Annotated in this window: 40 protein-coding genes and 1 tRNA gene; 23 read left to right on the forward strand and 18 right to left on the reverse strand. The window is 64.3% G+C overall.

Annotated features, from left to right (window positions below):
* Positions 1 to 73: 73 nt before the first annotated feature.
* A complete protein-coding gene (locus IEX32_RS15765; protein ID WP_188772509.1) occupies positions 74 to 637 on the reverse strand; it encodes a hypothetical protein in 564 nt (187 codons plus the stop codon).
* A 506-nt stretch (positions 638 to 1143) separates the two neighbouring features.
* Between IEX32_RS15765 and IEX32_RS15770 the strand changes: the two genes are divergently transcribed.
* Complete coding sequence (locus IEX32_RS15770) at positions 1144 to 1770, forward strand: hypothetical protein (RefSeq protein ID WP_188772510.1); 627 nt, start codon at positions 1144 to 1146, stop codon at positions 1768 to 1770.
* A gap of 407 nt (positions 1771 to 2177) precedes the next feature.
* Here IEX32_RS15770 and IEX32_RS15775 read toward each other — a convergent pair whose 3' ends face one another.
* The 3 genes from IEX32_RS15775 to galE all read right to left on the reverse strand — a co-directional run bounded on the left by IEX32_RS15775 (position 2178) and on the right by galE (position 5332).
* On the reverse strand, positions 2178 to 3392 hold the full coding sequence (locus tag IEX32_RS15775) for a tyrosine-type recombinase/integrase (RefSeq protein ID WP_188772511.1): 1215 nt from the start codon (positions 3390 to 3392) through the stop codon (positions 2178 to 2180).
* Positions 3393 to 3554: 162 nt separating this feature from the next.
* Positions 3555 to 3630 (reverse strand) — tRNA-Thr (locus tag IEX32_RS15780).
* A 697-nt stretch (positions 3631 to 4327) separates the two neighbouring features.
* Entirely contained in the window at positions 4328 to 5332 is a 1005-nt protein-coding gene (gene galE, locus IEX32_RS15785) for a UDP-glucose 4-epimerase GalE (protein WP_188772512.1), read from the reverse strand.
* Positions 5333 to 5559: 227 nt separating this feature from the next.
* Between galE and IEX32_RS15790 the strand changes: the two genes are divergently transcribed.
* Positions 5560 to 6576 (forward strand): NAD-dependent epimerase/dehydratase family protein, encoded by a 1017-nt coding sequence (locus IEX32_RS15790; protein ID WP_188772513.1) that lies wholly within the window; start codon positions 5560 to 5562, stop codon positions 6574 to 6576.
* Between the two features lie 48 nt (positions 6577 to 6624).
* On the opposite strand, the gene IEX32_RS15795 is transcribed toward IEX32_RS15790, so the two are convergent.
* From IEX32_RS15795 to IEX32_RS15805, 3 genes are all read right to left on the reverse strand, one after another.
* Positions 6625 to 6918, reverse strand: coding sequence for a hypothetical protein (locus tag IEX32_RS15795; RefSeq protein ID WP_229736413.1), 294 nt, complete (start codon positions 6916 to 6918; stop codon positions 6625 to 6627).
* A 346-nt stretch (positions 6919 to 7264) separates the two neighbouring features.
* Positions 7265 to 9082: a translation elongation factor 4 gene (lepA, locus tag IEX32_RS15800; protein WP_188772515.1), complete on the reverse strand. Its 1818-nt coding sequence runs from the start codon at positions 9080 to 9082 to the stop codon at positions 7265 to 7267.
* A 32-nt stretch (positions 9083 to 9114) separates the two neighbouring features.
* Positions 9115 to 11796: an EAL domain-containing protein gene (locus IEX32_RS15805; RefSeq protein WP_188772516.1), complete on the reverse strand. Its 2682-nt coding sequence runs from the start codon at positions 11794 to 11796 to the stop codon at positions 9115 to 9117.
* A 215-nt stretch (positions 11797 to 12011) separates the two neighbouring features.
* Between IEX32_RS15805 and IEX32_RS15810 the strand changes: the two genes are divergently transcribed.
* The 6 genes from IEX32_RS15810 (at position 12012) to IEX32_RS15835 (ending at position 19508) form a co-directional block, all read left to right on the forward strand.
* Complete coding sequence (locus IEX32_RS15810; RefSeq protein ID WP_188772546.1) at positions 12012 to 13322, forward strand: FAD-dependent oxidoreductase; 1311 nt, start codon at positions 12012 to 12014, stop codon at positions 13320 to 13322.
* Between the two features lie 105 nt (positions 13323 to 13427).
* Positions 13428 to 14321 carry a LysR family transcriptional regulator gene (locus tag IEX32_RS15815; RefSeq protein WP_188772517.1) on the forward strand — a complete coding sequence of 298 codons (894 nt, stop codon included), beginning with the start codon at positions 13428 to 13430 and terminating at the stop codon, positions 14319 to 14321.
* 84 nt (positions 14322 to 14405) lie between these two features.
* Positions 14406 to 14870 (forward strand): formate dehydrogenase subunit gamma, encoded by a 465-nt coding sequence (locus IEX32_RS15820; protein WP_188772518.1) that lies wholly within the window; start codon positions 14406 to 14408, stop codon positions 14868 to 14870.
* Positions 14867 to 16420 carry an NADH-ubiquinone oxidoreductase-F iron-sulfur binding region domain-containing protein gene (locus IEX32_RS15825; RefSeq protein WP_188772519.1) on the forward strand — a complete coding sequence of 518 codons (1554 nt, stop codon included), beginning with the start codon at positions 14867 to 14869 and terminating at the stop codon, positions 16418 to 16420. The genes IEX32_RS15820 and IEX32_RS15825 overlap by 4 nt, the downstream gene beginning before the upstream one ends.
* Before the next feature lie 6 nt (positions 16421 to 16426).
* Positions 16427 to 19267: a formate dehydrogenase subunit alpha gene (gene fdhF, locus IEX32_RS15830; RefSeq protein WP_188772520.1), complete on the forward strand. Its 2841-nt coding sequence runs from the start codon at positions 16427 to 16429 to the stop codon at positions 19265 to 19267.
* Positions 19268 to 19274: 7 nt separating this feature from the next.
* Entirely contained in the window at positions 19275 to 19508 is a 234-nt protein-coding gene (locus tag IEX32_RS15835) for a formate dehydrogenase subunit delta (protein WP_188772521.1), read from the forward strand.
* Here IEX32_RS15835 and IEX32_RS15840 read toward each other — a convergent pair.
* From IEX32_RS15840 to modA, 3 genes are read right to left on the reverse strand one after another with little or no spacing between them, the layout of a single operon-like run.
* Positions 19505 to 20137, reverse strand: a complete 633-nt coding sequence (locus IEX32_RS15840) for a molybdenum ABC transporter ATP-binding protein (RefSeq protein WP_188772522.1) — start codon at positions 20135 to 20137, stop codon at positions 19505 to 19507. The two genes, IEX32_RS15835 and IEX32_RS15840, sit on opposite strands and share 4 nt — an antisense overlap.
* Positions 20127 to 20816, reverse strand: coding sequence for a molybdate ABC transporter permease subunit (gene modB / locus IEX32_RS15845; protein WP_373285461.1), 690 nt, complete (start codon positions 20814 to 20816; stop codon positions 20127 to 20129). The genes IEX32_RS15840 and modB overlap by 11 nt, the downstream gene beginning before the upstream one ends.
* 16 nt (positions 20817 to 20832) lie before the next feature.
* Positions 20833 to 21633, reverse strand: coding sequence for a molybdate ABC transporter substrate-binding protein (modA, locus tag IEX32_RS15850; protein ID WP_188772524.1), 801 nt, complete (start codon positions 21631 to 21633; stop codon positions 20833 to 20835).
* 252 nt (positions 21634 to 21885) lie between these two features.
* Here modA and IEX32_RS15855 point away from each other — a divergent pair, with 252 nt between their 5' ends.
* Complete coding sequence (locus tag IEX32_RS15855; protein WP_188772525.1) at positions 21886 to 22080, forward strand: hypothetical protein; 195 nt, start codon at positions 21886 to 21888, stop codon at positions 22078 to 22080.
* A 66-nt stretch (positions 22081 to 22146) separates the two neighbouring features.
* Here the strand turns inward: IEX32_RS15855 and IEX32_RS15860 are convergent, their stop codons facing one another.
* Positions 22147 to 23022 (reverse strand): alpha/beta fold hydrolase, encoded by an 876-nt coding sequence (locus IEX32_RS15860; protein ID WP_188772547.1) that lies wholly within the window; start codon positions 23020 to 23022, stop codon positions 22147 to 22149.
* Between the two features lie 159 nt (positions 23023 to 23181).
* Between IEX32_RS15860 and trxB the strand changes: the two genes are divergently transcribed.
* On the forward strand, positions 23182 to 24153 hold the full coding sequence (gene trxB / locus IEX32_RS15865; RefSeq protein ID WP_188772526.1) for a thioredoxin-disulfide reductase: 972 nt from the start codon (positions 23182 to 23184) through the stop codon (positions 24151 to 24153).
* Between the two features lie 63 nt (positions 24154 to 24216).
* On the opposite strand, the gene IEX32_RS15870 is transcribed toward trxB, so the two are convergent.
* Genes IEX32_RS15870 through IEX32_RS15885 form a run of 4 tightly spaced genes read right to left on the reverse strand, consistent with a single transcriptional unit; the run spans position 24217 to position 26993 of the window.
* A complete protein-coding gene (locus IEX32_RS15870; protein WP_188772527.1) occupies positions 24217 to 24990 on the reverse strand; it encodes a hydrolase 1, exosortase A system-associated in 774 nt (257 codons plus the stop codon).
* Positions 24987 to 25661 (reverse strand): alpha/beta hydrolase family protein, encoded by a 675-nt coding sequence (locus IEX32_RS15875; RefSeq protein WP_188772528.1) that lies wholly within the window; start codon positions 25659 to 25661, stop codon positions 24987 to 24989. The genes IEX32_RS15870 and IEX32_RS15875 overlap by 4 nt, the downstream gene beginning before the upstream one ends.
* Positions 25662 to 25668: 7 nt before the next feature.
* Positions 25669 to 25932: a phosphopantetheine-binding protein gene (locus IEX32_RS15880; RefSeq protein ID WP_188772529.1), complete on the reverse strand. Its 264-nt coding sequence runs from the start codon at positions 25930 to 25932 to the stop codon at positions 25669 to 25671.
* A gap of 38 nt (positions 25933 to 25970) precedes the next feature.
* Complete coding sequence (locus IEX32_RS15885; protein ID WP_229736414.1) at positions 25971 to 26993, reverse strand: GNAT family N-acetyltransferase; 1023 nt, start codon at positions 26991 to 26993, stop codon at positions 25971 to 25973.
* A gap of 39 nt (positions 26994 to 27032) precedes the next feature.
* On the opposite strand from IEX32_RS15885, the gene IEX32_RS15890 reads away from it, so the two are divergent.
* From IEX32_RS15890 to IEX32_RS15950, 13 genes are all read left to right on the forward strand, one after another.
* Entirely contained in the window at positions 27033 to 28559 is a 1527-nt protein-coding gene (locus IEX32_RS15890; protein WP_188772530.1) for an acyl-CoA ligase (AMP-forming), exosortase A system-associated, read from the forward strand.
* Positions 28556 to 29782, forward strand: a complete 1227-nt coding sequence (locus tag IEX32_RS15895; RefSeq protein WP_188772531.1) for a pyridoxal-dependent decarboxylase, exosortase A system-associated — start codon at positions 28556 to 28558, stop codon at positions 29780 to 29782. Before IEX32_RS15890 ends, IEX32_RS15895 begins: the two co-directional genes overlap by 4 nt.
* 171 nt (positions 29783 to 29953) lie before the next feature.
* Positions 29954 to 30598: an XrtA/PEP-CTERM system exopolysaccharide export protein gene (locus IEX32_RS15900; protein WP_188772532.1), complete on the forward strand. Its 645-nt coding sequence runs from the start codon at positions 29954 to 29956 to the stop codon at positions 30596 to 30598.
* Positions 30599 to 30615: 17 nt separating this feature from the next.
* Positions 30616 to 32133, forward strand: coding sequence for an XrtA system polysaccharide chain length determinant (locus IEX32_RS15905; protein ID WP_188772533.1), 1518 nt, complete (start codon positions 30616 to 30618; stop codon positions 32131 to 32133).
* An 11-nt stretch (positions 32134 to 32144) separates the two neighbouring features.
* Entirely contained in the window at positions 32145 to 33134 is a 990-nt protein-coding gene (locus tag IEX32_RS15910) for a P-loop NTPase family protein (RefSeq protein WP_188772534.1), read from the forward strand.
* A complete protein-coding gene (locus IEX32_RS15915; protein WP_188772535.1) occupies positions 33131 to 34864 on the forward strand; it encodes a preprotein translocase subunit YajC in 1734 nt (577 codons plus the stop codon). Before IEX32_RS15910 ends, IEX32_RS15915 begins: the two co-directional genes overlap by 4 nt.
* Positions 34865 to 34881: 17 nt before the next feature.
* Entirely contained in the window at positions 34882 to 36114 is a 1233-nt protein-coding gene (locus IEX32_RS15920) for an XrtA/PEP-CTERM system-associated ATPase (RefSeq protein ID WP_188772536.1), read from the forward strand.
* Between the two features lie 37 nt (positions 36115 to 36151).
* Positions 36152 to 37024: an XrtA system polysaccharide deacetylase gene (locus IEX32_RS15925; RefSeq protein WP_188772537.1), complete on the forward strand. Its 873-nt coding sequence runs from the start codon at positions 36152 to 36154 to the stop codon at positions 37022 to 37024.
* On the forward strand, positions 37021 to 38097 hold the full coding sequence (locus tag IEX32_RS15930) for a FemAB family XrtA/PEP-CTERM system-associated protein (RefSeq protein ID WP_188772538.1): 1077 nt from the start codon (positions 37021 to 37023) through the stop codon (positions 38095 to 38097). Before IEX32_RS15925 ends, IEX32_RS15930 begins: the two co-directional genes overlap by 4 nt.
* Complete coding sequence (locus tag IEX32_RS15935) at positions 38097 to 39332, forward strand: TIGR03087 family PEP-CTERM/XrtA system glycosyltransferase (protein WP_188772539.1); 1236 nt, start codon at positions 38097 to 38099, stop codon at positions 39330 to 39332. The genes IEX32_RS15930 and IEX32_RS15935 overlap by 1 nt, the downstream gene beginning before the upstream one ends.
* A gap of 61 nt (positions 39333 to 39393) precedes the next feature.
* Positions 39394 to 40884 carry an exosortase A gene (gene xrtA / locus IEX32_RS15940; protein WP_229736415.1) on the forward strand — a complete coding sequence of 497 codons (1491 nt, stop codon included), beginning with the start codon at positions 39394 to 39396 and terminating at the stop codon, positions 40882 to 40884.
* A 12-nt stretch (positions 40885 to 40896) separates the two neighbouring features.
* The gene (locus IEX32_RS15945) at positions 40897 to 42792 is read left to right on the forward strand and encodes an XrtA/PEP-CTERM system amidotransferase (RefSeq protein WP_188772541.1); all 1896 of its coding nucleotides are present in this window, start codon (positions 40897 to 40899) and stop codon (positions 42790 to 42792) included.
* Positions 42793 to 43018: 226 nt separating this feature from the next.
* On the forward strand, positions 43019 to 45325 hold the full coding sequence (locus IEX32_RS15950) for an EAL domain-containing protein (RefSeq protein ID WP_188772542.1): 2307 nt from the start codon (positions 43019 to 43021) through the stop codon (positions 45323 to 45325).
* A 418-nt stretch (positions 45326 to 45743) separates the two neighbouring features.
* On the opposite strand, the gene zapE is transcribed toward IEX32_RS15950, so the two are convergent.
* The 3 genes from zapE to IEX32_RS15965 are packed head-to-tail and all read right to left on the reverse strand — an operon-like array spanning position 45744 to position 48117.
* The gene (zapE, locus tag IEX32_RS15955; RefSeq protein WP_188772543.1) at positions 45744 to 46859 is read right to left on the reverse strand and encodes a cell division protein ZapE; all 1116 of its coding nucleotides are present in this window, start codon (positions 46857 to 46859) and stop codon (positions 45744 to 45746) included.
* Positions 46856 to 47314, reverse strand: a complete 459-nt coding sequence (locus tag IEX32_RS15960) for a PaaI family thioesterase (RefSeq protein WP_188772544.1) — start codon at positions 47312 to 47314, stop codon at positions 46856 to 46858. The genes zapE and IEX32_RS15960 overlap by 4 nt, the downstream gene beginning before the upstream one ends.
* Before the next feature lie 20 nt (positions 47315 to 47334).
* Complete coding sequence (locus IEX32_RS15965) at positions 47335 to 48117, reverse strand: succinate dehydrogenase iron-sulfur subunit (RefSeq protein WP_188772545.1); 783 nt, start codon at positions 48115 to 48117, stop codon at positions 47335 to 47337.
* Positions 48118 to 48317: the final 200 nt, after the last annotated feature.

Below are 48317 nucleotides of genomic sequence, written 5' to 3' on the forward strand. Positions count from 1 at the left end.
TTCCATCGCGTCCTCGCTAACTCCAGTGCAAACCACGACGTTTGCACTCGCGCTAACTCCAACGGGACCAAAGTCAGGACAAGCCGGCCGCTAACGGAGGCGTACTGCTAACTTCAATGTACCCATCGTGAAAAGGCGAGTGGATTCCTTGCTGCCGAAATCGCAGCCAGAACTTCTTATGGAAGGGCAAGACATGAGGATTCTTCTCGGCCGCAAAGCGGCAGCAGTCGGCAATGAAGTGCGCATCGTCGCGAGCCTTTTCCGTGAGAACTACCAACTTCTTCGGGTCGAACTGGCTGGCATCAAACTTGGAATTGATAGCTGCCGCATCATTTAAGTCGGCCTCTGTGATGTGGGGCATTGTGAAAGATTCACCGACGCCTTCTTGGTAGTGAGCGAGCGCAAGAACGACGATGCTGGACGCCTTAATCTCTGCTCGGCTCTCGCTATTGGCAATACTATTAACGAATGCACCAAGGATCGCGAGCTTCGGATAGGGTAGGCACTTCTCGTCGTGAAAAATACCCGAAGGAGGGTTCTGCACGAATTCGCAGAAGGTCCCGACTATCTTAGCCTCTTCTTTTCTGCGCTGGGCTTCCTTCGCTTGGCGGATAAAGCCATATGTTCTGCCGCTCATCAGACATCTCCTGCTCGATACGTTACAGGCTCGTTCTTGAAAATGCGATAACAACGGCTTTTTTCTGATGGCGGTGGATGACTGTTAAACTGCTGCGCGGGCGAGCCGAGCGAATTGTTGGCGAGGTTGGCGCGAGCCGGGATGGCGTGTTGTAACTTGGTGACCTTTGCTCCTCATGGTACCTCAACGGCAACGACGCGACATGTGGCGAGGCGTAATCGAGGAAGCGAGAATGGCCCGCAATATCTTGGGTTACAACGTGTTTGGGCCCTCTCGTATAATGGTTGATGGGTCATCGTCGAGCACGAGATGAAAGGCTCGGTTCTCCACCGCTGTATCCTGGTCGACGATTTCGCTAATGAGGAAGCCGCCGCCGCCCGAGCCGACGAGTTGCGGTCTGAGATCCAGCAGGAACAATGAGCCGCGTCAATCCCCCATGCCTGTTTCCGCTGGGCCGCAGAAGTGCCCCTAGCTAAGAACAGAGCGGTCGACCGAGGAATCGTACCATGGCGTTGAATGACGTTCTTATCGACGGGATGAAGATCGTAGGCGGCGGTCTTGTCGCCTCGACGGTAACGCTATGGGTGAATGGTCGGCGTTCGGAGAGGGAAGTCACTCGAACGGCGAGAGCTCTAGCCACGCGTCTCGTTCCAATTTTCGAAGCGTATGCCCGGACTTGTGCGGAAATCCGCGGAATTCATCTCGCGTCCGAGCGCGAAGACCCGTACGATTTCTCCGGGGTGCAACATGTGCCCGAGTTGCAAGAGTTGCCTGTAGACGAGCAGGGTTGGCGTGCCATTGACGGTGACTTGGGGGCCCGTGCTCAGACCTTCCATATGCATGTCTATAGCTGCAGGCAATTGGTGAAGGCCACGGCTGAATATGGTGACGCGGACGACATCGAGGTCGCGGTCGAAACGCAAGCTACTGAACTTGGAGCGATGGCTTGGTCGATCGGGTGCGACCTAAGAGATCGGTACGACCTTCCGCCCGCGCCGCCCGATTGGAAATACATGCAGCATTTTCTCGAAGAAGAGGCCCGACTTGCCAAGCAGTTAGAAGAGCGCCGGGCCGAAATGCGCGAACTGAACTCAATACTCGAAGAGGAAGGGATTGAGCCCAACCTCGTATAGAGCGCCTAGAAAGAAGCTCTTACGTCTATGGCGATGTTGAGAATGGGTCGTGAACGTCGTTGCCGATTTTCATGAAACGAAAGGCCGCTTCCCGCCATTCTCGTTCGAAACCGGACTGACCGGACACGGCAACGTTGCGATCGCCGTGCGTGGCCAGCAAGCCGAACGCTGGTGTGTCGGGTATTGGCAAAGAACCTGCCACTGTACACGTCACGAGGGAACGACCGGAAAGTCCCACGAGTTCCGCCAGCAGGCGACTGTGTATCGACGTGCAATCGGTAATGGGCGCCCAATTGGGACCACCGCCGGCCATCTTCGGTCCCTGGCTAACGGTTGCTGGCGAAGAGGCCGAGGATGGAAGCGGCGAAGACGACCGGGATTCGCCGATGCGTTGCACCCAAAGCCTATTATGTCCCGAACTTTGGTCTCAACACCTCGGCACCGTCCCTGAGCTTCACCAGATAGTCCGACCACCATTGCGCCATGCGAACGCGCTCATCCCAATGCGCACCTCGATGATAGGCACCCCGCACCTGATCGCGCTCTCGGTGTGCCAACGACCTTTCGATCGCGTCCGGATGCCACAATCCGCTCTCGTTGAGCAGCGTGCTCGCCATTGCCCTGAACCCGTGGGACGTCATCTCGTCGCTGGTGAACCCGAGGCGACGCAGCCCGACGTTCAACGTGTTTTCGCAGATTGGCTTGAGCCAGGTCTTATTGGCGGGAAAGAGGAAGGTTCCGGGGTTCTCGAGCGAGCGAAGGTACTTGAGTAGAGCCAGCGCCTGGGTCGAAAGAGGCACTGTGTGCATCTGGCGCATCTTCATCCGCTCAGCGGGCACGCGCCAGACGGCGGCATCGAAGTCTATCTCGGGCCATTCCGCTTTTCGCAGTTCACCTGGACGAAGGTAGACATGTGGGATCAGCTGGAGCGCAACTCTCGTTTCCACTTTGCCGCCATAACCGTCGATTGCCCGCAGTAATTCGCCCACCTTTGCCGGTTCCAATATTGCCGCATGATGCTTCACCTTCGGCGTAATAAGGGCGCCGCGCAGGATATCGGCCGGGTTGTGCTGTGCGCGCAAGGTCGCCACCGCGTAGCGAAAAATGCGACCTGCGAAGGAGCGAACGCGCAGGGCGGATTCATGGTGGCCCTTTCGCTCGAGCTTCTGAAGGGCCTTGAGAAGTTCGTGCGCCGTAACCTCCGCAACTGGCCGGTGCCCGATGGCCGGATCCAGAAGGTCCCGGAGCCACCGCGTCTTCTTGAGGGTCGGTGGTGCCTTGCCCTCTCTTTCCATCTTCTCGATGAATTCGTCGGCGACGATCCTGAAGGTCGTGCGAGCCGCGAGTTCCGCTTCGATCTTGGCCTGCAGGCGAACGGCCAGGGGATCTATGCCCTCCGCCAGCTGCTCACGCGCTTCGTCCCGCTTCAGGCGCGCCTCCTTGAGGGAGAGGTCAGGATAGCGTCCCAGCGCCATCTTCTTCTCGATGCCGTGAAAACGAAACTTCACGCGCCAAAGCAGTGAGCCGGATGGGGAAACGAGCAGGTACAGCCCCTTACCATCCGCAACCTTGTAGGCTTTTTCCATGGGTTTAAGGGCGTTTATCTGGATCGTGGTCAGCATTGGGGGCCTCGACTGATAGTTGTCGAAAAGGCCCCCGATTCGGGGCCCCCAAATCATCCGGACGGAGCTGGACGAAGGAGGACGTCACCGGAAAGCCGATGCCAATTATGCCTGATTTTCGGGGTTTTTTCGAGCGAGAAATCGCTTGACAAGGGGGTGTTCTGGTGCCGCTTACAGGACTCGAACCTGTGACCCCCGCATTACGAATGCGATGCTCTACCAACTGAGCTAAAGCGGCTTAACCCTTAGAACCTTCTCACTTCTTGCCTTACGGCACTTCCAGCGCATCCCGCAACAGCTAGCTGGTCCCAACATCACGAATATCGTGCTCTACCAGTTGAACTACCGCGGCGTCCTTGCCGGTCCGGATCGGAGCCGGGTCAGGACAGGGGGCGGCCTTTACCGAGGGGCGCGGGTTCGCGCAAGAGGCTTTGAGCTGACCGCGTGACGCAGCGCTTTGCAGGGCGTCGGGCCGCTGGAATTCTGTTCCGGTCACTGGATCTGAAAACTGCCCGTTCGGCGGGCATCCGTCGCGGGATCGCTCACGCAATGCAGGTGGGACACTATCGGGACGGTCGGTCGAACGATGAGCCGGGAACACGTGCGGGTTGCGGAGCGAGTATGGGAGAGAGGGACACGTCCCTCCCATTCCCGCTCCGCGTTCCCGTCGCCGATCTGCCTTTGGGGCTGAACGGATGACGGGAACGGTCACCTCGTGTGATCTTCAAGCAATGGGCCTGCACTGATGGCGCCTTGAGCGCAACGTACTTGCCCGAATCCCCGCAGCGCGGATAATACTATTGCTCGAGCATTTTGTACACATAAAATGTGGCAACTCCGGAGACCATCGCGCGCATCGGCGAGGGCGGCTCGATTGTCGGTAAGCCGACTTCGGAGGCAGAGCGAGCGGAGGTTAGCTGCCTGCCCGTTCACGCTTATCCCTTGCGAATTTCCGTCAGCTTACGCTCCCAGGCGAGCGCATGTGTGACGATCGTGGGCAGGTCGGCGTACCTGGGCTGCCATGGCAGCGTCGCCTTGATTTTCCGGTTGTCGGAAATGAGCGAATCCGGGTCTCCGGCGCGGCGGCCTTCCATGCGGCGCTCGATCGTGCGGTTGGTTACCCGGTCGACGGCGTCGAGCACCTCGAGCACTGAAAAGCCGCGGCCATAGCCGCAATTCATCGTCAGCGACCGTTCCGGTTGTTCGATCAACGCCTCGAGCGCGAGGACATGGGCATCGGCGAGGTCCGAGACGTGGATGTAGTCGCGCACGCCCGTACCGTCGGGCGTGTCGAAATCGGTGCCGAACACGGCCACGTGCCCGCGCTTGCCGAGCGCGGCTTCGACCGATACCTTGATCAGGTGCGTGGCCCCCGCGGTGGACTGGCCCGTGCGCGCCTGCGGATCGGCTCCGGCGACATTGAAGTAACGCAGCGCGCAGTAGTTGAGCGGATGGGCCCTGGACACGTCTGCCAGCATGATCTCGGTCATCAGCTTGGACATGCCGTAGGGGTTGATCGGTACCTTCGGGCTCTCTTCGCAGACCGGAGAGACTTCGGGGATGCCGTAGGTCGCCGCCGTCGAGCTGAAGATGAAATGCGCCACGCCCGCCTTGACCGCCGCCTCCATCAGCGCGCGGCTCTTGGCCGTGTTGTTGTGGTAGTACTTGAGCGGGTTTTCGACCGATTCCGGCACGATGATCGAGCCGGCGAAATGCATCACCGCCTTCGTGCCCTGTTCGGTGAAGATGCGCGCCAGAAGATCCGCGTCCGCGATGTCTCCTTCGTAGAAGGGAACGCCCTCGGGCACCGCGAAACGAAAGCCGGTGACGAGGTTGTCGATCACCGCGACGGGCCAGCCGGCGTCGAGCAGCGCCAGCACCGCATGGCTGCCGATATAGCCGGCGCCGCCGGTGACGAGGACGGGAACTTTGGTGGTCATGGTCGGGCTGTCCGGTACTGAGGAGCGGGAATGGTCGGGTTCTTGTGAGCCGTCGCAGGCGGGGCCTCTGGCATATGATCAGTGCTGCACAGCGTCAATTCTGACGAAGCGGTGCAGTGCCGGGATAAGGTGCGGCGGCACTTTCTGGCGAAATTGCGATGACTTGGTAAACCGCATCCGGTAGTTCCCCGCATGACGCAACCGCGAACACCTTGATCGGAGCAGGCATGGTTTCGAAATCCCAGACGATCATCGTTACCGGAGCCGCCGGTTTCATCGGCGCGGCGGTGGCCGAGGCACTGATGTCGCGCGGGCACCCGGTGATCGGCATCGATTCGATGAACGACTACTACCCCGTCGCGCTGAAGGAGGCGCGCCGTGACAGGGTCATGGAGCGCTTCGGCAATCTCTTCACGTTCCTGCGTCTCGATTTTTCGGACATGGCCGCGCTCGACGTCGCGCTGGAGCCCCATCGGTTCGATGCCATCGTCCATCTCGGCGCGCAGCCTGGGGTGCGCTATTCGCTGGAGAACCCGCAGGCTTACGTCGCCTCGAACCTTGCCGGGCACGTCAACATGCTGGAGATCGCCCGTGCGCGGCAGGTGGGGCATATGGTCTATGCCAGCTCCAGCTCGGTCTACGGCGGCAACGAGAAGCTGCCTTTCGCGGTGGAGGACCGCGCGGACCATCCCGTCTCGCTCTATGCCGCGACGAAGAAGGCGGACGAGCTGATGAGCGAGACTTACGCGCACCTGTTCCGCATCCCGCTCACCGGCTTGCGCTTCTTCACCGTCTACGGGCCCTGGGGCCGGCCCGACATGGCGATGTGGAAGTTCACCGAACGCATGCTCACCGGCCGCCCGATCGACGTTTACAACCACGGCGAGATGCACCGCGATTTCACTTACATCGACGATATCGTGGGGGGTGTCCTCGCCTGCCTCGATCGCCCGCCGGCGGATGACGGGCAGCAGAAGGCCGGAGGCAGCGTGAAGCCGCACGCGCTCTACAACATCGGCAATCACCGCAGCGAACATCTCATGCGCCTGATCGAAGTGCTGGAAGAGGCCTGCGGTGTGAAGGCCGAACTGAACTTCCTGCCGATGCAGCCGGGAGACGTAACCACTACTTACGCGGATATCGAGGCGCTTACCCGCGATACCGGCTATGTGCCCTCGACGCCGATCGAAGTGGGCGTGCCGCGATTCGTGGACTGGTACCGGGGGTACGCGGGCATTCGCTGAGATTGCGAAACGCCGACATTCACGCTTGCGGGGTCGACGCAGCGAACTTCAGCCGCAGTTGAAGTGCTCGATGATCTTCCCGTCGAGCGGTTCCTTGAAGCGCACGGTCAGGAGGCAGGAATTCCTGCGCATCGCGGTCGCGGCGAAGGGGCCGATGGCGCCTATCCAGAGCGCCACGTCGCCTTCGTCAAGCGGCGCCGGGCTTTCCGCTTCCAGATCGCACCCCAGATCGGCCAGTCCCCAAATCCGTACGCGCGCCGTTTCACGCGCACTGACGCACTCACCGTAGAGAATCACGCTCATTGTTTCACCCGCCGGTTGCCGGCCCTCTTCCAGTGTCATCCAGCCGGCGCCTCGGCGCGGCCGACGGGTTATTGTCCCCGTAATGCCCCTATAATCGCATCAAGTGTCGGAACGGTTTCACGCGGATGGCGATTCCGTGACGGATGCAATTATCCGCGCGACGGATTGCCGGCGATTACGGCACCCGGCTTTCATGCATCGGGATCCCTCGCGCATGCCGGCGCTCAGCTCGAGGCGCGCGAAACCGCTATCGGGGTTGCACGAAAGCAGTGGAGGAATGGTGCAAGCCGGTAATCGCGTCGCTCCATGGAACGACGAAAGGGGGCGGCGTCTAGCTCGCCCCCGTTCCGATTCCGGGTAAATGGACTGACTTGGCAGCGCGAGGTTACTCTTCCCCCATCCGCAGCGCCGCAATGAAGGCCTCCTGCGGGATGCTGACGTTGCCGTACTCGCGCATCCTCGCCTTGCCCTTCTTCTGCTTTTCCAGCAGCTTTTTCTTGCGGGTGATGTCGCCGCCATAGCATTTGGCGGTCACGTCCTTGCGCAGGGCGGCGATGGTCTCGCGGGCGATCACCTTGCCGCCGATCGCGGCCTGGATCGGGATCTTGAACAGGTGGCGCGGGATCAGGTCCTTCAGGCGCTCGCACATGCCACGGCCGCGTTCTTCGGCCACCGAGCGGTGGACGATCATCGAAAGCGCATCCACCGGCTCCCCGTTGACGAGGATGTTCATCTTCACGAGGTCGCCCTCGCGCAGGCCGATCTGCTCGTAGTCGAAGCTGGCATAACCCCGGCTGATCGACTTCAATCGGTCGTAGAAGTCGAACACCACTTCGTTGAGCGGGATCTCGTAGGTCACCTGCGCGCGGCCGCCGACATAGGTGAGGTCCTTCTGGATGCCGCGCCGGTCCTGGCAGAGTTTCAGGATCGCACCGAGGTATTCGTCGGGGGTGTAGATCGTCGCCTTGATCCATGGCTCCTCGATCGACTCGATCCGGTTGGGATCGGGATAGTCGGCCGGGTTGTGCAGCTCGATAGTCTGGGCATCTTCGTTCTTCGAATGTGAGAGCTGGATGCGGTAGACGACGCTGGGCGCGGTCGTGATGAGGTCCAGATCGTATTCGCGGCTGAGGCGTTCCTGGATGATCTCCAGATGCAGCAGGCCGAGGAAACCGCAGCGGAAGCCGAAGCCCAGCGCGGCGCTGGTTTCCATCTCGTAGGTGAAGCTGGCGTCGTTGAGGCGCAGCTTGCCGATCGAATCGCGCAGTTTCTCGAAGTCGTTGGCATCGACCGGGAACAGGCCGCAGAACACCACGGACTGCACTTCCTTGTAGCCTGGTAGCGCCTTGGCCGCGCCGTTCTTCACCGTGGTGATGGTGTCGCCGACCTTGGCTTGTTCCACTTCCTTGATCTGCGCGGTGATGAAGCCGATTTCACCGGGGCCGAGTTCGGGCAGGTCGACGCGCTTGGGGGTGAAGCAGCCGACGCGGTCTATCAGGTGTTCGGTGCCGCCCTGCATGAACTTGACCCGCAGGCCCTTTTTGATCGAGCCGTCCATCACGCGCACCAGGATGACGACGCCGAGATAGGGATCGTACCAGGAATCGACGAGCAGCGCCTTCAGCGGCGCGTTGCGGTCGCCCTGCGGGGCGGGAATGCGCTGGACGATGGCCTCCAGCGTTTCGGCGATGCCGATGCCGGACTTGGCGCTGGTGAGCACCGCCTCGCGGGCGTCGATACCGATGATGTCCTCGATCTCATGGCGGACCTTCTCGGGCTCGGCGGCGGGCAGGTCTATCTTGTTGATGACGGGCACGATCTCGTGGTCGTGCTCGATCGACTGATAGACGTTGGCGAGCGTCTGCGCCTCAACCCCCTGCGCGGCGTCCACGACCAGAAGCGCGCCCTCGCAGGCAGCCAGGCTGCGGCTGACCTCATAGGCGAAGTCGACGTGGCCGGGGGTGTCCATGAGATTCAGCTCATAGGTCTGCCCGTCCTGCGCGGTGTAGTTCAGGCGCACCGTCTGCGCCTTGATGGTGATCCCGCGCTCTTTCTCGATGTCCATGTTGTCAAGGACTTGCGCGGACATCTCGCGTTCGGTGAGGCCACCGGTGAACTGGATCAGCCGGTCGGCAAGCGTCGACTTGCCGTGGTCGATGTGGGCAATGATGCTGAAATTGCGGATCTGCGCGAGGTCTGTCATGAAAGCGCCGTTAGCAGCGCTTTCAAGCGCTGTCAGCCTGCCTTGCGCAGGACGTTCGGTTCGATCGCACTCCGCGCGGGCGCCGGCGGTGTAAACAGGACCGCGCCGGTGTCGTCGACGGCAAGCGGCCTTGCGAACTCCACGCCCAGACGGTCCTCATCGGACCAGCGCGTCTCGGCATCCACCACATAGCCCTCCGCCAGGCGGATGCCGAACCGGGTGCCTACCGGGACGTTCCACAGGCCTTCAATCATCGCGCCATTGCGTGAAATATTGCGGATCGTGCCGTGGTAGCTGTGCGTGTCGTGCTCCACCAGGACCTTGCGCAACATCGTCTGACGCGGCGCCCGAGCCGATCGCGGGCCCTTGGCAACTGCCGTAAGGCCGTCCTCCAGGCGCTGCGAGGCCTCCGCGAAGGTCAGGGCGCGTTCGTAGATGTAGCCTTGCACGTGGCTGCAGCCGAGCACGCGGACCAGGTCGAGTTCATCGAACGTCTCGACTCCCTCGGCGGTCGTCTCCATCCCGATCGCTTCGGCGAGGCTGACGATCGAGGAAATGATTGCGCCGTTGCGGCTGTTCGGGATGGTCGCGCCGCGCACGAAGCCCTGGTCGATCTTGATCTTGTCGAACGGCGCCTTTTTCAGATAGCCGAGCGAGGAATAGCCGGTCCCGAAATCGTCGAGGGCCAGCCGTACGCCGATGCCTTTGAGCGCGCTAAACATCGCTTCGGTCGACTTGTCATCGCCGAGAAAAACGCTCTCGGTGATTTCGAGTTCGAGCCGCGATGGATCGATGCCGGCCGCGGCGATCGCATGGGTCACTATCGCCGGCAGCGCCGGGTTCGCGAACTGCAAGGGCGACACGTTCACTGCAACGCGCACCTGCCCGGGCCAGTGAGCCAGATCCCGGCAGGCGGTGCGCAAGGCCCATTCGCCGATCTGCGCGACAAGTCCGGTTTCCTCGGCGATTGGTATGAACTTGGCGGGCGAGATATAGCCGTGCCTCGGGTGTTTCCAGCGCAGCAAAGCCTCGAAGCCGGTGATCAGCTCGCTCGTTGTATGTACCTGAGGCTGGTAATGAAGCTCCAGCGCGCCCTCGGCAATGGCGTCCCGCAGGTCCTGCTCGATCTGCTGACGCTCCTGCGCGTTGTTGTGCAGGTCATCGTCATAGAAGTGGTGCCGGCCGCGCCCGCTGCCTTTGGCCGCGTAAAGCGCAAGGTCGGCATTGCGGACGATCTCCTCGGAAGTCGTCCCGTCGTCCGGGCAGACCGATATGCCCACCGATGCGCCGATCACGACGCGGCTGCCTTCGATCGAGTAAGGCTGCGACAGGGCGTCGATGATGTGGCGGGCGAGGTGGGCCAGACCCTCGCGCTGCTGATGGCCGGGCAACAGGACCTGGAACTCGTCGCCGCCCAGCCTGCCCACGCGGCCCAAGTTGCCGACGGTCTGCCGCAGCCGATCCGCGACCTGGACGAGCAGGGCATCTCCGGCAGGATGGCCCATCGTGTCGTTCACCTGCTTGAACCGGTCAAGGTCGAGCAGGAACACCGCGCAACTGCGGTCGTCGATGCGCGGCGACGTGAGCAGCTTGTCCAGCCACTCGGCCATCTGGAAGCGGTTGGCCAGCTTGGTCAGCGAATCGAAGCGGGCGAGCTGAGTGGCCCGCTGCTGCGAGCGGCGGGTTTCGGTAAGGTCGCTGCCCGACCCGCGAAAGCCCATGAAATTGTTGAACTGATCAAGGACGGGACGCCCCGTGATCGACCACCAGCGTTCGTCTTCTTCGCCCGTCGCGGCGCGAACCGTGAGATCCTGAAATGACGAGCGCGTGGAGAGATGGAAGACGAGCGTGCGTTCGCTTTCCTGCTGTTGGCTCTTGAGGAGGAACAGGCTGGTGAAAGGCTTGCCGGCGAGTTCGTCCGGGGTCTTGCGCAAAAGCCCGCCGATGCGCGGCGAAACGTAGGTGATGGTACCGCGCCGATCGGTTTCCCAGAACCATCCCTGCCCGGTTTGCTCGTATTCGCGGAGTAGCTCTTCGGCTCTTCGCTGTTCCTTCTCGCGCTCGGCTCTCCGGTCGGCCTCGGCCTTGGACAGACGGCTCTGGCGGATAGCGAGGGAGCAGCCAATGCACGCACCCAGGAAAAGAAGGATGGACGCTTCGAACGTGCCGTAGACGAACGTGCCGCTGCTCCACAGCCCGATCGTCGCGCCGAAGATCGACGTCGTGCGGCCGTCGAGCAGCGCCGTCGCTACCAGCATAAGGATGACGTAGGCGTTGACCAGCAGTCCCAGGTCGACGCCTCCCGGGCGCAACGACCACAACAGCATGGCAAGCCCGAAAAGCGCCATCGGCAAGGCGATCGCCACGAGCATCAGGGGATAGCGTAGCCAGCTTTCATGATGGAGTTTCTGCTCGATCTGCGCGAACAGCGGCGAAGCGAGGCAGAGCAGGACCGCCGCCGAAGCAGCGAGCCAGGAAGCTCCCCCGGGCTGAGCGCCCGACAGCGTTCCCAGAATCACCATCAGGACGATCATCGAGGGGGCCATCAGCTCCCATCGGGCGGCGATGAAGAAGTGCAGCGGATCGCTTGTCGGCCGGCCCGAGCGGAAGAACGCGAATTTGTCGCGTAGCGTTTCCCGGGGCGGTGACTTGCCGGCGCGAACGGCGGCCGCCCGAGGTTGCGACTGTCGTGGAAGAAACCCCTTGGTTGCCATGGGCCACCTATGGCGGTGGGCCCATTTCCAAACGGTTAAACCAACCTATTGTTCATAAGATTTTCAAAGCGCTAGGACGCCTGGGGAACACGCGGCCGGACTAAACGCCGATACGACCGATTGGCGCGGCGATTTCGCTTGCCGATGGCGTCCCGGCCATGCTTTGCTTCGCGCAAATCGGCGGATCGACAACGGACTATGCGGGAGATTGAATGATGCGGCATGTGGCGATCGTAGGTTCGGGACCCGCCGGTTACTACACCGCCGAAGCCGCGCTCAAGCAATGGGGCGATGATGTCCGGGTGGACATTTTCGACTGCCTGCCTGTCCCTTTCGGACTGATCCGCAGCGGCGTTGCGCCCGATCACCAGTCGATCAAGGGCGTGTCCCGCCGCTACGAAGCGACGGCGCTCACCGAGAACGTGCGATTCGTCGGCAACGTCTTGATCGGCCGCGATGTGAGCATCCCCGAACTGCGGGAGCTCTATGATGTCGTGATCCTTGCGACCGGCGCGCCAAATGACCGCAAGCTCGGCCTGCCGGGTGAGGATCTGCCCAATGTCTTCGGCAGCGCGTCGTTCGTCGGCTGGTACAACGGTCATCCGGAATTCGCGGGCCTCGATCCGGCGCTGTCGCATGATACCGCGGTGATTGTCGGCAATGGCAATGTGGCGCTCGATGTCGCGCGCATTCTCGCCAAGTCGCAGAATGAGCTTCACGGAAGCGATATCGTTGCCCATGCGTTGACCACGCTGAATGTTTCCAGGGTGCGCCGGATCGTCATCCTGGGAAGGCGCGGCCCACACCAGATCGCCATGACGCCCAAGGAACTGGGCGAACTGGCGCATCTGGAACGGGCTTGTCCGCGCGTCGATCCAGCCGACCTGCCTGACGAGGCGGAGGACGCGGCGCTCGATCCCGGGCTGCGCAAGTCAGTCGGGCACCTGCGCGCTTTCTCGCGGACTGGCGATGCGGACTGCCCGTCGGATCAGGTTACCATCGAATTCGACTTCTTTGCCGCACCGAAGCGGATAATCGGGACGGAGCGCGTGGAGGACGTGGAGGTTGAGCGGACCCGGCTGGAGAACGGCAAGGCGGTGGGAACCGGCGAAACCTACCGCGTTCCCGCCGGCATCGTCATCGCCTGCATCGGCTATCAGACATCGAAGATTCCCGACGTTCCGTTCGATGCGGCCGGGGGGCGTTTCGCCAACGAGGACGGCTGGATCGCGCCCGGTCTCTATTGCGTCGGCTGGGCCAGGCGCGGCCCCACCGGAACGATCGGCACGAACCGCCCCGATGGCTACGCAATCATCGAAAAGGTGGCGCGGGACATCGGCGAAGGCGCGGGCAAGGCCGGGCGTCCGGGATTCGATGCGTTGGCCGAGCAGCGCGGTATCAACTACGTGAAGTTCACCGATTGGCAGAAGATCGACGAAGCCGAGGTCGCCAATGCGCGCAAGGGGGCGCCGCGCGAAAAGTTCGTGTCGGTCGAACGGATGATCGAGGCCGCCGGCAAGCGATAGCACGAAGCGCGGGTTAACGGCATTGACGGTGGCCGCCTTGCAAGGGTGTAGAACGCCGGCTTCTTCTGATAGAGAACTTCAATATGAAGCGGTCGGAACGGGAACATGCAGCTCAGGGCCTTGCGCTATTTCGTCACGTTGGCGCGCGAAGAGCACTTCGCGCGGGCGGCGGAGGCTTGCGGAATTACCCAGCCGACGCTGTCTTCGGCGCTCGCGGCGCTGGAGGATCAGCTCGGCAAGCGCCTCGTCGAGCGCGACCGGCGTTACATCGGGCTGACCGACGAGGGCAGGGCGATGCTGCCCTGGGCACAGCAGCTGCTCGCCGCGCACGAGGGCATGGTTCATGCCGTGGAGGTGCTCGACGGGCCACTGCGCGGGGAATTCCGGCTCGGCGTCATCCCGGCAGCGACGCCTTGCGTCGGGCAGTTCACGCAGGCGCTGCTGCGGGTTCATCCGGCAATGACGATCTCGGTGCGCTCGCAGACCTCGCGTGAGATCGTGCGTGCCATCGAAGCCTACGAGATTGACGCGGGTATCACCTATCTAGACCACGAGCGTCCCTCGAACGTAATCAGCGTGCCGCTCTATGCCGAGCGCTATGTCTTTGTGACTGCAACGGGCGGTAAATGCCCCGGATTGGGCGAGGTCAGCTGGCGGGAGGTTGCGGGCTATCCGCTATGCCTGCTGCATCAGGGCATGCAGAACCGCCGTATACTTGATGGCTTGCTGAGCGCGCAGAACCTCTCGGTCAATCCGCGTGCCACGGCGGACGGCTACGTCGCGCTGCTGGCGATGGTGCGCTCGGGCGGGTTGGCGACCGTGATGCCCGACCGCTACGTCGGGTTGATCGATGGGGCGGACTGGGCGAGCGTGTATCCGGTGGCCGCCGAGGCCTCGGTGAGCCGTATCGGCGTAATCGTGGGCGACCGCGCCCCGCTCGACCCCATCGCGGCGGCGGCTCTCAATTGCGCCCGAAGCATTGCCGAGGCGGCGTCTTGATAGAACCTTTCTATCAAGCATCGCCCTAATCAATTTGACCGGTATCGTGGTATGTTCCAGCGTGGCTGCAAAGAGAAAAGCACCATGACAGACCTCGAGGAAATCCAGACCTTCATCGACCGCTTCGTGCGTCAGGGCATGCGCGGCGCGCTGCTTCCCCTGCTGCACGCGGTGCAGGAGGAGTTCGGCCATGTCGATCCCAAAGCGGTGCCGTTGATCGCCGATGCTCTCAACCTCAGTCGGGCGGAGGTGCACGGGGTTATCAGCTTTTATCATGATTTTCGCACGGCGGCGCCGGCGCGCCACGTCGTGAAGCTCTGCCGTGCGGAAAGCTGCCAGTCGCGCGGGAGCGCCGCGATCGAGGCGGAGCTTTCCCGGCACCTGGGCGTTGCGATGGGCAATTCGCGCAAGGACGGCCAGGTCGCGCTCGAGCCGGTCTATTGCCTGGGCCTGTGCGCCATCGGCCCCAACGCGCTTGTCGACGATCGCCCGGTGGCGCGGATCGACAGTGCCGCGGTCGAAAGGATCACGAGCGAGGTGGAAGCATGACCCGCGTCTTCGTCAGCAAGGACATGGCTTCGGTGGCGCTCGGCGCAGACGGCCTTGCCCGGGCCTTTGCCGATGCCGGCTGCGAAGTCGTGCGCACCGGATCGCGCGGATTGTTCTCGATCGAACCGCTGGTGGAGGTCGAGACCGACGGGGCGCGTATCGCCTACGGCCCGGTCGGCCCCGGCGATGTCGCGGCCGTGCTGGACGGCAGCCATCCTGCCCGTATCGGCGCTATAGAGGCGCATCCCTTCTTCGCCAGCCAGCAGCGTTTCACATTTGCGCGTTGCGGCGTGACCGACCCGCTGAACCTTGCGGACTATGCCGCGAATGGCGGGTGGAAAGGGCTGGAGGCGGCGTTCAGCCTTTCGCCGCAAGAGGTGGTGGACGCAGTCAAGGCTTCCGGCCTGCGCGGTCGCGGCGGCGCGGGCTTCCCCACCGGCATCAAGTGGCAGACGGTGCTCGATACCGACGCGGACGAGAAGTTCATCGTCTGCAATGCCGACGAGGGCGACAGCGGCACTTTCGCTGACCGTATGCTGATGGAAGGCGATCCCTATTGCCTGATAGAGGGCATGGCGATTGCCGGGCATGCTGTCGGCGCCACCCACGGCTATATCTACATCCGCAGCGAATATCCTTTCGCCATCGAGGCGATGCGCGAGGCCATCGCCCGCTCGGCCGGCAAGGTCGCGCCCTTCACGCTGGAAGTGCGTGTCGGCGCCGGGGCATATGTCTGCGGCGAGGAGACGGCGCTGCTCGATTCCATCGAGGGCAGGCGCGGGCAGGTGCGAGCCAAGCCGCCGCTGCCGGCCATCGAGGGGTTGTGGGGCAAGCCGACGGTGATCAACAACGTACTCAGCCTCGCCGCCGTGCCTTTCATCCTGGCCGAGGGGGCGCAGGCCTACGCCGATGTGGGCTTCGGCCGTTCGCGCGGGACGATGCCGATCCAGATCGCCGGCAATGTGAAGAACGGCGGGCTCTACGAAGTCGGCTTCGGCGTGACGCTGGGCGAGCTGGTGGACGAGATCGGCGGCGGCACCGCGAGCGGCCGTCCGGTGCGCGCGGTGCAGGTCGGCGGGCCGCTCGGCGCCTATTTCCCGCCTTCGATGTTCCACCTGCCGTTCGACTATGAGGCATTTGCCCAGGCGGGCGGGCTGATCGGCCATGCCGGGATCACCGTGTTCGACGACAGTGTGGACATGGCGCATATGGCACGCTTCGCCATGGAGTTTTGCGCGGTCGAAAGTTGCGGAAAGTGCACGCCCTGCCGCATCGGCTCGACGCGCGGAGTCGAACTGATCGACCGTATCGTCGCCAAGGCCCCGCGCGAATCCGGGGCGCTCGAAGCCATGCCGCAGATCCGCAATACGAAGGGCGCCGCACGCACGCACGACGAGGAAATCGACCTGCTGCGCGATCTTTGCGACACCATGAAATACGGCTCACTCTGCGCGTTGGGCGGCTTCACGCCCTATCCCGTGCTGAGCGCGCTCGATCATTTCCGCGAGGATTTCGGCGGCGCGTCCGCCCTTCCCGAGGCGGCGGAGTAACCGGATATGACGTTCACCCGCGAAAAGGACTTCGGCACTCCTGAAGCGATGGGAGAGGCGGTTTCGCTAACCATCGACGGTCAGGAAATCGCGGTTCCGGCCGGAACTTCGATCATGCGCGCCGCCGCCATGGTCGAGACCGATATTCCCAAGCTCTGCGCCACCGACAGCCTCGAGAGTTTCGGCTCATGCCGCCTGTGTCTGGTCGAGATCGAGGGCAGGGCGGGATACCCCGCCTCCTGCACCACGCCGGTCGCTCCGGGCATGGTCGTGCACACCGAGAGCGAACGCTTGCGTAAACTGCGGCGCGGGGTGATGGAACTCTACATCTCCGATCACCCGCTCGACTGCCTGACCTGCAGCGCCAATGGCGATTGCGAGTTGCAGGACCAGGCGGGCGCGGTGGGCCTGCGCGATGTGCGTTTCGGCTATGAGGGCGAAAACCACCTCGAAGGCTGCAAGGACGAGTCCAATCCCTATTTTACCTTCGATCCGGCCAAGTGCATCGTTTGCTCGCGCTGCGTGCGGGCCTGCGACGAGACGCAGGGCACACTGGCGCTGACGGTCGACGGACGCGGCTTTGCCAGCAAGATCGCAGCGAGCCAGGACGAGAGCTTCCTGTCCTCCGAATGCGTCTCCTGCGGCGCCTGCGTGCAGGCCTGCCCGACTTCGGCGCTGATCGAGAACACGGTAATCGAGAAGGGCACGCCCGACCGGTCCGTGGTCACCACTTGCGCCTATTGCGGTGTCGGCTGCGCCTTCCGCGCCGAGATGCGCGGCGAGGAACTGGTACGCATGGTGCCGTGGAAGGATGGCAAGGCCAATCACGGCCATTCCTGCGTCAAGGGCCGCTTCGCCTGGGGCTATGCCCAGCACCGCGACCGCGTTCTCAACCCGATGGTCCGCGGGGCGGTCGATGAACCGTGGCGCGAGGTTTCGTGGGAGGAAGCGATTGCCCACGTCGCGTCCGAATACCGCCGCATCCAGAAAGACTATGGCACCCGCGCCATCGGCGGCATCACCTCCAGCCGTTGTACCAACGAGGAAACCTTCCTCGTTCAGAAGCTGGTCCGGCAGGGCTTCGGCAACAACAACGTCGATACCTGCGCGCGCGTGTGCCATTCACCGACGGGCTATGGTCTCAAGACCACGTTCGGGACTTCGGCGGGAACGCAGGACTTCGACAGCGTCCAGTACGCCGACGTGATCCTGGTGATCGGCGCCAACCCGACCGATGGCCACCCGGTCTTCGCCAGCCTGATGAAGCGGCGTTTGCGGCAGGGCGCGAAGCTGATTGTCGTCGACCCGCGCCGGATCGACCTTGTGCGCTCGCCGCATATCGAGGCTTCGCACCACCTTCCTCTCAGGCCCGGCACCAATGTCGCGATGCTGACCGCAATGGCACACGTCATCGTCACCGAGGGCCTCGTCGACGAAGCCTATGTGCGCGAGCGCTGCGATACCGAGGCCTATGCCGAATGGGCCGAATTCGTTTCCGATCCCGCGCACTCGCCCGAAGCCATCGAGGAACTGACCGGCGTGCCTGCCGCCGATGTGCGCGCGGCGGCGCGGCTTTATGCCACTGGCGGCAACGCGGCGATCTACTATGGCCTCGGCGTCACCGAGCACTCGCAGGGTTCCTCGACGGTGATGGCCATTGCCAATCTCGCCATGGCGACCGGCAATGTCGGCAAGGAAGGCACCGGCGTGAACCCGCTGCGCGGCCAGAACAACGTGCAGGGCGCCTGCGACATGGGCAGTTTCCCGCACGAGTTCTCCGGCTATCGCCATGTTTCGGACAACGCGGCTCGCGCGCAGTTCGAGCAGGACTGGGGCGTCGCCCTCGATCCCGAGCCGGGACTGCGCATCCCGAACATGCTCGATGCGGCGACGGACGGCACGTTCAAGGGCATCTTCATCCAGGGCGAGGACATCCTCCAATCGGACCCGAACACGAAGCACGTCGCGGCGGGTCTGGCGGCGATGGAATGCGTCGTCGTGCAGGATCTCTTCCTCAACGAGACGGCGAACTACGCGCACGTCTTCCTGCCCGGTTCGACCTTCCTCGAAAAGGACGGCACGTTCACCAATGCCGAACGCCGCATCCAGCGCGTGCGCAAGGTCATGGAACCCAGGAACGGCTACGGGGACTGGGAAGTGGTGCAACTCGTGGCCAATGCGATGGGGCTGGGCTGGACCTACACCCACCCGTCGCAGATCATGGACGAGATCGCCCGTCTAACGCCGACTTTCGCAGGCGTGAACTATCAGATGCTCGACGAGCGCGGCTCGCTGCAATGGCCGGTGAACGCCGCGGCGCCCGGTGGCACGCCGATGATGCACATCGACCATTTCGTGCGCGGCAAGGGCAATTTCGTCGTCACCGATTACGTGCCTACCGACGAGCGTACCGGGCCGCGCTTCCCGTTGCTGCTCACCACCGGACGCATCCTGAGCCAATACAACGTCGGTGCGCAGACGCGGCGCACGGCCAACGTTAACTGGCACGAAGAGGACCGCCTGGAAATCCACCCGCACGATGCCGAGAATCGCGGCATTCGTGACGGTAACTGGGTCTCGCTCCGCAGTCGTGCGGGCGAGACCACTTTGCGAGCCCTCATCACTGACCGCGTGGCCCCGGGCGTGGTCTACACGACCTTCCACCACCCCGACACGCAGGCCAACGTCATCACCACCGATTTCTCCGACTGGGCGACCAACTGCCCGGAATACAAGGTGACGGCGGTGCAGGTCACACCCTCGAACGGCCCGTCCGACTGGCAGCAGTCCTACCGTGCGCAGGCCGAGCAGAGCCGCCGGATCGAGCCGGCCGAACCTGCGGAGTGAACCTGCGATGATGAGCAACGACGAGCGCCTCGCCTATATGGCCGAGCAGATCTACCGGAATTTCGCCGCGCAGGGGCGGGACATGGCGATTGCCTCCACCGTCGATCACATCGTCAGCTTCTGGGATCCACGTATGAAAGCGCAGGCCTTCGCCATGCTGGATGATCCGGCTGTGCGGCTTTCAGACGGCGCTCGCGCGGTGTTCGAGAAGCTGCGGATCGAGACGGGCGCCGTGGGTTAGCCTGCCGGCTCGACGGGAATGATGCGGCTGGCCAGTCGGTCGACCTCTGCGCGATCGTGGCTGACATAGAGGATCGGCAGGCTCAGTTCGTCGCGGACGCGCTCTATCAGCGTCAGAATCTCGCCGCGCCGGGCGGTGTCGACCGAAGCGAGCGGTTCATCCATCAGCAGGAAGCGCGGCCCCGATAAGAGCGCCCGGCCGATTGCCACGCGCTGCGCCTCGCCGCCGGAGAGCGTGGCGGGCATGCGGTCGAGCAGGTGACCGATGCCGAGGAATTCCAGCGCCGTTTCGAAGGCCAGCCAGCGCTGATCCTGAGGTGCCAGCTTCCACCCGAACTCCAGGTTCCCTCGCACCGACTTGTGCGGAAACAGGCGCAGGTCCTGGAACACGTAGCCGCAGCGGCGCTGTTCCGGCCGCAGGTCGATGCGCCGTTCGCGGTCGAACACCGGCTTGCCCGAAACCACGATCCGGCCCGAGACCGGGCGAACCAGCCCGGCGACGGCATCCAGCAGGCTCGTTTTGCCGGCCCCCGAGGGGCCGAACAGGGCCGTGAGGCCATTGCCGGTCTCGAACGCGTAGGAAAGCTCCGTCGCCCCGCGCCTCAGCCGGACGTCGATCTCAAAGGACATGGCGCAGCCGTCCCCCACTGCGCCGCGCAAGCCATTCGGACAGAACGAGCGCGCCGACCGAGAGCAGGACCGAGAGCACCGCGAGGCGCACGACCTGCAGTTCCGATCCCGGAATCTGCAGCGCGCCGTAAATCGCCAGCGGCAAGGTCCGGGTTTCGCCCGGGATGTTCGAGGCGAACGTGATCGTGGCCCCGAATTCCCCGATAGATCGCGCAAGGCCCAGCACGAGCGCGGCGAGGATACCGGACGAGGCCAGGGGCAGCGTGATCGACGCGAACGTGCGGATGCGGCCGGCACCGAGCGTGCGCGCCGCGCTCTCCAGCCGCCGGTCGACCGCTTCGAGCGAGAGCCGTATCGCGCGCACCATCAGCGGCAGGGCCATGACCGCCGCGGCGAGCGCGGCGCCGGTCCAGCGGAACAGGAACGTGAGGCCGAGGTAATCGTCCAGGAAGCGGCCCAGCGGCGCATTGGTCCCGAAAGCGAGCAGCAGCAGCCATCCCGTCACGACCGGGGGCAGCACGAGCGGAAGATGCACAAGGGCATCGACCAGCACCTTGCCCGGAAAGCGCCAGCGCGCCAGCACCCAGGCCAGCGCGAACGCCACTGGCAAGGTGACGACGATCGCCACTCCGCTGACTTTCAGCGAGAGCAGCAGGATTCCCCATTCCTCGGGAGTCAGCCAGTCCACGCGCCGGCTACTTCGTCCCGAAGCCGAAGCGCTGGAAGATCGCCTTGCCTTCGCGGGACAGGAGGTAGCGGCGGAAGCCTTCGGTATCCGGATTGCTCGACGTCTTGAGGGTCGCGACCGGATAGCTGATCGGATCATGATAGGCAGGCAGGAACGCGCCGACCACGCGCACCTTCCGCTCCGCCCTTGCGTCCGTGCCGTAAACCACGCCCAGCGGAGCCGCGCGCCGGCTGACCAGGGCGAGGGCTGCCCGCACGTTCTCCGCCGGGGCCAGCTTATCGGAGACCGATTCCCATGCGCCAAGACGGGTGAGAGCCTGCCGGGCATATATCCCGGCGGGCACGCCTCGAGGATCGGCTATGGCCAGTCGGCCGTTACCCAGCGCCCTTGCCAGCGCAAAGCCTGGTCTGATCGCAAGCTTGACGGTGCTATCGCGCGGCGCGACGAGTACCAGCGTGTTGCGCAGGAACGAGACGCGCGTCCGGGGGCGGAGGAGGCCCTTGCGCTCGATCTCGTCCATCCACGCTTCGTCCGCCGAAACGAAGAGGTCGGCTCGCGCGCCGGCCTCGATCTGGCGGGCGAGGGCCGACGAGCCGGCGTAGGAGATGCGGGGGTGGGGGTGCCCTTTCCCGGCCCAACCTTCCGCCGCGGCGTCCATCGCCTCCTGCAGGCTGGCAGCGGCCAGAACGAGCGGCCCGCTTCTGGACGCGGCGCTTGCGGCGGGTGCCGACAACAGGACAACGAGCGAGAAGACGAGAGTGAATATACGGGGCAATTCGGGATCGTCTCCGGCTGAACTATATACCATGATATATGGTGCCGCCCGATTGGCAAGGTGCCGATTGCAAAGGCCCGGCTTCATCCGCGCGGCGCGACAATCTGCGCGCAAGTGCGATCTGGTGCCGGGCAGGTATTTCTGCTATCGGCGACAAGTCGGTGGGGCCGATAGCAGAAACCATCAAGAGATGGGCCAGTAAGCGGCGGGATGCCATTCGCACGAATGGTGCGCGATTGCCGAACAAATGTCGGCAATAGTCGCTGCGGAGCGTGGGGTGCGGGTATGAAGGTCGCGGAAAACACAACAGCCACTCTCGGTGGCGCAAACGATGTCATCGGTGGACGAGGCGGAGACATCGGTTTGACGACTGCGGAAATGCTCGAAGGTGAGGAAGTGCACGACGCCCGCGGGCTCGTGATTGCCTTGGTATTTTGTGCGGCGTGCTGGAGCCTGTTGGGCTACTTCCTGCTGGCCTAGCCCTCCGGTTCGTCCGCAGCCGCCGCTTCGGCGATCCGTGGCGCGGTGCCTATGTCGCGCCGCGTGTCAGCCGAGAAACGCCTTCACATCGGCCATAAAGCGGTCGAACTGGTCGTGATGCAGCCAGTGCCCGGCGTTTTCGTATTCAATCAGGCGCGCGGTCGGGAAATAGTCCAGCCGTCCGTCCGGGCCCGGGCTGTCGGCGAAGCTGTCCTTGCCCCATAGCAGAAGCATCGGGCAGGTGATCGCCTTCCACAATTCGACAATCTGGTCGGTGGGCGTATCCGATGCCGACCAGACGTTGAGGTAATTGTCGAACTTCCAGCTCCAGGTTCCGTCCTCGTTGCGGCTGGCGCCGTGGATGGTGAGGTGGCGGGCCTGTTCCTCGGTCAGGAAGGAATTCTCCTCCTTCATCCGCTGGTAGGCGTCGCGCCGGGTGGCATACTTGCGCGGCAAGCGGCCAGAAGCCTTGCGTTTGTCCCCGATCCATTGGCGAAGGCGCTCGCCGATGCCCTCCCCCTCAAGCTGACGGCGGATTTCCGGCGGCGGGCCGAGGCCTTCGATATTGACGAACCTTTCGACCTTGTCCGGATAGAGGCCGGTGAAGCGCGTGGCGATGTTGCCGCCCAGCGAATGCGCGATGATCGTCACCTTGTCATGGCCCAGCGTGTGCACGAGCTGCGCGAAGTCATAGACGAAGGCGTCCATGCCGTAATGGCCTTCGGGCGACCACTCGCTGTCGCCATGGCCCCGCAGGTCCGGGCAGATCACGTGCCAGTCATGTCGCAGTTCCTCGGCCACCCAGTCCCAGCTTCTGCAGTGGTCGCGCCCGCCGTGCTGGAGGATCAGCGGCGGGGCATCCGGATTGCCCCAGTCCACATAGTTGAGGCGCAGGCGCTGCGAGATGAAGCGGTTCGAAGTGGGGCCAAGCTGGGGTTCCATGGCGGCAAAGGTGGCGCGGGCGGGGCGCAAGGTCAATCTGTGCGATCGGACAGGCGGGATTTGCGGGGATGAAACTTTTCCTTCCGGGCACCGTGCTTGGCAAACCGGGTACGTTGCCCCTATCTCGCCCTCTCGAATGTTTCACGCCGGAGGTTAGACGTGGCGACGACGCACAAGACCCGCATGCTCATCATCGGTTCCGGCCCGGCCGGACTTTCTGCCGCGATCTATGGCGCGCGCGCGGGAATGGAGCCGATCGTGGTCCAGGGTCTGCAGCCCGGCGGCCAGCTTACGATCACCACCGACGTCGAGAACTATCCCGGCTTTCGCGAAGTGATCCAGGGCCCCTGGCTGATGCAGGAAATGCAGGCGCAGGCGGAGCACGTCGGCACGCGCATGATGTGGGACACGATCACCTCGGTCGACCTGACCGGGCCGAAGTTCGTCGCCGTGGGCGACAGCGGCGACATCTACGAAGGCGACACGTTCGTCATTGCCACCGGCGCGCAGGCAAAGTGGCTCGGCGTTCCCGGCGAACAGGAACTGTCGGGCAAGGGCGTCTCCGCCTGCGCGACCTGCGACGGGTTTTTTTATCGCGGGAAGAAGGTGGTGGTGATCGGCGGCGGAAATACGGCGGTCGAGGAAGCGCTCTATCTCACCAACCATTCGGAGGATGTGACGCTGATCCATCGCCGCGATTCGCTGCGGTCCGAAAAGATCCTGCAGGATCGCCTCTTCGCCAATCCCAGGATCAAGGTCGTCTGGAACAAGCGGGTCGAGAGCTTCCTTGCCGATCCGGCAAACGGGCAGTTGCGCGCGCTCCAGTTGATCGACACACAGACCGGCGCGGAAAGCGAGATCGAGACCGACGGGGCGTTCGTCGCCATCGGTCACGCCCCGGCGACGGAGCTGTTCAAGGGCAAGCTGGCGATGGACGAATCCGGCTACCTTCTGGTTGAGCCCGGCACCCCCAAGACCGACGTTCCGGGCGTCTTCGCCTGCGGTGACGTGATGGATCACATCTACCGCCAGGCGATTACCGCCGCCGGCACGGGCTGCATGGCCGCGCTCGATGCCGAGCGCTTTCTGGCGGAACGGGAATTCGCTGAAAAGGCCAAGGAAGAGGCCTGATCGCTCCCGGCGCAGCCTCGATGCGTCCTGTCGCCCACCGGCGAATGCGGGGGAACGGGCGCGCTACCCGCGCATGAATTCGAGCACTTGCCGGATCAGCCATTCCTGCGCTTCGGGCTCCACATAGCTGTGCGTCGCATCGGGGCAGGTGCGGATGCGCGGATCGGCCTTGTCCCACCGGGACATGAAGGCAAGGCCGGTGCGGTCTCGTCCGGCGATCAGAAAGCGCGCGGGGCCGGGGAACCGCGTAAGCCCCTCGGCGATCTCGACGGCGAGCCCGGCCGGGGCCTTTGGCGCGCGACGGAACGCTGTGGTCAGGCCGCGTAGCGACCCGGCGATCGAGACCTTGCCGGTCAGCAGGCGCAGGATCGCGGCAGGGTCGGCCAGACGGCGGCGGTAGTGATCGCGCACGACTTCGGCGGGCGCATCATCCCCCTTCTCCAGCGTCCACGGGTTGGACAGGATCAGGCCATCGAATCCCGCGCCGCCGGTCAGCATCAGGGCGCTCGCGGCGTCGCAATTGCCGAAGCCGACGATGTGCGTGACATGTGGGCATTGCTCCCGGAACGCGGCCAATGCTGCAGCAATGTCGGGGGCGCTGGACCGGAATTCCTCATTGGGGCCCTCGCTGTCGCCGACGCCCCGCCGGTCGAATCGCATCACCGGATGGCCTTCTGCCGCTATATGGGCCGCGAACCGGGCCTGTCCGTTCCATGCGCCGGCGCGGATCTCGTTGCCGCCGCTGACGAGAAGCAGCCCTGTCCGGCCGCTGCCATGATCCAGCGTCGCGGCAAGCTGCGAACCTGCGCAGTCGAATGTGAAGTGCCGCCGGTTCATCCCCCGATCCCCGACGCAAGGTACCCGGCGAGCGCATCAGCCTGGTCGCGGTCCTCTCCCGGCTCGGCGCGCAGCCACAGACCGCCGCCGCCGATCTGCTCCTGCGTGATCGCTACAGCTCCGGCCGAGGGCGCCAGGCCTTCGAATTCGCGGTAGAAGTCGGCGCCCAGCGGATACCCGGCCAGTTCGATTCCCCGGCCCCGTGCCGCCACCGCGAGGTCTTCGCGGTTCTCCTCGCGCCCGGCTTCCCGGCTGGCGAGAATGCGCGCGCGGGTCATCTGGCGCAGGATCGAGGCGGCCTTCACCGGCGCATAGTGCCAGCTCGGCAATGCGGGCGGAGTGAACAGGCAGCCGCCGCGAATGCCCCATGCGTGCGTTGCGCGGAAGTGCCGTGCCGCCGCCGCCATGGCGCCGAGCCAGATCGTCGGGGTCTGGCGGTCCAGCGGCTGCTGGCTTTCGTTGCATCCGGGAAGGTCGGGGAGAAAACAGTCGACGCCCGCCGCATCGAGGCGGCGCATCGTTTCGACCGTGAGGCGGCGCAGCTTGTTGCCTTCGTCGAACAGGGCCGGGACGATGAGCAGCCGGCGGGGGCGCTGGTCATCGGCGACGAGGGCATGTTCCTGGACGAAACCGCCGGTTGGCAGCGGGCAAGGCCAGTTTGCGGGGGTCACCTCGCGGTCATGCCCCGGCGCGCTTGGCCTGGGCGAATGTGAGCAGGCCGCCGAAGGTTTCGAGCATTTCTCCGTCGATCTCGTCGTCGTCGATGACGATGTCGAGCCGGTCTTCCATTTCGGTGAGAAGACCCGCGACCGCCATGGAATCGAGTTCAGGCAGATGGCCGAACAGGCCCGTATCGGCTTCGAAAGTGTCGGCCTGACCCTCTTTGAGGCCGAGCACGTCCGTCAGGATGCGTCGCAGCAGCAGGTCGGTGTCGTCTCGCATGGCCCCCTCGATTTCGGCATTTACCAAACCGCCGCGCTCTAGCCGCGCTTCGCGGTTGCGGCAAGGCGTCGCAGGCCGATCCGGGCGAAGACCAGCCAGTTTCGCAGGTCCAGTGGCCGGAACATCTCCAGCCGATAGCGGGGGCGAACCGCCTCCATCCAGTCGCGTTTGTAGGGATCGTCTCCGGTTCCGAAGTCCACCAGTTCGACGCGATCTACGTCGATCACATGCCTGAACAGCGCGGCGCTCAGGACCGATCCGGGAGAGAGCGGCTTTGCGGCTTCGCGGTGCGCCAGCTTGTGAATGAAGGCCGTGCCGCCTTCGACCGTCCACATCTGCGCGGCGATCGGGTGAGAGGGATCGTCTGCCGCATAGGCGACGCCGAGCCGCAGCCGGCCGGCCGCGCCTTCCGCTTCGGCAAAGGCCCGCAGGAACGCGGGTGAGCCTTCTTCGGGTTTCCAGCTTTCGGCGTAGATATCCTCGTATGCGCTCCAGACGGTTTCGTCGAAACGGGTAAGGATCTCGACCCTGACTTTCTTCGTCTTGCGTTTGAGCGTGGTGCGCAGCTGGCCGGGGCGGCCTTGCAGATATTCCTCGTAGCGGCGACCGGCGACTGGGAGGATGTGGTTGGTGTCGCTCGGCTCGCGCGTGACGAGCCAGCCGGCCTTGCGGAATGCCGCTTCCACGCGCGATGCGGAGCCATCTTCGTCGGGCAGGCCGGTCAGCGTGAGGCGATGGGCTTTGCCCGCCAGATCGCCGGCCAGTTCCGCAAGCAGGGCCGCGCTTTCGGGAGCCGGCGAAAGGATCGGCCGGAAGCGAAATGTGTACCAGTTGGCGAGCGCGCAATAGTGACCCGCGCCGCCGGTCAGTGCCAGCACTGCCAGTGCCTCGCCGTCCCGCGCCACGGCCAGCGTCGGCGCCATTTCGCAGTGCTTGCCAAGCCCGTCCCACCATGCGAGGCGGTCGAAAGGCGCGGACTGGCACTCGGCGGAGAGCAGCCTTACAAGCTCGCCGCCCAATTGCACTTCCTTAAGATCGGAGTGATATTCGATCTTTACCACACTACCTTCCAGAACCCAGCGGGAGCACTTGCCAAAGACATGCGCGGCCAGAGCGAAAATCCGATCCTGCCGCTCGACCACCTTGTCCTTCGCGGGGACGGGGCGGCCGACGCGCTCGTGCTGCGCGAGGGTGTTCTTAGCTACAAGGACTTAAGAACGCGTGTCTCCCGTCTCGCCGCCTGGCTTGCGCGCGAGGTGCCGGAAAAAGGCGCGCGGGTGGCGAGCTGGGCGGCAAAGGGCGAGTTGACCTGTCTGCTGCCGCTCGCCGCCGCGCGGGCCGGACTGGTGCACGTGCCCGTCAATCCGCTGCTCAAGCATGCACAGGTGGCGCATATCCTGTCCGATAGCGGCGCCGCGATGCTGATCGGCACGCCCGCGCGCCTCGGGACGCTGGGGGAGGACGACGTGCCCTGGGGCTGCCGTGTCGTCGAGGAGCCTGCTGCCCTTGCTGCGGCCCGGGAGCTTGGCGAGGATCTGGCACCCTCGCAGGCCGATCCCGATGAACTCGCGGCGATCCTTTATACCAGCGGTTCGACCGGGCGGCCCAAGGGGGTCATGCTCAGCCATGCGAACCTGTGGCTGGGGGCCGAAAGCGTCGCCACCTACCTTGGGCTCGAGAGCGACGACCGCACTCTGGCCGTGCTGCCCCTCTCATTCGATTACGGTCAGAATCAGCTGTTTTCGACGTGGCATGCCGGCGGATGCGTCGTACCGCTCGACTACCTCGTGCCGCGTGACGTCATGAAAGCGGTGGAGCGCCATGCCACCACCACGCTTGCCGCCGTTCCGCCGCTCTGGGTGCAGCTCTGCGAACTGGACTGGTCGCCGCAGACCGCCGCGAGGCTGCGCCGGTTGACCAACAGCGGCGGCGCGTTGACGGTCGATCTCGTCCGCCGGCTGCGTGCCTTGTTCACCAGCGCGCGCCTTTTCGCGATGTACGGGCTGACCGAGGCTTTCCGCTCGACCTACCTCGATCCGGCGCTGATCGACACTCACCCGACATCGATGGGCAAGGCCATTCCTCACTCAGAAGTACTTGTTATCAATGATATGGGTGAGATTGCTCAGGATGGAGAAGAAGGCGAACTGGTGCATTGCGGTCCGCTCGTCGCGCGGGGATATTGGCGCGACGCGGCGCGCACGGCCGAACGGTTCCGGTCGGCGCCCGCCGCGTCGGCCTATGGCGGCATGGCCGTCTGGTCGGGCGATCGGGTCAGGCGTGATGTGGATGGCCTGCTCTATTTCGTCGGCCGGCGCGACGCGATGATCAAAAGCGCGGGCAATCGCATCAGCCCACAGGAGATCGAGGAAGCGGCGCTGGCGACCGGTCTCGTCGCAGAGGCCGTTGCGCTCGGCCTGCCCGACGAACGGCTGGGGCAAGCCATCCACCTGATCGTCAGGGCGGCACCGGCGGCTTCAGACGCAGAGGAAGAATTGCCGCGTAAGCTTATGCAGGAGCTTCCGAATTTCATGCACCCAAAGGTCATCCACTGGCGCGATGTCATGCCGATCGGGCCGAACGGCAAGATCGACCGTACCAGGCTTCAGGCGGAGCTGGCCGCATGAAGGCGCTGGGGCCGATCCCCTCGGCTTATGGTGCCATCGACGGCGTGCTCGCGGTGGGCGGCAAGCCGGTGACCGACTGGGTCGAGCAGGCCGGTTCCACGCCGCTCTTTCTCTATTCGGCCGATCTCGTGCGAGCGCGTGTCGCGGCCTTGCGCGCCGCGATGCCGGAACGCCTTGCCTTGCACTATGCCGTGAAAGCCAATCCGTTCGCGCCGCTGCTTTCGTTGATGTCCGGCCTTGTCGACGGTTTCGACATTGCCTCGGGCGGCGAGCTGCAGATCGTGCGGGACGCGGGCATCGCGCCGGGAAGGGTCAGCTTCGCCGGTCCGGGCAAGCGCGACGCCGAACTGGAGGCGGCGATCCTTGCCGGCGTCACTCTCAATCTCGAATCCGAAGGCGAAGCGGCACGCGCGCTGGTTATCGCCGAACGCCTCGGCGTGACCCCGCGCCTGGCGATCCGCGTCAATCCGGCGTTCGATCTCAAGGGCTCGGGCATGAAGATGGGGGGAGGGGCCAAGCCTTTCGGCGTCGATGCCGAGCGTGTCCCCGCACTGGTGCGCGAGGTCGTCGGAAGCGGAGCCGAGTGGGGTGGATTCCACATCTTCGCGGGCAGCCAGGCGCTCGATGCCGAAGCGATTGCCGAGACCCAGGCGCAGGCGCTCGAACTGGCGGCGCGCCTTGCCGGGGAGAGCGGTGTGCCGCTGCCGCATTGCAATCTCGGCGGCGGCCTGGGCATCCCCTATTTTCCGGGGGACGCTCCGGTCGATCTCGATCTCGTCGGCCAGCGGCTTGCCGAGCGCTTTGAAAGCCTGCCCGATGTGCTCGCGGACACCGCTTTCTGCATCGAACTCGGCCGCTATCTGGTGGGCGAGGCGGGCGTCTATCTGGCGCGAATCGTCGATCGCAAGGTCAGCCACGGCGAGGTTTTCCTCATTACCGACGGCGGCCTGCACCACCAGCTCGCCGCTTCGGGCAACTTCGGCACCGTGGTGCGTCGCAACTACCCCTCCGCCATTGCCACCCGCTTCGACGCGGCGGTGGAGGAAGAGGCGACGATCGTCGGCTGCCTGTGTACGCCGCTCGACAAACTGGCGGACAAGGGCGGATTTCCGCGAGCGGACGTTGGGGATCTGGTCGCCGTGTTCTGCGCGGGCGCCTATGGCGCCAGCGCCAGTCCGGCCAGTTTCCTCGGCCAGGGGCCAGCGCGGGAAATGCTCGTCTGAAATAGCTGTAAGCATTTGAATACCTGCGCGTCCCATTCCGGGACCGGGCGCGAATTAGCCGTACAAGGCTAACGCTATGTTCACCCTTTTGACCGATAGCGGAGGCTGGATTTGCCAAGTCCCCCGCGAGCGCTGGCTATGCGGCGGGCTGGCGCGTTGAGGGAAGTGTTCATGCCGTATCGCCGTCTGCCCCGTCTGCTGACCGCTTGCGCGCTCGCGAGTGTGACCCTGACCGGATGCATGGGCGGTGCTTCCGGGCCCGAGCTTCCCCCTGCCTCGTTCGTCGCCATGCAGGAAGGACCGGGCGAGGAATACGTGATCGGCCCGCTCGACGAATTGACGATCTTCGTCTGGCGCAACCCGGAGCTTGGCGCGAAGGTTCAGGTGCGGCCGGACGGGCGCATCACGACGCCGCTGATCACCGACATGCCGGCAGTGGGCAAGACGCCCTCGATGCTGGCGCAGGATATTCGCCTACAGCTGTCGCAATACATCGAGGATCCGCTGGTATCGGTTATCGTCAACAGCTTTGCCGGCACGTTCAGCCAGCAGATCCGGATCGTCGGCGCGACCGAGAAGCCGGCCTCGATCCCTTATCGTGCGAACATGACCGTGCTCGATGCGATGATCGCCGTGGGCGGCCTGTCCGAGTACGCCGCCGGCAACAAGGCACGCCTGATCCGCTTCGACAAGACTGCCGGCAAGCAGAAGGAATACGCGCTGCGACTGGACGACCTGCTCAAGAAGGGCGACAGCAAGGCGAACGTCATGCTCTCCCCCGGCGACGTGATCATCATCCCTGAAAGCATGTTCTGAAGGGACGGCGCGGCGCGATGAACTCCCTCTACGAAGAGCTGCTGGCGGCGATCCACAGCGTCTGGCGCCGGCGCTGGATAGCCCTGGGCATTGCCTGGGGCATCTGCCTGCTGGGCTGGCTGGTCGTGGCGATGATCCCCAACAGCTATGAATCGCGCGCGCGCATCTTCATCCAGCTCGACGACGCACTGGCCGAACAGGTCGGCATCGGCGTGGCCGACAAGAAGCGCGACATCGAGCGCATCCGCCAAACGCTGACCAGCGCGGTGAACCTCGAGAAAGTCGTGCGCGCCACGCGCATCGGCGACACGCTCGAATCGCCCAAGCAGATGGAAGCGGCGGTGCTTGGCCTTGCCGAGAACGTGAAGGTCGTCAGCCAGCAGGACAACCTCTTCGAGATCACGGCGACGGCCAACTATTCCTCGTTCTCCGATGCCGAGAACGCCAGGCTTGCGCAGAACATCGCCCAGAAGCTGATCGACATCTTCCGCGAGGAAAACCTGTCCGGCAATCGCGGCGAGATGGTCGAGACCCTGGAATTCGTGAACCAGCAACTCGCCCAGCGGGAAAAGCAGCTCGAGGATGCCGAGCAGCAACGCGTGGCGTTCGAAGCGAAGCATCCGGAGATGGCGCAAGGCGGCGCGATGAATGCCCAGCGGCTAGAAGGCGCGCGGGCCGAAATGCGCGGGGTCGAAGGCGATCTTGCTGCCGCGCAGGCCGCGCTGGCGGCGATCGAAGGCCAGCTTGCCGGAACGCCCCGGACGATCCCCGGCGGTGGCGGCGGGGCAGGGGCCGCACTGGCGCAGGCGCAATCCAACCTGGCATCGCTGCGCGCGCGCGGCCTGACCGACGAGCACCCCGACGTCGTTGCCGCGCGCAACCAGGTCAATGCGCTCAAGGGGCCGGCAGCCCAGGAAGCGGCGAACGGCATCGGCATGCCCAATCCGGCCTATACCTCGCTCCAGTCGATCCGTGCCGAACGCCAGGCCAACATGCAGGCGCTGACATCGCGCAAGGCCGCGCTCCAATCGGAGGTCGCCACGCTTACGGCGCAGGCCATCCAGAATCCCGAACTGGCGAGCGAGGCCCAGCGCATCAACCGCGATTACGACGTGCTTCGCCGGCAGTACGACAAGCTCCTGCAGGACCGCGAGGAATTGAAGCTGCGCGGCGAAGTGAAGACCGAGCGCGAAGCGGTGAAGTTCCAGGTGGTCGATCCGCCGACGACGCCGCGTACTCCCATCGCGCCCGACCGCCCGCTGCTGCTCTTTGGTGTGCTCATCGTCGGGATTGGCGGCGGCTGTGCAGGAGCTTTCGCGCTCAGCCGGTTCCGTTCGGTTTTCGCGACGGCAGCGAGCCTTGAGCGCGCGATGGACCTGCCGGTGCTCGGCGCGATCTCGCAGAACCTTACCGAGGCCGCGCGCGCGGTGCGCAGGCGCCGCATGAAGTACTTCTATGGCGCCAGCGCGGGGCTGGGCGTGCTCTTCGTCGTGCTGCTCGCCGCCGAATTCATCCAGCGCGGCATGGTGGCCTGAGGGGAACGCAGATGACCGACCAGACCAGGATCACCGTTCCGGGCAAGCCCGGCGACAGCGCCGGCAAATCGCTGATCGAGCGCGCTACCGGCGGTTTCGATCTCAACAGCCTGATTGCCCGTCCGGCTCCGCTGCCGCGCGAGACGGCGCGCCGGGCTCCGCCTCCCGTCGCCGAGGCGGCCACGCCCGCGACTGCGCCCCGGAACGAAACGGCGCCGGTCGCCGAAGCCGTGACCGCGCCGCCGGTGGAGATGGCCCGGTTCCGGGACGAGCATCGCCTGATCGACCGTGATCTGCTGCGCGAGCAAGGGCTGATTGTGCCCGAAGGCACGGTCACCACGCTCCTGGAGGAATTTCGCATCGTCAAGCGCCAGCTTCTGGTGCAGTCCGCCGATCTTCGCCGGCAGAAGGCGGGACCTTCGGCCCAGCGCGTGCTCATCACCTCGCCGCATCCGGGCGAGGGCAAGACCTATTGCGCGCTCAATCTCGCCCTGTCGATCGCGGTCGAGAAGGAAAGCGAAGTCCTGCTGGTCGATGCCGATTTCGCCAAGCCGTCGATCCTCTCCGCGCTGGGGCTGCCCGGCGGCCCCGGGCTGATGGACGCGCTGATGGACGAGAGCATCGACGTGCTCGACTGTGTCCTCGGCACTGACATCCCCGGCCTTTGGGTGCTGCCGGCGGGCGATGTTTCGAACAACGACAGCGAATACCTTTCCAGCTCGCGCACCGCACGCGTGCTCGACCGGCTCACTCAGGGTGCGCCGCACCGCATGGTGATCTTCGATTCTCCGCCCGTGCTCGCCGCTTCGCCCGCCGCCGAACTCGCCAAGTACGTCGGCCAGACCGTGGTGATCGTACGGGCCGACAAGACCGGGCAGGGCGCGCTGGAGGATGCGGTCTCGCTCCTGGGCGCCTGCCCGAACATTCAGCTGCTTTTGAACGCAGCGCAATTCAGCCCGAGCGGTCGCCGCTTCGGGAGCTACTACGGATACAGGGGATGATCCGCAGAACACGGAAACACTCGCGCCCGGCCGTCGCGCTGGCGTCGCTGACGGCGGTTCTCGCACTCGCCTTGCCTTGCGGCGCGCAAGCGCAGATCATCGGTTACGATCAGCCCGATGCCGAGGGCGGCGAGGGCGCCGCGCAGGCGGAGCCTTACAAGCCGAGCAAGCGAGCCGGCAGGGGCAAGGGGAGCCGGCGTCTCGTCGTGCAGCCCTATATCGAGGTCAATCAGGTGGTCACCGCCGAGCTTTCTCCCGGCGACGACGTCCTGACATATACCGAGGTCGCCGCCGGCATCGATGCGGGGATATCCGGCCAGCGCAACGCGGTCTCGGCCTCGGTGCGTTACGAGCGTCGGATCGGCTGGAGTGACAGGGCGAGCGACGGCGACGCGATCAGCGGCATCGTGCGCGGCTATGCGACCGTCGTGCCGGGGGTGACGATCGAGGCGGGCGGGCTCGCCACGCAGGTCAACGTCGAGAACGGCGGATCGGCGCTCGCGGGAGGTCTTTTCGACGGCGATTCCAGAACCAACGTCTATTCCATCTACGGCGGTCCCTCGGTCGCCACCCGCGCCGGCGACGTCAACATCAACGCGAACTACCGTGCCGGCTTCACCAAAGTGGAGCACTCCGACGCCTTCGTCGCGACGCCGGGCGGTGCGGCGAGCGACGTCTTCGACAAGAGCGTGGTGCAGGTCGCCGACGTTGAGGCGGGCGTGGCGCCTTACGATGTGCTGCCGGTCGGCCTTGCCGTGGCAGGCAGCTTTTATCAGGAGGACATCTCCAACCTCGACCAGCGGGTACGTGACATGCAGGCCCGCGCGATGGTGACCGTGCCGGTTTCCCGCACGGTGCAGGCCGTGGGCGCGATCGGTTACGAGGATGTCGAAATCTCCAGCCGCGATGCGCTGCGTGACGCCGACGGCGATCCGGTTGTTGGCAGCAACGGCCGCTTCGTGACCGACAAGAGCGCGCCGCGCCAGATTGCCTACGACGTCGACGGGTTGATCTGGGACGTCGCGGTCATGTGGCGCCCCAGCCGCCGGACGTCGCTCTCCGCCCATGTGGGCCGCCGCTACGGCACGACCAGCTATGGCGGCACACTGGCCTATGCGCCCAACGATCGCAGCCAGTTCAGCGTGTCCGTCTATGACAACGTCGCGGGCTTCGGCGGCCACCTCAACCGTCTGATCGACGAGTTGCCCGACGATTTCGAGGCGGTGCGTGATCCCATCACCGGAGACCTGCGCGGCTGCGTTTCTTCGCTTGAGGGCAGCAATTGCCTTGCCGGCGCGCTGGGCTCGGTACGTTCGGCGACGTTCCGGGCGCCGGGTATCGCGGCCAGCTATTCGCGCAGGATCGGCCTCATGAATGCCGGCATCGGCGCGGGTTACGACCGCCGCAAGTTTATCGCGGCGGAAGGTACGATCCTGGCCTCCGCCAATGGCGTGATCGACGAGAACTACTGGCTGGCGGCCTATATCAGCGGCGCGCTGGGCCGCGATGCGGGTTGGAGCGCCAATGCCTATGCCAACTGGCTCTCGAGCAGCGACCCGCTCGTCGGCGACGTTTCCGGCTATGGTGTGACGGCGGCCTACTATCGCCTGCTGACCCAGCGCCTGCGTGCAACGGCCGCAGTCGGGATCGACGGGGCGACCCGCGACGACCCGGCGATCAACGATATCTGGACCGCGTCCGCCCTTGTCGGGCTGCGGTATAATTTCTGAAGTCCGAAGGAGGAGTGATGTTCGACGAATTCTACGGGCTTGAAGGCAGGCCGTTCCAGCTCACGCCCGATCCGGCCTTCTATTTCGAGAGCCACACGCATCGCAAGGCGCTGTCCTACCTTGGCTATGGCCTTGCCCAGGGCGAGGGCTTCGTGGTGATCACCGGCGAGGTCGGCGCGGGCAAGTCCACGCTTGTCGCGCACCTCATGGCGACGATCGACCCCGCGCGCATGACCGCCGCGCAGGTCGTTACCAGCGCGCTCGACGGCGAGGAGATCGTCCACGTTGTGGCGCAGGCCTTCGGGCTTCCGGTCGCCGGGCATGACAAGGCCTCGGCGCTTGGCGCGATCGAAGGCTTCCTGCACGAGGAAGCGCGCGCCGGACGCCGCTGCCTGCTGATCGTGGACGAAGCGCAGAACCTTTCCATCGCGGCGCTCGAAGAGTTGCGGATGCTGTCCAACTTCCAGCTCGGCTCGCATCCGCTGCTGCAGACGCTGCTGCTGGGCCAGCCCGAGTTCCGCGATATCCTGCTCGAAAGCGAGGAATTGGAGCAGCTTCGTCAGCGCGTGATCGCGACGCACCACCTCGCGGCGATGCAGCCGGACGAAGTGCAGGCCTATATCGAACATCGTCTGAAGTGCGTCGGCTGGACCGGCAATCCCGGCTTCGCGGATGAGGTGTTCGGCGAAATCTATGAGGCGACGGGCGGCATTCCCCGCCGGATCAACCAGATTGTCAGCCGCCTGCTGCTGCTGGGCGCCGTCGACCAGCGTACGCGGATCGATGGCGAGATGCTCACCCAGATCCTCGGCGAATTGAACGATGACGGTGCGATCTCGCTCGTCAGCCCAGCGCGCCGCGGGCAGGAGCCCGACCGGCCGGCGATCGAACCGTCCGGGTGCGAGCCTGAGGACCATGCCGCGAGTCCCGTTCGCGATGACGCCATCGATGCCGTGCAGGCCCTTGCCCTGATCGAATCCGCTCTGGCCGACCGCGATTCGCAGATCACCGAGCTTCAGCAGGCGGTGCTCGAACTGGCAATGGCGGCTGAACGACGCAGCGAGGAGCACGCGCCGGATTCGGCCAGCGGCGAACTGGTCGCATCGCTCCAGGCGCAGCTGGCGGTGGCAGACGAGCGTGCGGCCGTGCTGGAAGCGCGCCTCGACGAGCAGGAGCGCCTCTTACGGCACACCCTGACGATGCTGATCGAATGGATCGAGAGCGGCGAAGGCCAGCGCCGCGCCGCCTGATGCTTGGTTGTCTGAGCCAGTCCCGAAAATGCGCCCGATGAATCTTCCGCAACCGATCAATGGTCTCTCGGTAGACGTAGAGGACTGGTTTCAGGTCGGCGCTTTCGAGAACGTCATTTCCCGCGACAGCTGGGGCGGGCTGACCGACCGTGTGGAACGCAACTGCGACCTGATCCTGCAGATGTTCGCCGATGCCGGCGTGAAGGGCACTTTCTTCACGCTGGGCTGGGTGGCGCAGCGCCACGGCAGTCTGATGCGCAGGATCGCCGGGGAAGGGCACGAGGTCGCCAGCCACGGCTGGGGACATGAGCGGGTCTTTCGCATGGACGCGGCGGGCTTCGCGCGCGATCTCGACATGAGCCGCAAGGCCATCGAGGATGCTTCGGGCGTGGCGGTGACCGGCTACCGCGCACCGAGCTTCTCGATCGACGCGCGCACGCCCTGGGCATTCGACGTGCTGGCGGAGCATGGCTATGCCTACTCTTCGAGCGTCGCCCCTGTCGCCCACGACCATTACGGCTGGCGCGAAGCGCCGCGCTTCGCATTCCATCCGCTGCCCGGAAGCGGCCTGCTTGAAATTCCCGTTACCACCGCCGTCTTCGCGGGCCGCCGGCTCGCGGCCGGGGGCGGGGGCTTTTTCCGGGTTCTGCCGTACGGCTTCTCGCGCTGGGCGATCCGGCAGGTGAACCGGCGGGAGGGACGCCCCGCCGTGTTCTATTTCCATCCGTGGGAAATCGATCCCGACCAGCCGCGCGTCGCCGGGGCGACGCTGCGCTCGCGGCTGCGGCATTACACCAAGCTCGACGCCATGGCGGGCAAGCTGCGCCAGCTGATCGACGAGTTCGCCTGGGGGCGCATGGACGAAGTTGCCGCGCGTGAAGCGGCCTGCGCGGTGGCGCTGGCGGCATGAACGCACCCTTCGCCTTGTCCCGCGGCGGGGTGCGTCTGGTCGATCTCGCCGATCCCAACGAGGTTGCCCGGCTCGAGGGCTTCGTCGCCGGGCATCCGCAGGGCACGCCCTTTCACCGCCCTGCTTGGTTCGTTGCTGTCGCGGGCGCGACCGGTAACCGTCCGCTGGCCCTGGTGCAGGAATTACGCGGAGAAATCGTCGGCTATCTCCCGCTCGACGCGATCCGCTCGCCGATCTTCGGCAACATGCTTGCCTCTACGGGTTTTGCCGTGGGCGGTGGCCTGCTGGTGAGGGACGGTGCCGATCCGCAAGCGGTCTTCACTGCCGCCGAGGAACTTGCGCAAAGGCTTGCCTGCCCTGCGATCGAACTGCGCGGCGGCGAATTGCCTGAGGAAAGCGGGGGCTGGTCGCTCAAGACCGAATCGCATTGCAACTTTGCCCGCCGGCTCGCGGCAGACGACGAGGCTCAACTTCTTGCCGTTCCGCGCAAGCAGCGCGCCGAAGTGCGCAAGTCGCTGGCCAATGACCTGACCGTCGAGGTCGGTCGCTCGCAGCGCGACCGCGCCGCCCACTACGCGGTCTTTGCCGAGAGCTACCGCAATCTCGGCACGCCGGTCTTCCCGCGCATGCTTCTGGACAGCGTCGTCGATGCATTCGGCACAGACGCGGACATCCTTACCGTGCGCCACGATAACCGGCCGGTTGCCAGCGTCATCACGCTTTATCACAAGGGCGCGGCCATGCCGTACTGGGGCGGCGGCACGTGGGATGCGCGCCGCCTTCGCGCCAATGACCGTATGTATTACGAGTTGATGCTTCATGCCCGCCGGCGCGGTTGCACCGCGTTCGACTTCGGCCGCTCCAAGACGGGCAGCGGGGCCTATCATTTCAAGCGCAACTGGGGTTTCGAGCCCGAGCCGCTGACATACGCGAACTGGACCGCGCCGGGCGCGGCTGTGCGGGAGGCCGATCCGTCAAGTTCCAGGCTGTCGCTGCAGATCGCGATCTGGCGTAAGCTGCCGCTGGGCCTCGCCAATCGCGTCGGTCCCCTGATCGCAAGGGGGATCGGCTGATGGGCGACATTCTGTTCCTGTCCCACCGGATTCCTTTCCCGCCCGATCGGGGGGACAAGATTCGCTCGCACAATGTCGTCAAGGCGCTGGCCGCCATCGCGCCGGTCCATGTGGGGACCTTTGCCGACGACGCGCAAGACTTTGACTGCGAGGACGAACTGGCGGGCCTCGCCGCGAGCCATATACTCGTTCGTCGCAGCAAGTGCCTGTCGCAGGCCGCGGTTGAGGCTCTGGCTATCGGCAAGCCGGTGAGCCTCACGGGATTCGACGACCGCAGGCTGCGCTCATGGGTGGCCGAGACGCTTCGCCGTCACCCCATAGACGTGATCTATGTCTTCTCCGGGCAGATGGCGCAGTACGTTCCGGCCGGCTTCAAGGGCCGGGTCGTGGCCGATCTGGTCGACGTCGATTCCGCCAAGTTTGGGGCCTATGCCGCGAAAAGCCACGGATTTCGCAGTTGGATGGAACGGCGCGAGAGCCGTCTGCTCCGCGCGGAAGAGGCGCGCATTGTCGCGCGGGCCGATGTTACACTGCTGATCAGTTCGGCCGAAGCGGCTCTTTTGCGCTCGAATCTTCCCAAGGGCATCGCGCGAATCGGCACCATTCATGCGATGGGCAACGGTCTCGACAGTGCGTTCTACGATCCCGCCAGCGTCATCCCGGAATCCCGCATGAAAGTGCTGGGCGGTCCGCGCATCATTTTTACCGGCCAGATGGACTATGCCCCCAATGTCGAGGCCGCGCTCCGGGCGGTGACCCGGATCATGCCGGCCGTCCGCTCGGCTTGCCGCTACGCGTCGTTCCACGTGGTCGGCCGCAATCCGACGCCCGAGCTGCGCGAGCGCGATTGCGTCGATGGGACCAACGTGTGGGGCCGCGTCGACGATATCCGGCCCTGGCTTGCTGCTGCCGATATCGCGCTGGTGCCGCTCGACATCGCACGCGGCGTGCAGAACAAGGTGCTCGAGGCGATGGCGATGGGCTTGCCCGTGGTGCTCAGCCCGGGCGCGGCGACCGGAATCGACGCGCAGGATGGCCGCGATTTCCTGATCGCTGAAAGCGACGCTGCCCTGGCCGGGGCGATATTCTCGCTGGCCCAGAACCCGGCGCGAGCGCGGGCGATGGGCCAGGCGGCGCGGCGGTGGATCGTGGAGAACGCTAGCTGGAAAACCGCGCTTGGGCGTCTTCCCGAATATGTCCGCCGCGATGAGCGATGCCTGAGCGGCGTGGCCTGACATGCGCTCGATATCGGTATCCTCGGCATTGGACAGACAGGGCATTCCGCCTGCATGGCGCATGCCTGTCCTGCGCCTGGCCTTCGTCTGGCTCGTCCTGTTCCTCGCGTTCGCGGCCGATTGGAGCGCAATGGCGCTGCAATGGTGGGACATTTCCACCTACAACCATGTCCTCCTGCTGCCGCCGATCCTTGCCTGGCTTGTGTGGCAGCGCTGGGGGGAGTTGCAGAAGCTCGAACCGCAAGTCTGGTGGCCGGGCCTGGTGCTCTGCTCCGGGGCAGGTTTTCTCTGGTTGTTGGGGGCGATGTCCGGCCTCGATCTCGCGCGGCAGGCCGGCGCCGTGGCCATGCTTGGAGCATCCGTGCCGCTTCTGCTCGGACCGCGCGTGGCGTTCGGCCTCTTGTTCCCTCTCGCCTACCTTGCGTTTCTCGTTCCTCTGGGAGAGGAACTCGTCGAGGTGCTGCAGACGATCACGGCCGACATCACTGTTGTTCTGACGCATGCCAGCGGCATTCCGGCGGTCATTGACGGCGTCTTCATCGATACGCCGGCAGGACTGTTCGAAGTCGCCGAAGCCTGCTCCGGCGTGAAATTCCTGATCGCGATGGTCGCGTTCGGCGTGCTCGCCGCCAACGTGTGTTTCGTAAGCTGGCTGCGACGGATCGCGATGGTTGCCGCCTGTATCGTCGTGCCGGTTCTGGCGAACGGGGTCCGCGCCTGGGGCACAATCTATGCCGCGCAGGTCTTCGGTGTCGAAGCGGCCACGGGCTTCGACCATATCGTCTATGGCTGGTTCTTCTTCGCGATCGTCCTGGGCCTCGTCATGGCCGGAGCGTGGCGGTTTTTCGACCGGCCGCCGAACGATCCGATGATCGATGCCGGGGCCATCGCCCGCAAGCCGTGGCTGACGCGTCTAGCGGGGATGCGCATCGCGCCGATTGTCGGAATCCTGGGCCTCGCCGTGCTCATTGTCGCCATGAAAGGCTGGGCGATCGAGGCGGACCGGCTTTCCGCGCCGTTGCCGAAGCAGATCCATTTGCCGCATGTGCCGGGTTGGACGCGCGCGGACTACAACCCCCAAATCGGCTGGGAACCCGCAGCGTCGGGCGCGGAGCACCGCCTGCTTGGCCGCTATGTCGATGGGCAGGGACGCAAGGTGGACGTCTTCATCGCGCTTTACGACCGCCAGGGCGAGGGCCGCGAGGCAGGCGGCTTCGGGCAGGGCGCGCTCATGCCGGACAGCGCCTGGGCGTGGCAGGGGCCGGGCCGGCCGTTGGGTAACGGCAAGAGTGAACGCCTGCTCGGCGCCGGCCGGGTCGAGCGGCTGACCGTGACGTGGTATCGCAACGGTGACCTGCTCACCGGCAGCAATGCGCGGCTGAAGCTGGCCGTGATCGGTAGCCATCTGACATTCCGCGCCCGGCCGACGACCATGCTGATCCTTTCCGCCGTGGACAGACCCGATCAGCCCGCCGGCGATGCGGTGGCGCATTTCCTTTCGTCCACCGGTCCGCCTGGCTCGTGGATAGACCGCATCGTGCAAGTGCGGTAGGCTCGCTTTCGCATGTGCGGCATCGCCGGAATCTATCATCTCGAAACGCCCAAGCCCGTGGACCCTGCAAGGGTCGATGCGATGTGCGATGCCTTGGCGCATCGCGGGCCGGACGGGCAGGGAGTGTGGACCGCTCCGGGAGTCGGGCTGGGCCACCGGCGTCTTTCCATCATCGACCTTGAAGGCTCGCCCCAGCCGATGGCTTCGCTCGACGGGCGGGCGATGCTTGTCTTCAACGGAGAGATCTACAACTTCCGCGAGTTGCGGCAGGAACTGCGCGAGGCCGGCGCCCGGTTCCGCACCGAGGGCGACAGCGAGGTGATCCTCGCCGCATGGCAGCGCTGGGGCCCGGACTGCGTGACGCGGCTGCATGGCATGTTCGCCTTCGCGATCTACGATCTCGGCGCCCGGACACTGTTCCTCGCGCGCGACCGGCTCGGGGTGAAGCCCCTGTTCATGGCGCAGCTCAGCGACGGCAGCCTTGCCTTCGGATCGGAACTCAAGGCGCTGCTCGCGCATCCGCTGCTGCGGCGCGAGATCGATCCGCTGGCGATCGAGGACTATCTGGCCTGGGGTTACGTCCCGGACAATCGGTCGATACTCAAGGGTGTCACGAAGCTGCCCGCAGGCCATTCGCTGCTCCTTCGCCACGGCGCGCCCATGCCGAAGGCGCGGCAGTGGTGGGACGTTTCCTTCGCCGAGCGCCGCAAGGGGCGGGTGGAGGATCTGGAGGCGGAACTGCTGCACCTCATGCGTCAGGCGGTGTCCTCGCGCATGGTCGCCGACGTTCCGCTTGGTGCCTTCCTCTCGGGCGGGGTCGACAGTTCCAGTGTTGTCGCGCTGATGGCCGAGGCCAGCTCGCGGCCCGTGAAGACCTGTTCGATCGGCTTCGACGTCGCCGCCCTCGATGAGACCGCCTATGCCGGCCAGGTGGCGCAGCGCTACGCCACCGATCACCGGGCGCGGCGGGTATCGCCCGACGATTTCGACATGATCGACACCCTGGCGGGGATGTTCGACGAGCCATTCGCGGACGCATCCGCCCTGCCGACATGGCGCGTGTGCCAGCTCGCCCGTGAGACGGTGACAGTGGCGCTTTCCGGTGACGGCGCGGACGAGGCCATGGCCGGCTATCGCCGTCATGTGTTCCAGCATGGAGAGGACCGCGTTCGCGCGCTCCTTCCGCAAGGGCTGCGCGCGCCGGTATTCGGCTGGCTGGGGGCGATCTATCCCAAGGCGGACTGGGCGCCGCGCCCCCTGCGCGCCAAGACGACGCTGCTGTCGCTGGCGGGCGATTCCGCGGAAGGCTATGCACGCGCGATCGGGGTCACCCCACCGGAACTGCGAGAAAACCTCTATTCCGGGGATTTCCGCCGCCTGCGCGGCGACTACCGCGCGGAAGCGCCGATGCTTGAGCTGATGCGCACGGCGCCGGCGCGCTCCGGGCTCGATCGGGCGCAGTATGCGGATCTCAAGGCCTGGCTGCCCGGAGATATCCTCACCAAGGTCGATCGCACCAGCATGGCTGTCGGGCTGGAGGCGCGCGAACCGTTGCTCGACCACCGGCTGATCGAATTCGCCGCCACGCTGCCGGAAGCGATGCGGGTACGCGGCGGGCAGGGCAAGTGGCTGATGAAGCGCACGATGCGCCGCTTCCTGCCGGACGACATCCTCTATCGTCCGAAGCAGGGCTTCGTCACGCCGATCGCGCAGTGGTTCCGCGGCCCACTGGCCGGTCCGGCACGCGACATCTGCACAAGCGCGCTCCTGGCCCGGACGGGATGGTTCGACAACCGCAGCCTGACGGGGCTGGTGGATGCGCACCTCGCGGGTACCTCGGACAATTCTCGATTGCTCTGGCAACTGTTTATGCTGGAGCGATCGTTTACCAAGATGGGTATTGCCTGAGGCCCCGCCGGAAGAGGCGGATCCGGCGATCCCGCAAGCGTCACAAACACGAACATTAACTACACCCAATCTTAGGACATTTACTCTAGGTCCAAGATTCTAAGCGTCATCATGGGACGTTCATGAAGGTTTTGAGCAGCATTTTGCGGGTTAAGACGGGCGGTTCGCCCAGGGACGACGCGTATCTGCCGTCGGCCTCCCGCGAATGCCGGCAAGCGAGGTCGACGTGACCGGTCTCAGGGAGCGCTTGCGCAAGATCTGGAAGAACGCCCGGTTCCGCATCGTCTTCTGGGCGACGCTCACCGGCCTGCTGTGCGGCATTTCGGGTATCGGCTTTGCCGTTGAGGATGTTCTTGCAAGCGTACGTGACTATTTCCGACGGCACCCGTCGGGTGGCGAAGTGGCGCTCGTCCTGCAGGATAGCCGGACGCTGGATAGGCTAGGCAAGATCGACGTTTCTCGCGGCAACGACGCGGATGTATTGGAGGCCTTGTTCCAAGCGGGTGCAAAGCGTGTGTTCTTCGATAGGGCGCTCCGGGAAGATGACGACGGCGACGGCAACCGTCGCCTCATAGCTGCCCTCAAGAAATACCAGGGGCGCGTATATCTTGGCGCCTTGCCCAGCAGTGACGGCAAGAATACGGGCAATTTTGCGAGCAACCTGCCCAGCCCGGCATTTCGAGAGCATGCCAGAATTGTATCTCTAATGGCTCTCAAGCATCCGCTGGAGCTCAACCTAAGCTTTCCGTTCTCTTCGGAAAGCCCGGTCGGGCGGCTTCGGACGATTCCGGCTACGATTGCAGATGTGGACGAGGCGCCTGACCAACTCTTCCAGCCGGACTTCTCCATCGACTACCGGACGATCCCATCAGTCAGCTATATCGATGTAATGAAGGGTTCCTTCCAGACGGAGAACGTCCGTGGCAAGGACGTAATCGTTGCCCCCGGTTCGGTAGCCTACAATGACATTCATTTCATGCCTGGCGGGCAGGGATATGCTGCGGGCGGCTATTTTCACGCGATCGCAGCTGAAACGCTTCTGCACGGTTTGCCGATCCGTCTTGGCTGGTTTCCGCCTTTCTTGCTGGTATTCGCGATCGTTGTTTCTGGCGTCGGCCGAGGACGCGTTCTCGACGTATACCGTTTCACAGGCCTTGCGGCGGTCCTGATCGCTGCTCCATTCGTTCTCGATTACGTGCGTATTCATGTGGAGATATTCCCCGCACTTGCGGTCGCTACCGTAGCGGTTTTCCGGATGCGGAACCTCGATAGGGTTGAAGTGGCTGAGGAGACCAACGCCGTGTCGGGTCTCCCAAGTGCCCATGCGCTTCGTAATCTCGATGCGATGTCGACGAAGATCCTCGTTGCGCTCAAAATCCGCAATTACGGTGCGATCATCGGAAGCTTCGCGGAGCACGTCGAGGCGCAGATGGCGCATGAGATCGTGCGACGTATTCGCATCAGCGACCATGACGTTACTGTGTATCACGAAGGGGGCATGTTCCTCTGGCTCTCGAACATCCGCAGCACATTCGATCTGTTTGAAAACCTCGAAGGCCTGCATCGCATCGTGCAGAACGGCATTCAGGTGGGCGGTCTCGACATCGACCTGTCGTTCAATTGCGGGATCGATTCCGAGTTCGACCGTTCGGTCTCGAGCCGCGTCGCCAGCGCCATGCAATCCGCAGAGGAAGCCGTTCGCAACGACGAACTCTTCTACCAGCACGATAGCCGCAAGCACGAAGCCCAGTGGGAAATCTCACTGCTGACCCAGCTTGATCGCGCGATCGACAATGGCGAAGTCTGGGTCGCCTACCAGCCCAAGCTGGACGTCAAGACCAATGCGATCACCGGGGCCGAGGCGCTTGTGCGCTGGACGCACCCGGAACGCGGCCCCATCAGTCCTGACAAGTTCATTCGTATCGCGGAGGAATTCCACCGGATTGAACGTATCACCCGCTTCGTGATCAACGACGCGGTGCGCGTGGCTGTCGATCTCGCAAGCCAAGGGCACGACATTTCCATCTCGGTCAATATCTCTGCCCAGTTGCTGCGCAATCCGGGCTTGCCAGGAATGATTTCAGAGATCCTGGCGTTGCACGGGCTTTCGTCGGAAAGACTGATACTGGAAATCACCGAGACGGATCGACTCGACCGCAGTTCCCGGACTTTCCAAATGCTCCAGAGGCTGATCCAGTCCGGGTTGCGGCTGTCCATAGACGACTTCGGAACCGGCAACGCCACCATCGACTACCTTCGCTATCTTCCCGCTACGGAGGTCAAGATCGACAAGGTATTTATACAGGCGATGGAGGCGAACAGGCAGGACCACCTTCTCGTGCAGTCCATCATCGAAATGGCGCATTCGCTGGACCGTACGGTCGTTGCCGAAGGTGTAGAGACAGGGACCGCGCTCGAGATTCTGAAGGGCATGGGCTGCGACATGATACAGGGGTACTATGTCTGCCGGCCTGTCCCGTTTCCGGACCTGGTGGAACGCATGGCAGGGGAACACGAGCGACTAAGTGGTTAAAAAAATCTTGAAATACCTTTAACTTATTGTTAACCATGTGATCAGCCGCAATATGGCGGTGGTTCACATGGGGAAATACAATGAGAGATTGGTGGCTTTGGACTGGTCTCGGCCGTTAATAACCGATAAGGTTGGCAGTCATTTCGGAGTAAAAATTTCCGACTGATTGTTTTTCGGCGAATGCATACTGAGAAACTCAAGTTTCCTGATAGGTTTTCGCCGAAGGCTAGACGCAGTTTCTTAAAAGAAGCGCTCCGACCTGATGGGTTGGAGCGCTTTCTTATTGGCAGCGCGGTATTTCTCTGTGTTCATTTCTTGAATGCAGGCGGCAGTTCGAGAATTTCTCTCGATCGAATCGCCGATTCCTGATTCGGGAATCTATGCTGTTTTCCCACGAGTTCGCGATTCGTTAACGAATTCAGCTCTCGCCGTGACCGAGCGCGAGATAATCGGCGCTCTGCATCTCGTTCAGGCGGCTGATGGTCCGCTCGAATTCGAAGCGCCCGGTTCCGGCCTGATACAGCTCTTCCGGCGCGGCATCGGCGGCGACGATGAGCTTGACCTTGTTCTCGTAGAGCGCGTCGATCAGGGTCACGAATCGCGCTGCCTCGTTGCGCCGATCCGGCCCCATTCGGGGCACGCCGACCAGGATGACCGTGTGATAGGCGCGAGCGATCGCGAGATAGTCCGACGCGCCGCGGGCTTCGGCGCACAGGCGCTTGAAGCTGAAGACTCCCACGCCCTTGAGGCTTTTGGGAACGAACATCATGCGGCCGCCGCCGACCTCGATTTCGGTCGAGGGAACGTGCTCGGCATCCTCGGGCGGATAGTCGGTCAGCCGGTAGAAGGCCTCGCGCGCCTGCGCGGTTGCTTCCTCGCCAAGGGGCTGGTGCCAGGTCGCCATGCCGCCGAGGCGCTGCAGGCGATAATCCGTCGGCCCGTTCAGCGTGAGGACGTCCAGCTCCCGTACGACAAGGTCGATGAAGGGCAGGAAGTGCTCGCGGTTGAGGCCGTCCTTGTAGAGCTCGCGTGGAGCGCGGTTTGACGTGGTGACGATCGTCACGCCTTCGTTCACGATCAAATGCGTGAACAGGCGGCTCATGATCATGGCGTCGGCCGAGTTGTTGACCACCATCTCGTCAAACGCGAGGCACTGCACGTTGCGGGCGATGGCTGCGGCAACCGGAGGAATCGGGTCGCCTGCCTCCTTCTTGCGCTCGTCGCGGAGCAGTGCATGCACATCGAGCATGAAGGCGTGGAAGTGGACGCGGCGTTTTTCGGCTATGTCGAGTGTATCGTGGAACAGGTCCATCAGCATCGACTTGCCGCGCCCGACGCCGCCCCACATGTAGACCCCGCGCGGCGCGGCAGGCTTTCTGCCCATGAGCTTGCCCAGCAGGCCGGTCGAGGAGCGGGCCTTGTACATTTCGCGCTGGAGCCGGTCGAGCCGCTCGGCCGCCGCGGCCTGCTCGGGATCGGAGCGAAGTTCACCGGTCGCGACCAGCGCCTCGTATCGGCTCAGCATCCCGGTCATCGCGAGGCGGGTTTCCGCAGCGTGCCCATATAGGTCGCGACAAGGGTGTCGCCTTGCTCGACCGTGCCGCGGATGAAGACGAGGCGGCGCGTTTCCTTCATTACTTCACTGACGGCGTCGAGCGGCTCGCCGAGGCGGCCGGCGCCGACGAATTGTGTCGAGAGGTCAAGCGTGACCGAACCTGCAACGTCCTCGCCAATCACACCGTAAACGGTTGCGAACATGGCGATGTCTATCAGGCTGAGTGTTACGCCGCCATGGATGTTGCCATGGAGATTGCCATGCATCGTCCGCGTATCCGCGAGGCGCAGGCGGGCCGACCGGTCTCCCTCGCGCCGCACGAGCATCTTGCCCATCACGACGGGATTGAAACGGTCCTGCTCGACCAGATCCCACGTATGCCAGCCCGGGTTCCGCGGGTCAGGCTCGTGGATGAAGGCGCTGGTAGCTTCCACCTCGGCTCAGACCGCGAGGTTCAGACCTGGCGCTCCGCCTGCATTTTCTTGATCTCGGCGATGGCGCGCGCAGGCGACAGGCCCTTGGGGCAGACGTTGGCGCAGTTCATGATGGTGTGGCAGCGATAGAGGCGGAACGGGTCTTCCAGCTCGTCGAGGCGCTCGCCGGTCATTTCGTCACGGCTGTCCGCGAGCCAGCGGTAAGCCTGGAGCAGGATTGCCGGACCCAGGAACTTGTCGGAGTTCCACCAGTAGCTCGGGCACGAGGTTGAGCAGCAGGCGCACAGGATGCATTCGTAAAGGCCATCGAGCTTTTCGCGCTGTTCAGGCGACTGAAGGCGTTCCTTGCCCGAGGGCGTGGTCGAAACCGTTTGCAGCCAGGGGCGGATCGAGGCGTACTGCGCATAGAAGTGCGTGAAATCGGGAACGAGGTCCTTGATCACTTCCATGTGCGGCAGCGGGGTAATGCGGATGTCGCCCTTGAGATCCTCGATCGCGGTGGTGCAGGCGAGGCCGTTGGTGCCGTTCATGTTCATCGCGCAGGAACCGCAAATGCCCTCGCGGCAGGAGCGGCGGAAGGTCAGCGTGGGATCAGCCTCGCTCTTCATCTTGATGAGCGCGTCGAGCACCATCGGGCCGCAGTTGTCTAGGTCGATCTCGAAAGTGTCGTAGCGCGGGTTCTCGCCCGAATCCGGGTCGTAGCGGTAGACGGTGAACTTCTTGACGCGTGCAGCACCCTCGGCCTTGTGGACTTTGCCCTGCTTCCTGATCTTGCTGTTCGCCGGGAGGGTGAAGGTGGCCATGAAAAGAATCCCCGTGGTCTTGCACTGCGGCAATTACCGCTTCTGCGACCCCTCTAGCGATTCGGTGGCGTGGGGCAAGGGGGGAGTGGTGACCGTCCAGGGCAATCGGGTGAATTAGCGCGTGACATTTGGTGAGAGTGCTGAATCTGTGAGTCCCCAATTGTTTGATGGGGAGATTTCGGAGATGGCGACGCGGGTCA

This window comes from Novosphingobium endophyticum (assembly GCF_014640675.1).
Classification (GTDB): domain Bacteria; phylum Pseudomonadota; class Alphaproteobacteria; order Sphingomonadales; family Sphingomonadaceae; genus Novosphingobium; species Novosphingobium endophyticum.

Bases quoted from the DNA above. Each gene is read 5' to 3' on its own strand.
- IEX32_RS15765 (WP_188772509.1), bottom strand. From the start codon at position 637: ATGAGCGGCAGAACATATGGCTTTATCCGCCAAGCGAAGGAAGCCCAG.
- IEX32_RS15770 (WP_188772510.1), top strand. From the start codon at position 1,144: ATGGCGTTGAATGACGTTCTTATCGACGGGATGAAGATCGTAGGCGGC.
- IEX32_RS15775 (WP_188772511.1), bottom strand. From the start codon at position 3,392: ATGCTGACCACGATCCAGATAAACGCCCTTAAACCCATGGAAAAAGCC.
- galE (WP_188772512.1), bottom strand. From the start codon at position 5,332: ATGACCACCAAAGTTCCCGTCCTCGTCACCGGCGGCGCCGGCTATATC.
- IEX32_RS15790 (WP_188772513.1), top strand. From the start codon at position 5,560: ATGGTTTCGAAATCCCAGACGATCATCGTTACCGGAGCCGCCGGTTTC.
- IEX32_RS15795 (WP_229736413.1), bottom strand. From the start codon at position 6,918: ATGACACTGGAAGAGGGCCGGCAACCGGCGGGTGAAACAATGAGCGTG.
- lepA (WP_188772515.1), bottom strand. From the start codon at position 9,082: ATGACAGACCTCGCGCAGATCCGCAATTTCAGCATCATTGCCCACATC.
- IEX32_RS15805 (WP_188772516.1), bottom strand. From the start codon at position 11,796: ATGGCAACCAAGGGGTTTCTTCCACGACAGTCGCAACCTCGGGCGGCC.
- IEX32_RS15810 (WP_188772546.1), top strand. From the start codon at position 12,012: ATGCGGCATGTGGCGATCGTAGGTTCGGGACCCGCCGGTTACTACACC.
- IEX32_RS15815 (WP_188772517.1), top strand. From the start codon at position 13,428: ATGCAGCTCAGGGCCTTGCGCTATTTCGTCACGTTGGCGCGCGAAGAG.
- IEX32_RS15820 (WP_188772518.1), top strand. From the start codon at position 14,406: ATGACAGACCTCGAGGAAATCCAGACCTTCATCGACCGCTTCGTGCGT.
- IEX32_RS15825 (WP_188772519.1), top strand. From the start codon at position 14,867: ATGACCCGCGTCTTCGTCAGCAAGGACATGGCTTCGGTGGCGCTCGGC.
- fdhF (WP_188772520.1), top strand. From the start codon at position 16,427: ATGACGTTCACCCGCGAAAAGGACTTCGGCACTCCTGAAGCGATGGGA.
- IEX32_RS15835 (WP_188772521.1), top strand. From the start codon at position 19,275: ATGATGAGCAACGACGAGCGCCTCGCCTATATGGCCGAGCAGATCTAC.
- IEX32_RS15840 (WP_188772522.1), bottom strand. From the start codon at position 20,137: ATGTCCTTTGAGATCGACGTCCGGCTGAGGCGCGGGGCGACGGAGCTT.
- modA (WP_188772524.1), bottom strand. From the start codon at position 21,633: ATGGTATATAGTTCAGCCGGAGACGATCCCGAATTGCCCCGTATATTC.
- IEX32_RS15855 (WP_188772525.1), top strand. From the start codon at position 21,886: ATGAAGGTCGCGGAAAACACAACAGCCACTCTCGGTGGCGCAAACGAT.
- IEX32_RS15860 (WP_188772547.1), bottom strand. From the start codon at position 23,022: ATGGAACCCCAGCTTGGCCCCACTTCGAACCGCTTCATCTCGCAGCGC.
- IEX32_RS15870 (WP_188772527.1), bottom strand. From the start codon at position 24,990: ATGAACCGGCGGCACTTCACATTCGACTGCGCAGGTTCGCAGCTTGCC.
- IEX32_RS15880 (WP_188772529.1), bottom strand. From the start codon at position 25,932: ATGCGAGACGACACCGACCTGCTGCTGCGACGCATCCTGACGGACGTG.
- IEX32_RS15890 (WP_188772530.1), top strand. From the start codon at position 27,033: ATGCGCGGCCAGAGCGAAAATCCGATCCTGCCGCTCGACCACCTTGTC.
- IEX32_RS15895 (WP_188772531.1), top strand. From the start codon at position 28,556: ATGAAGGCGCTGGGGCCGATCCCCTCGGCTTATGGTGCCATCGACGGC.
- IEX32_RS15900 (WP_188772532.1), top strand. From the start codon at position 29,954: ATGCCGTATCGCCGTCTGCCCCGTCTGCTGACCGCTTGCGCGCTCGCG.
- IEX32_RS15905 (WP_188772533.1), top strand. From the start codon at position 30,616: ATGAACTCCCTCTACGAAGAGCTGCTGGCGGCGATCCACAGCGTCTGG.
- IEX32_RS15910 (WP_188772534.1), top strand. From the start codon at position 32,145: ATGACCGACCAGACCAGGATCACCGTTCCGGGCAAGCCCGGCGACAGC.
- IEX32_RS15915 (WP_188772535.1), top strand. From the start codon at position 33,131: ATGATCCGCAGAACACGGAAACACTCGCGCCCGGCCGTCGCGCTGGCG.
- IEX32_RS15920 (WP_188772536.1), top strand. From the start codon at position 34,882: ATGTTCGACGAATTCTACGGGCTTGAAGGCAGGCCGTTCCAGCTCACG.
- IEX32_RS15925 (WP_188772537.1), top strand. From the start codon at position 36,152: ATGAATCTTCCGCAACCGATCAATGGTCTCTCGGTAGACGTAGAGGAC.
- IEX32_RS15930 (WP_188772538.1), top strand. From the start codon at position 37,021: ATGAACGCACCCTTCGCCTTGTCCCGCGGCGGGGTGCGTCTGGTCGAT.
- IEX32_RS15935 (WP_188772539.1), top strand. From the start codon at position 38,097: ATGGGCGACATTCTGTTCCTGTCCCACCGGATTCCTTTCCCGCCCGAT.
- xrtA (WP_229736415.1), top strand. From the start codon at position 39,394: ATGCCTGTCCTGCGCCTGGCCTTCGTCTGGCTCGTCCTGTTCCTCGCG.
- IEX32_RS15945 (WP_188772541.1), top strand. From the start codon at position 40,897: ATGTGCGGCATCGCCGGAATCTATCATCTCGAAACGCCCAAGCCCGTG.
- zapE (WP_188772543.1), bottom strand. From the start codon at position 46,859: ATGACCGGGATGCTGAGCCGATACGAGGCGCTGGTCGCGACCGGTGAA.
- IEX32_RS15965 (WP_188772545.1), bottom strand. From the start codon at position 48,117: ATGGCCACCTTCACCCTCCCGGCGAACAGCAAGATCAGGAAGCAGGGC.